Source organism: Lederbergia ruris (genome assembly GCF_018332955.1).
In the GTDB taxonomy this organism is placed as follows: domain Bacteria; phylum Bacillota; class Bacilli; order Bacillales; family Bacillaceae_C; genus Lederbergia; species Lederbergia ruris.
On sequence record NZ_BORB01000015.1, the window covers coordinates 1 to 57,671 of the forward strand.

The window sequence follows — 57,671 nt, forward strand, 5'->3', positions numbered from 1 at the left end:
CGCCATGAACGGCAAAATAGTGCCGGGAGAGGGAGAAACTCTACAAAAAAAGGTTCCAAGCAAATTTTTTATTGCTTGGAACCTTTTTATTTACTATTTTTGGCTAGTTATGTCCCAGCCTCTTTTTGAATGAACAAAATATTTCATTAGCAGCATTTCGAATTATGATCAACCAGTATTGACTAAGCCAGCAGCCACTCCATTTATGGTAAGTAACACTTCAGTCACTAAATCCTCTGATGGTTGATCTGTTTCTCTTAATTTTTGAATTAAATAGACTTGCAAGAAATTTAAAGGATCTACATATGGATTTCTTCTATGCACAGATTCCTTAATATTTGGTACATGGTCCAGAAGCTCTTGGTTTCCAGAAATGAGCAATAAAGCTTTTTTCGTACGCTGATATTCATCATATATATTGCTATAAATTCTTTCGGCGATTTCAGGAGATTGAACTAATGTTAAATATTGTTTCGCTGTCGCCATATCTGCCTTCATAAGCGCCATTTGCAAATTATTAATTGTCGAACGGAAGAATGGCCATTTTTGATACATAGATTGCAATATTTCTAAATGATGAGGCTCTTGGTTAATAAAAGTCTCTAGACCCGTTCCTGCCGCATACCAAGCTGGCAACATGTGGCGAGATTGAGTCCAAGCAAAAACCCAAGGAATCGCGCGGAGATCTTCAAACTGTTGACTATTTTTTCTACTCATTGGACGTGACCCTATATTAAGTGCACCAATTTCCTTAAGTGGTGTCGCTTGATTAAAATAGGTAAGAAAATCTGGATCACCAAACACTAACGACTGATATTTTTTTAATGAATGTTTGGATATTTCTTCCATTGCCAAATCCCATTCTTTTTCACGGAAATACTCGACTTGAGATTCACTGGAAACCCGAACACATCCCTCAAGTAATGCTGATGCAGCTTGTTCTAAATTTCTGAAGGCAATGTCAGTGATTAGATACCTTGAAGAGAGAACTTCCCCTTGCTCTGTGATTTTAACGCCGTCTCCTAGTGTTTCCACTGGTTGTGAAAGAATGCTTGTATTCAATGATCCGCCACCACGTCCTAATGAACCACCGCGCCCATGGAAAAACTTAAGACGGATATCAAATTCTTTTGCCATATCATGGATTTCTTGCTGGGCTTTAAAGAGTTTCCAATTGGCTGTTAAGGTGCCACCATCTTTACTCCCATCTGAGTAACCTAGCATTATTTCCTGGTGATTGTTATGTGCCTTTAATTGATTATAATATACATCCATTTCAAATAAAGACTTCATAATTTTGGGACCAGCAATTAAATCATCAATCGTTTCCAATAATGGAGCAACATTAATGTCAGATTCCACTGTGCCATCGGCATACAGACGATAAACGCCAGCTTCTTTTGCAAGCAATAATACTTCAAGTAAATCACTGGCAGATTGGGTCATAGAGATTAAATATACTTCAATGGAACGTTTTCCAAACTCTTTATGAGCTTTTCTAATTAAATGGAAAACTTTCAGGATGTTCCGTGTTTGCTGCGAATAATCTTCCTCAAATAATAGTAGTGGACGTGGATCACCTAATGCCTCCGCTAAGATCTCTACTTTTTCGTCTTCACTTAGTTCCGAATAATTCTTTGTAATATTAACGGCTTTAAGAATTTCGTTAACAGCAAATTCATGTTCTCCGCTATGGTTACGAATATCTAATGTGACTAAGTGAAATCCAAATAACTTCACTTGTCTAATTAGTGTACGGACTGATTTAAGGGTTTTATTTTGAAGTTGGTGACTTTCCGCACTTTCCAAAATTAAACGCAAATCAGCTATTAGTTCCTCTGAATTTTTATAACCTAGGTCAGATTTTCCAACCTCATGAAGTCTTTTTAAAATGATAGCAAATTTTCGACGATAAACTTCCGATGTAACCGGCCATTTTTCTTCTTCAGTTAAATAGGTATGCTCTTCTTCATCGATAGATTTTAATAGACTCTCGCTTACTTTAATTCGAGTTGTGGACTGACTAAATCTCTTCATAAGATCATTGATAGCTTCATTGTATTTTTTAATCACTAAATCTCTTTGCATTTGTAATGTTTGCCAAGTGATCTCAGGTGTGACGTTGGGGTTTCCATCCCTGTCTCCACCGATCCAAGATCCAAAATGAAGAAAGTTAGGAACTTTCCAATCAAAATCATTGATTTGATTCTTTAATTGTAATTCTAGTTCTTCATGTACAGCTGGAATGACATCGAATAAGGTTTGGTCAAAATAATAAAGTCCGTTGCGAACTTCATCTAAAACCCTAGGCTTTCTATGACGTAATTCATCCGTTTGCCATAGAGTCGTCACTTCATTATAAAGATTTTCAATTAGGTTTTCATGCTCTAATTCTGTAATAGCTGGACTATTTAATTTTTGCAAAATAGTAGAGATTCTTTTTTGGATCTCAAGGACTGTACGTTTTGTTGCCTCAGTTGGATGAGCAGTAATGATCAGTTCAATGGACAGATCATTAATGACATCTTGCAAAGCGGCATTGGGCATCTTATAGTCTTTTACTTTCGCTACAGCATTTTCAATTGAAAAAGGTTGCGCTTTCTGTTCTTCTAATTTATACTGCTTTCTTCTCCGTATTCGGTGGTTTTGTTCAGCTATATTAATTAAATGAAAATAAATTGAAAAGGCTCTTATCACATTTTGACGCATTGGCGGTTCAAGTTGCTGAATTTTCTCTTTTAGTTGTTGATAAATATTGGCATCAAATTCTTGTCTTAGCTTTTTTGCCATTTCCCTGATTGCTTCCACTTCATTAAATAATTCGATGCCCCCATGGTGCACAAGAATTTCACCTAAAATATTACCTAGTTTTTTCACATCGCTACGCAATAAAGCATTTCGATCAATTGTCTCGTTCATAAAATCCTCCTTCTTTTAGCTATATACATAATCACCTAAATAATGAAAATTTTCCTTTTAAACTAAACATTGCGTGATAATGATCAAGCTAAATATATTATTCTGTTTAACTTAATTTGAAAGATTAAATGTTAAAGAAGTAATGCGAGATAAACAAAGACAGTTTACCTCCCAACGGGTATAAACTGTCCTTTGATGATAGAATATGTACCATCTGAAAGTACGTATAATTTTATCATAGTTGAAATTAACTGGCAAATTTTTTAGAATAATGACGAATAAAGATAATGGTCATGGTAAAACTATATAAATTTGTAAGAATATACACATGATAAATACTTTTAGAGTATTAATCCAAGAAAGAAAACCGCTAAAGCCAATGGCCTCAGGCGGTTTAATCTCATTATTACTGTTTCAAATACTGCTCCCGCTCCCACGGATGGACTTGCGTTCTAAACATGCACTGTGAAGAAAAACGGGATCGTTGGCAACTTCAACCGAAGAACCCTTGGATTTTGTCCACCAAAACTAAAATGATTCAAAGGGTCTTTTTTTATACTTTTAATAGTAGTTGACGATTAACCATTCGTCTTTTAATTCTATATGGTAGCCTATAAATGTTTGTTCCCACTCTACCTGCACAGTGGCGCCTGTTTTTATTACTAAGTCAATATTTTCCTTAATACCCTCATATCTATCTGTTAACATTTCTTTAACCATATCAGCGTGGCTCGGGGAAACAGATATAACTCCAGTGCTCATATCTGCAATACGCTGTTTATCCTTTAGTATGATAAATCCATCACTATTAGGAATGCCGTATAGTTTAGCACCATAATTTCGTACTGCAGTTATTATATCTTTTAAATTTGGATATTTGTTCTCATCCATAATAAGAGTGTATTTAATACCGTCTATAATTATCTCATCTTCAATTTGATTATTGTTTTCTCCAATTACTTTTTCTTTATTTGATCCATTCTTTGTCGTATCTGTTTGTTTATTTGTTTTCTTAGTAACCGTTGGTGGCATTTCTTCATCGATTTCTTTTACATCAAGTGTTTTTTCTTTGGGGTCTGTATTCTCAATCAATGGAGCCTTATCCACTTTTTGTTGATCACTATATTGGGTAGCACTTCCAACATTCTTGGTTCCGGAGTATTGAAATGCTCCCGCAGGTATCAAAAATAAAGTCATTAATATAACGATGTAAAACTTTTTCATTACGTGATTCCCCTTTTATATTTTCTACCTTATATCTTATCCTGAATTTTGCATTTGTGTTTCAAATGTTTCGAAACATTTCAACACCCTTCTACATTGGTATAACCCCTACAAAATGAGGGTTGTTTTTTCGTCTTGAAAAGCCCCTCTCGTTTGAAAGGGGCTTGGATTAAGGGGAAGTGCTACTAATCCCAATCTTCTTCATGCCGACGACGACGCTCTTCACGGCAACGGCAAATGAATCTCTCGCGGTCACGATCACGGTCTCTATCATCGTCCCAATCACAATCACGGTCGTGTTCGTGTCTTACTTCACGACATCTGCAAATCAAGCGTACGCGCCGTCTACGTCTTTCTCGTCTTTCTTCTTCTCCACCTACAAAATCATCTTCAAAATACATAACCATCGCACCTTTTCCATTTATATTAAAGCCGGCCGACCTTAATACATATATTATTGGAAAATGCGTGATTTGATTGGTCATACTGTCTGGTGGAAAAGAGGATTTTATGTAAAAAAGCGACCCACCTGCTTAAGGTGAGCCACATTTTAATCACTTAACTCTCAATAATTCCATTTAGATCAGCGAGCTTTTCACTGTGGTCCCGTATTTTTTGAAATAAAAACCGGGAAATTATCGGGCAACCCAAAAAATAACCTACTTATCAATCCGAATTGCCTGATGAACAAAAAGCGCAAGCGCCCGTTTAGCGACGTACAAACTTTTTAGGGGCCTGACGAGATAAAGGAAACACGATGAACCCGAAGGATGAATCGATGTTGACTTATCGTAGGAAGGCACCGAAAGTTTGCTAGTCGCTGGGCGCTGGAGCTGGATGTCAACCGCAACATAAGCAACTTATCCACAAGCTAGGATTTTATAAATGCCTAAGCAGAAAGAAAAACCGCTAAAGCCGATAGCTTCAACGGTTTAACCTTATTAATACTGCTTCAAATACTGCTCCCGCTCCCACGGGTGGACTTGCGTACGGAACATATCCCATTCGATTTCTTTTGCTTCGATGAAATTTTCATAAATATGATTTCCTAATCCTGCTTTTATAATTTCATCTTGTTTTAATTGATCCAAAGCTTCCGATAAATTTGCTGGTAGGTCAATCACACCTTCTTCATTTCTCTCACTTTTATTCATGATATAGATGTTTTTATCTACAGCATGGGGAGGTGTTAATTGATCTTCTATTCCACTTAACCCCGCTTTAAGAAGAACAGCCATGGCCAAATATGGATTGGCACTTGGATCTACACTTCTTACTTCAATCCGTGTACTAAGTCCACGTGAGGAAGGGATACGAACAAGCGGGCTTCTGTTTTGTGCGGACCAAGCAATATAGCAAGGTGCTTCAAACCCGGGAACCAAGCGTTTATAGGAATTGATCGTTGGATTCGTAATTGCCGTAAAGCCTGGTGCATGTTTAATGATCCCTGCCATGAAATGATAGGCCGTTTCACTCATTTGCAGTTCTCCATTTTTATCATAGAAAACATTTTCCCCATCATTAAATAAGGATAAATTAAAATGCATCCCTGATCCTGCAACCCCATAAAGTGGTTTCGGCATGAATGTAGCGTGAAGCCCATGCTTTCGTGCCATTGTTTTGACGACCAGTTTAAATGTCTGGATTTGATCACACGCCGTTACAGCGTCAGCATATTTAAAATCAATTTCATGTTGCCCTGGTGCTTCTTCATGATGAGAGGCTTCAATCTCGAAGCCTAATTCTTCTAGTTCTAACACAATATCTCGGCGGCAATTCTCACCAAGATCAGTAGGAGCTAAATCAAAATAACCACCATGGTCATTTAATTCTAGTGTTGGCTCCCCATTATCATCTAATTTAAATAGGAAAAATTCAGGCTCGGGTCCTAAATTAAAATTAGTAAATCCATACTTTTCCATTTCTTTTAATACCCTTTTTAAATTGCTTCGCGGATCCCCCGCAAAAGGTTCCAAATTTGAATTATATACATCACAAATTAATCGAGCGACTTTTCCCTTACTTGCGGACCATGGGAAAACCACCCATGTATCTAGATCAGGATATAAATACATATCCGATTCTTCTATTCTAACGAAACCTTCGATCGAGGAACCATCGAACATCATTTTATTATCCAACGCCTTCTCTAACTGCGTAATTGGAATTTCAACATTTTTTACCGTGCCGAGAATATCCGTAAATTGCAACCTTACAAATTTAACATTTTGTTCTTTTGCTAATCGCGCAATGTCTTCTTTGGTATATCTACCCATACTAATCTAAAAGTCCTCCCGTAATTTCAAAGTTGCATATTCTATCCTCTTATTTAACATATATGCACTTTAAGATTTTATAAAATTTTTTTCGAAAAATAAAGTATAAATTTCTTCCTTATTCATATTCCTTATTCTACATCGATTAAACCTTTTTCGATTAAACGATTTAATGCGTTCGATACAGCTATTTTCACATGAGCATAGGTCAATCCACCTTGAACGTAGGCTGTATAGGGTGGTCTGATCGGACCGTCAGCAGATAATTCGATACTTGCCCCTTGAATAAATGTTCCGGCAGCCATGATGACCTCATGCTCGTAGCCAGGCATTAAACTTGGATAAGGTTTTACAAAAGAATCTACGGGAGAGGCCGCTTGAATCTCTTGACAAAACTCAATCATCATTTCCTTATGATTAAACTGCACGGATTGGATTAAATCTGTACGCGTGGCATCCCACTTCGGTGAAGTTTGCAGTCCAACTTTTTCTAATAAGGCAGATGTAAAAACGGCTCCCTTTAACGCTTGACCTGTAATATGCGGCGCCAAAAAAAAGCCTTGATACATTTCAAGTAAACTATAGAGTGAGGCTCCCGCTTCGCGTCCAATGCCGGGTGAGGTCATTCGGTAGGCACACATTTCAACAAATTGTGTTTTCCCTACGATATAACCACCTGTTTTTACGATCCCACCACCAGGATTCTTGATTAAGGATCCTGCCATTAAATCTGCCCCAACATGACAAGGTTCTAATTCTTCAACAAATTCACCATAACAATTGTCCACAAACACAATCAAATCTGATTTTATTTCCTTCACAAACTGAATCATCGTCTTGATTTCGGATATAGTGAATGAAGGACGGTCACCATATCCTTTAGAACGCTGGATTCCAATCACCTTTGTGTTTGGTTTAATCGCTTTTTGCACGGCCTCAAAATCAATGGAGCCATCTTCAGCTAAATCTACACAGTTATAGTGAATACCATATTCCTTTAACGAGCCATTGTCCTCTCCCCTTAAACCAACTACTTCTTCCAATGTATCATAAGGTTTTCCGGTAATATACAATAACTCATCACCTGGCCTAAGCACCCCAAATAACGAAATGGAAATAGCATGCGTCCCAGAGATGATCTGGGGACGAACCAAACCCGCTTCCCCTCCAAAAACATCGGCGTACACAGCTTCCAACACTTCTCGGCCCATATCACCGTATCCATACCCTGTGGAAGCCGTAAAATGAATTTCACTGACCCGATGTTTCTGAAAACTTTCTAATACTCGCTGTTGGTTGACTTCGATCACTTGATCGATTTTTCTATGGATTGGTAAGATTTGTTCTTCAATATTGTCAATCATATGCTTTAATACTACATTCATTCTCTCTCTAACTCCTTTAAATCCCTTAAACTCCGTATAATTTCAACGCCGCTTTAACGGGGTGGTCTTTTAACACGTAACCTTTACATTTGTAGGATTGTTCCTCTTCTAAAAACTTAAATTCCCGTAAGATCGTGTCGTTTTTTAAAACGGATAAAAGTCTTCCTTCATCTGATGGAACAATGACTTGGTAATAATCCATATTTTCGGTGGCCATTTTTTCAACGATTTGTTTTAGTTTTTGGCGCTCCGTATCACTAAAGGCACTCATGATAAAATGCTTACCTGTTCGAGGTACAAACTCCCTGGCGATTTGATCAGATTTATTATAAACGGTTAATTGAGGTAAATGATCCATTTCTAACTCTTTTAATAAATGTAGGACCGTCTGCTCATGATTTTCATAATCAGGATTTGAACTGTCCACCACATGAAGTAAAAGATCGGCATCTCGCACTTCCTCTAATGTTGAACGAAACGCAGCAATTAACGTGGTTGGGAGATTCTGAATAAATCCTACTGTGTCCGTGAGGATCGCACTATAGCCACTAGGCAAAACCAATTTTCTCGTTAGGGGATCAAGGGTTGCAAATAATTGGTTTTCTTCAAAAGCCTGTGCAGTGGATAATCGGTTGAATAACGTGGATTTTCCGGCATTTGTATAGCCAACAATGGCAATTTGAAATGCTTTATTGCGTCGTCTTCTCTCACGATATCGCTCACGATGGTGGACGACAACTTGCAATTGCTTTTTAATTTCATCAATTCTACGGCGAATATGCCGTCTGTCAGACTCTAGCTTCGTTTCACCTGGACCCCTCGTTCCAATTCCACCACCTAAGCGCGATAGAAGGATTCCCTGTCCTGCTAATCTTGGTAAAAGATATTCTAGTTGGGCAAGCTCAACTTGTAACTTCCCTTCTTTAGATCGAGCTCGTTGTGCAAAAATATCCAATATTAATTGGGTACGATCGAGCACTTTTGCCGCAAGTTTTTCCTGGAGGTTTCGTTGCTGACTTGGGGACAACTCATCATTAAAAATAATTAAGTCCGGTTCGAGTTCTTCCTCTAAATGTTGCAGTTCTTCCAACTTTCCTTTTCCAATATAAGTAGAAGGATGTAATTTTTCCTGTTTCTGAGTCAACGACGCGATGGTATCTCCTTGAGCGGTAGACACTAATGACTCAAGCTCAGACATGGAATATTGAAAATGTAAGTTTGAATCAACGGTCCGGCTTCCAACAATAATAACCTTCTCTTTTCCGGGTGTCTGCAAATATTTCCCTCTTTTCCTCTTACGCCATATTTTTATCATAACAAAAAGCAATTTTAAAAACGAATTTATCGTTCTTCATAGATATGTAAGCTTGTTATACAGCAAATTGCAAAAAGTGCCTTACAGCCAAATAATGGCCATAAGGACAGTATTTTTCAACTCTACTTAGAGAAATTAAAATCTTCGCTCATTAAGGTTGCGAGAATATTTTTATCTAAATGTGACTCACTTAAGAGACGCATAGCTTGTGAGCGAATAGCCTTTTCGATTAGATTGCGAACGTAACGACCATTCGAGAAATGTTCACCTTTTACACCTTTCACATAAAGCAAGTGGTCCTTCAATTTCGCTTCGGCCTCTTTACTTAGAATATATTCTTTCTCTCCTACCATCCGACGTCCGATCTCCATTAATTCATTTGCGGTATAGTCTGGGAAATGAAAAACGAGTGGAAAACGAGAATGAAGACCGGGATTTAAACTAAGAAAATAATCCATTTCGTGGGAATATCCAGCTAGAATTAGAATAAATTCATTTTGCTTATCCTCCATATGTTTCACTAATGTATCTATGGCCTCTTTCCCAAAATCTTTTTCTCCTCCACGTCCTAATGAGTAAGCTTCATCAATAAATAAAACTCCTCCTGTTGCTTTCTTGATTAAGTCACGTGTTTTTTGAGCTGTATGACCAATATATTCTCCCACTAGATCTGCTCTTTCCGCTTCAATCAGATGGCCCTTCGGTAAAATATCCATTTTTTGAAATAACTTTCCTATTAAACGAGCAACAGTCGTTTTCCCTGTACCCGGATTTCCCTTAAACATCATGTGCAAAACTTGTTGCCCTGATTTTAACCCTGCTTCTTCCCGTCTTTTATTTATATAAATCCAGGCATATACTTCTTTCATCATTTTTTTTATTTGTGTCATTCCAACAAGAGTATTCATTTCTCTTTCAATTTCTTTCAAGATTGCGTGCTCTTGTGATAAAGACTTTGGTGAAATACTTTTTTGCAAATCAGGTATCTTTTCTCTTTTATTCACATTTAGCATAATACTGATCTGTCCATTATTTTTCATTCTAATCGGTTCACTCATCCTCATCACCTCACATTAAAAACAGTATACGCCCAAGGTTTAAAATTGTGCCCAGATCTTTAAAGAATGATATTAATTCAGTATATTCATGAGTAAGTCCTGCAATTACAAGGGAAAAATTATAAAAAGAAAGCCATCCACAACAGGTTCCTAATTGCAGGACTCCTGTTTATGACGGCTTTCTTTTAAGGCTTTTTTATTCTTCGATATTAATTTGAACATTTCGTTGCGGAGAAAATGTTGAGATAGCATGTTTAAATACCAATTGTTGCTTTCCTTCTGATTCAAAAAGAACTGTAAAATTATCAAATCCCTTTACATTTCCACGAAGTTGAAACCCATTCAGTAGAAATAAAGTAACGGGGATTGCTTCCTTTCGAAGTTGATTCAAAAATTGGTCTTGAATATTGACTGATGATTTCATAAAATGGCCTCCTATTTTATCTCTATACTTAATTATTCGATTTTAATTCAAGCTTTCCTGCAATAAAATCGAGAATTTCGGCTATTTTTTTCCAGTGTTCCCTTTCATCGGTTAAATCAAACCATTCAGCATCCATTTTATTTCTAAACCATGTTAATTGGCGCTTGGCGTAATGACGAGAATTCTTTTTAAGTAAAATAAGAGCCTCTTCATAAGGAATTCTTTTTTCAAGATAATCAGCTATTTCTTTATAACCAATTGCCTTCATCGATTGGTGTTCACGGCTAAGTCCCTTTTTCATAAGATCCCTAACTTCTTGAACTAATCCCTCCTCAATCATAAGATCAACCCTATGATCAATTCGTTGATATAATGTTTCTCGATCCATTGTTAATCCAATTAATATATCTTGATATAGGGGAATATTTTGTTGCTTTTTTTGAAATTCTGTCATTGTTTTTCCTGTACAATGAAAGATTTCTAGCGCTCTTATCACTCTACGATGATTATTTGGATGGATTTTGTTTGCGGCATCAGGGTCAATGGTTTTTAACTGATTATATAAATTCATTGCTCCCCCTGACCGAACTTTTTCTTCCATTCTTTCTCTAAAAGAAAAATCAGCAGGTGCATCAGAAAATTGATAATCATATAAAACAGATTGAATATATAGCCCTGTTCCACCAACGAGAATGGGTAGATGACCACGACTATGTACCTCTTTGATTTTTTCTCTGACAATTTTTTGGTACTCTGCCGCTGAAAATGATTCCCATGGATCTTTCAAGTTTAAAAGATGATGAGGCACCCCTTGCATCTCACTCGGTTTAATTTTGGCTGTCCCAATATCCATCCCTTTATAAACTTGCATCGAATCCCCACTAATAATTTCACCGTTAAATCTTTTAGCAATTTGTAGACTCAATTCGGTTTTCCCTACAGCGGTTGGACCAATGACTGAAACAACCTTTTCCTTTTGACTGTTCGGCAATTTGCTTCACTGCTTTCTTAAAACATCTCATCTTTTTAATAATAGTACCATATCTCTTCTATTTGGCCATAATATTAGGGCATTATGTTTATTAGTTTACATAATAAGGTTACTTTCAACTAACAATTAAACCATCTGGAACACATTTCCAGATGGTTTAATTTAAAAGAATATCATAATACCAATCGAAGTTGCTACTACAAGTACTGTTAAGCCAATATAAATCCACGTTAATGACTTTACATTGGTTTTTAAGGATTTCGTTTCATATTCATGAGATCTAGCAATCTCATCTTTTAGTGAATCGCCCTCTACTTCATATTGTTTCTGTTTTGTGCTTACTTCTTTGCCGACCAATAAAGTACCAATTAGGGCAACGACACAAACAAGAATAACAGCAATAATCATGAATACATACACGTTTATCATAACTCCTATCCGTTAGACTGAGCACTGTTTCTATTTTAACTTATTCTATCCCATCATTGAGAGTGATATATGACAATTATTTTACATAATTCTTTTAAACATTTTTTCTATTTCATAAGTTGAAAAGTGAACAATAATCGGTCTCCCATGTGGGCATGTAAACGGATCTTCGGTTTGACGTAATTCTTGAAGCAGAGCTTCAATCTCATCTTGCCTTAAATAACGATTCGCTTTTATGGATCCTTTGCAACTCATCATAATCGCTGCTTCTTCTAAAAGGATTTTGATATTCATTTTTTTCATGGCGAGGAGCTGCTCAATTAAATCTTCAATCGTTTCTTTCTCATAGCCCTTCGGAAACCAGTTTGGGTGCGAGCGAACAATAAAACTATTCGTCCCAAAATCTTCTAAAAAAATACCTACTTTTTCTAATTCATTCTTATGTTCTTCGATTTTAATATATTCATCTGTTGAAAATTCCAATGTTAGTGGAACGAGCATTTCTTGAAGTTCATTGGTAACCTCTCCCACTTTTTCACGGAAATACTCATACTTAATACGTTCCTGGGCCGCGTGTTGATCAATCATATAAAAACCACGATCATTTTGCGCTAAAATATAGGTGCCATGCAATTGTCCAATTGGGTATAAGGGTGGGATTCGATCAGGCTCTCTCTCTCTCTTTTCCTCTATGACCGGATCCATTGTTGCAACAGATTCATTGGCAACAAAACCTGTTGTTGGCTCTTTTTCTTCTGGCATATACACTTCTTTTGTTTCATCTGGCACTAATATATGCTTATTTTGGCCCTGCCAATCGTTTGTTGGCTCTTCCTCCCTTCTTGAAATGAAAGGTTTGGATGGTTTACTTTCTTCAAGCTGTAGAGAGGTTTGCTCAGATTTCTGCTCACTTCTTCTCGTTACTACATTTCCCTCCGGAATTAATTCTTGTTGTTGAAATGCTTTCTTGATGGTGGTTGAAATTAGCTGTTCAAGCTCCGCTTCTTTGCTAAGGCGAACGGTCATTTTAGCCGGATGAACATTCACATCTACCAATAAAGGATCCATCTTTATAGACAATAAAACAATCGGATGACGATTGATTGGTAATAAAGTATGATATCCATCCATAATCGCATTCACCAACGAGTAATTCTTAATAAAACGACCATTCACCATCGTTGATATATAATTTCGGGAAGCCCGTGTTATTTCAGGTAGTGATATCCATCCGCTCAACGTAAAATCAAGCGATTGTGCTTCAATCGGAATCATTTTCCTAGCGATATTCATTCCATATATAGCGGCTAATACTTGTCTGATGTCGCCATTTCCATTCGTTCTTAATAACTCTCTCTCATTATGGCGAAGACGAAACGAAATGTTCGGATGTGCCAGCGCTAATCGATTGACAATATCGGAAATATGGCCAATTTCAGTATGGATGGTTTTCATATACTTTAATCGCGCAGGAGTATTAAAAAACAAATTAGAAACGGTAAGGTCTGTTCCGGCCCGGGCGGATGATTTTTCTTGTTGAAGTAATTTACCTGCCTCTAAACACACCTTTGTCCCAGGCTTTCCCGCTTTCGCCGATATTAGTTCAATCATTGAAACCGAAGCGATACTAGGAAGAGCCTCGCCCCTAAACCCTAACGTGCGAATACGAAAAAGATCTTTCTCATCTTTAATCTTACTTGTGGCATGTCGCTTAAATGCTCTTTGAATATCTTCCTCATCAATCCCGTCCCCGTTATCTAAAACCCGAATTTTACCTAGACCCGCTTCTTCTACATCAATTTCAATAATCGTGCTATGCGCATCAATGGCATTCTCTACTAATTCCTTTACAACGGAGGCCGGACGTTCTACTACCTCACCAGCAGCAATTTTATTAGAAAGGAAATCATCTAATTCAATGATCTCGGGCATTGCGAATCCCACCCTTCATTTTTGCTATTTAAGTTGCTTCTTTATCTCATAGAGTAAATTCATCGCTTGCATCGGGTTTACTTCTAAAATATCAATACCCCGAATTTTCTCTAAGACTTTCTGATCAGATTTCCGAATATTATTCTTTTCAGGATTGTCAAAAAGGGTAAGCTGCTCTTGAACTTTATCATTTTCTTCATCGATTGTCACGGCTGTTTCAAGTCGCGTATCCCGAGCTGATTTTTCCAATTCAGCTAATACTTCATTCGCTCTTTTAATAAGGCTTGCCGGGAGTTCCGCTAATTCTGCAACATGGATACCATAACTTTTATCCGCTGCCCCTTTCTTCACTTTATGAAGAAAAACAAGCTTTCCTTGTTGCTCGATCGCACTAACATGCACATTGCTTAACTTGGCCAACTTTTCTTCCAAGACCGTTAATTCATGATAATGAGTTGAAAAAAGCGTTTTGGCCCCGATATTCTCATGTATATATTCAATAATAGCCTGAGCTAAAGCCATCCCATCATAGGTAGACGTTCCGCGCCCAATTTCATCGAATAATATTAAACTATCATTTGTTGCATTCATGAGCGCATTTTTTGCTTCAAGCATTTCAACCATAAAGGTACTTTGTCCAGAAATTAAATCATCAGCTGCGCCAATCCGAGTGAATATTTGATCAAAGATTGGTAACTCAACGGATTTGGCAGGAACAAAACAACCCATTTGCGCCATTAGAGCAATCAAGGCAATTTGTCGCATATATGTACTCTTACCTGACATATTCGGACCTGTAATTAAAAGTATCTCATTTTGATCATTCATGTAACAGTCATTTGGTACATAGCTATTAGAATCCATCACTTTCTCAACTACTGGATGCCGTCCCTCTTCTAAAGCAATTCTTCGATTTGTATTGAAAGTAGGGCGTGTATAATGGCGCTTTTCACTAATCGTAGCGAAACATTGAAATACATCTAACATACTAATAATTTTCGCTGTTTGTTGAATTCTTTTTATATAGGATTGCACCGTTTCTCTTATTTTCAGGAATAATTCGTATTCTAGGTCGACACTTTTTTCTTCTGCTTGGAGAATAAGTGCTTCTTTTTCTTTTAATTCAGGCGTAATATATCTTTCTGAATTGGCTAATGTTTGTTTACGTTCATAGCGAGAATCTTGGAGAAGATGAATGTTCGCCCGCGTCACTTCAATATAATAACCGAATACTCGATTAAACCCTACTTTTAATGATTTAATTCCCGTTTTTTCTCTTTCTTCTTTTTCTAACTGGGCAATCCATTGTTTTCCATTTCGACTAGCATCTCGATACTGGTCCAATTCTTGATGAAACCCATCTTTAATCAGCCCCCCCTCTTTAATTGAAAGTGGCGGTTGATCGACAATCGCGTTCTCTAAAAGAGTGACTAGCTCCTCACATGAGTCTAATTGGTTCGCCAATTCGTTGGCCCAATGGTGATTTAATTGTTCCGTTAATTGTTTGATGGCCGGAATTTGTATTAAGGATTTTTTCAACTGGATAAAATCCCGTGCATTTGCATTTCCAAATGCTACCCGACCAGAAAGACGTTCCAAATCATAAACGCCTGTTAATTTATCTCGCAGATCTTCCCTTTCAAAATAATGATCTAGCAGTGTTTCAACCATATCGAGCCGTTGTATAATTTTATTTTCGTTAATGAGTGGTCGATCAATCCATTGGCGTAGTAGACGACCACCCATTGCTGTGACCGTTTCATCTAATAGCCATAATAATGTGCCTTTATTATTTTTTCCTCGGATCGACTCTGAAATCTCGAGATTACGTTTTGAGAAGTAATCAATTTTCATATATTGATTTAATTCAAATTCAGTAAATGGTTGTAAATGATGGAGACTTCTTTTTTGTGATCTTTTTAAATAATGTAATAGTCTGTACGCAACCGTTTTTAATGGCTGATGATGAAGTTGCTTCACTAATTCATAAAAGTCTTCAATCTCTGCTACCTGATCCTCAAAAGAAATCACCACATGACAGCGTGTCTGTATGAAGGTAATCTCATCTTGATCAAAATTCGGATCGACGACGATTTCTTTCGCCCCAATAGAAGCTATTTCATTCGATAATCTTTCCAAGGAATTTTCTAACAATAAAGCTTTGCCCTCTCCCGTTGACAAATCCGTATAGGCAATCGCATATTTTCCAGTCTGATCACGGTGAATCGACGCAATATAGTTATTTTCTTTATCATTTAATCCTTTCTCATCCATAACAGTACCGGGGGTAATTAATTGAATGACTTCACGTCGTACTACCCCTTTAGCCTGTTTGGGATCCTCTGTTTGCTCGCAAATGGCTACCTTATATCCTTTATCAATTAATTGCTCGATATAACCTGTAGCTGCATGATAAGGAACACCACACATTGGGATTTTGTCCTGAGCGCCGCCATCCCTGCTTGTTAATGTTATTTCTAAAACCTGTGATGCCTTTAATGCATCTTCAAAAAACATTTCATAAAAATCCCCTAAACGAAAAAACAAAAAGGCATCCTGGTATTCTGCCTTTATTTTTAAATATTGTTGTATCATCGGAGTATATTGAGCCATATGTACCGATTTCCTTTCTTCTCAAAACTAAGTCCAATCTAGTATAACATATCAAGGATTATTCCATCACACGTAAAAAATGCGTAGAAAAAACCGGGAAATTTTTCCCGGTTTACTCACTTCCTTCATCAGCTGTTAGAAAATCAGGATTGATGTCTTCTAGTTCACTATCTGATAATTCTTCTTCGAAATCGTAATCATCATCATCTGCTTGTTTCTCATGAACCTCTACCCAAATTTTTGTTTCACCAATGACATCAACTTGAAATTCTCTTTCGGTTGTCACGAGAATTTTATTCCCTTTTTTAGAAATAACCGCTTCGACGCAATTAGGCTGTTGTAACACATTTGCTATAACTTGTCGGTCATCCATGCAATCGGGATCTCTGTAATGAAGCTTGAGCGTATCTCTGTAATCTACCCTTTCGGTTGCAACAGATGTTTTCGTGTTATCATGATGGGAATACCAAACATTCATATCAAAAGACCCGCTTACTTCGACTTCTTTTTTGCCGACCTTCCGCGCTTCATATTTATGATTGATAATCCAACAGCCTAAAATGCTCGAAGGATGATGCGGCGGGCTAATCGTATAATTGGCTTTCGTAAATTTACGCCCTTTCGCAACGACTGCTTTTGTTATAATTTCTCTGTAATCTGCCATTCGAGCGAACCTCCTCATTCATTTTCCCTTCATCCTATGCATTTACCTAGATGATTGTGCTCATTTCCCAAAACCACAACTTTTTTAAGCCTGTGATATTGTATGTTGTGAAAGAAGAATGTTGAGGAAAACGCGGAGAAATCTCCAACATAAAAGTCATTACCTTTTTTTGGTAATGACTTTTACGGATTAACAGCTTGATGGGCTATTTTTGATTTTCGATCCTGTTTCCCCTGTTAGTAAATCGCCACCAGTGGAAAGTAAGATTTCATCTGTTACTTTATTCGATATCGCAGATGATACCATCTGCAATAAATCATTTACATCTACCTGTGATTGCTTAAATTCTTGAACAATTGGAATTTCATCTAATTCCGCTTCTAATTTCTCCAGTTTTTCTTCTACTAACTTGAGAGCTTTTTCTTTTCCGTAATGTTGGAAATTAACCGCTTGTTTTTGTAGACTCTTAATACTGGCAATCATCTCGCGAACTTTTTGGTTTTCATTTATTTGTGCTTCGGCTCGCTTAAAGAAATCAACCTCTTCTGTATTGGCAATCATTGTTGCCAGTTCATGAGCCCGAACTAATATATCGTCTTTCGTGTATTTTTCCATATTACATCACCTCAACTGATTCCTTTGCCTCAATCATCTCACCATTTAATGTCCATGTCTTAGCATCCGTAATTTTAACTTGAACAAGACTTCCAATGGCCGATTTTGGACCTTTAAAATTCACCAGCTTATTTTTCCTTGTATAACCAGAAAGGATCTCTGGGTTATTTTTACTTTCCCCTTCAACTAACACTTCAACAATTTGTCCTTTATGAGCTTCCATTGCTTTTCTTGAAAAGTCATTCACTAAAGCATTTAAGCGCTGGAGTCGCTCTTTCTTCACTTCCATGGAAACATTGTCTTTCATTTTCGCTGCAGGTGTACCTTCTCTTGCTGAATAAATAAACGTATAGGCCGTTTCAAAGCCAACTTCACGATACAGCGACAATGTTTCTTCAAATTGCTCATCTGTTTCGTTTGGAAATCCAACAATAATATCGGTTGAAAGTGAAACATCAGGTATAGCTTGTTTGATCTTTCTAACAAGTTCTAAAAATTGCTCTCTTGTGTATTTACGTCCCATAATTTTTAGCATTGCACTAGATCCTGATTGTACAGGCAGATGAATATGTTCAACAAGATTCCCCTTATTGGCTAATACTTCAATTAAATGATCATCAAAATCACGAGGATGACTTGTCGTAAAACGAACACGTGGGATATCTACTTTTCTCAGATCATCCATTAAATCACCAAAACGATAATCGATATCTTCAAAATCCTTCCCATAGGCATTTACGTTCTGACCAAGTAAAGTAATTTCCTTATAACCATGAGCGGCAAGTTGACGTACTTCTTGGATAATATCTTCTGGTCTTCTACTTCTTTCTTTTCCTCTTGTATAAGGAACAATACAGTAGGTACAGAATTTATCACAGCCATACATAATATTGACCCATGCTTTTATTTTACCTGCCCTTACTTTAGGGAGATTTTCAATGACATCTCCTTCTTTAGACCAAACCTCAACGACCATTTCTTTCGACATATACGCTTCATTTAAAATCTCAGGCAGACGGTGGATGTTATGGGTCCCAAAAATCATATCCACGAAGGGGTGCTTTTCTAATATTCGATTGACGACAGACTCCTGTTGCGCCATACAACCACATACACCCAATAGAAGATCGGGCTTTTCCATTTTTAAATGTTTTAAATGGCCTAATTCACCAAATACTTTATTTTCAGCATTTTCCCTGATTGCACAAGTATTCATTAGAATAACGTCAGCATCTTCTACTGTTTCAGTAGCTTGATACCCAAGATTCATAAAGATTCCTGCCATAACCTCTGTATCATGCTCATTCATTTGACAACCGTAAGTTCGGATATAGAATTTACGACCATTTCCCATTCCTTTAAAGCGTTCGTCTATGTCAAAATCATCATGATATTTAATTTCTTCTTTTCCTCTTCTCCGAGCATCCTTTAAAGAGGGTGGCCTATAGACCGTTTGAAAATACTTGCTATAATCTTTTTCTTCACTATCTTTTGGACTCTGAACTTGTTGACTTTCTAAACGTTGTTTCTCGTTCATGAAAATCCCCTTCCTAACTTTATGTAAAAAATACTCATAAAACTTTACATTCATTCTACTAGTATATAGTCTTTTATTTTCGAATACAACATTAGCCTATTTCAAATGAAAATGAAAATAAAAAAGATCCGTAGGCTAGATCGCAAACGAATCTTTTTATCTGTAAAAATGAATGTTGGATTATCTCGGTTCTACTATTAACTTAATGGCCGTTCTTTCTTCTCCATCAATCAGTATATCCGTAAACGCAGGGATACAAATTAAATCGACACCTCCCGGGGCGACAAAACCTCTTGCAATTGCAACTGCCTTCACTGCCTGATTTAGTGCCCCGGCTCCAATCGCTTGGATTTCCGCGCCTCCTCTTTCCCTAAGAACGCCAGCTAGCGCACCCGCTACGGAATTAGGATTGGATTTAGCTGAAACTTTTAATATTTCCATTTCTTGTTCCTCCTTGTCATTTCCCCATACAATTGTACAAAACCTAAGGTCGCAGTAACCCTTTCCACTGTTACTATATTCAGGAAATTTATGAACTATTCCAGATTGTCCAAAAGAGAGAAGAAGAGAATTTTGAAATGGGCAAGTGTCCATTAAACTACGTATGACTTTTTTTAATCATTTAAAAATGGATGATCATCATTAATAAGAATAGGGCGTATGTTTAATGCTTTTCCAGTTTCATGATCTACACTGATCAAGCAAGCACTTAGTTGAGTTCGTCCATTCTTAGGCACTTCAAATCTTACTGGTAAAGCCGTACGAAATTTTTGTAAAACTGCCTCTTTTTCCATGCCAAGAATAGCATCGTAAGGCCCTGTCATGCCTACATCTGTTAAATAAGCTGTCCCATTAGGTAAAATACGATGATCAGCGGTTTGCACATGGGTGTGTGTTCCGACGACAGCCGTAACCTTTCCATCGAGAAACCAGCCCATTGCTTGTTTCTCGCTAGTTGTTTCGGCATGAAAATCAATAAAGATAATATTTGTGCGTTTTTTAGCCAATTCAATTAATTCTTCGGCCTTGTTAAATGGGCAATCGAGCGGTGACATAAACGTTCTTCCCTGAAGATTGATGATGGCTACTTCAATTGAATTAATTTTAACAAACACCAGGCCTTTTCCAGGTGTCTTTTCCGGGAAATTTGCTGGTCTTACTAAATATTTCGCTTCGTCGATAAACTCAAATATATTCTTATTATCCCATGCATGGTTTCCTAGAGTAACAGCATTCGCTCCCGCTTCAAGAAACTGTTTATATATTTGTTCTGTAATGCCTCGTCCTCCTGCAGCATTTTCGCCATTAATAATGGTAAGATGAGGACGGTATTTTCTTTTTAACTTTGATAAATATTCTTGAATCATTGTTCTTCCGGGTGAGCCAACTACATCACCGATAAATAAAATTTCCATAAAAATCCCTTTCTTTTTAAAACGCATAATATGTTACAGAGTATTACATTATAAATCATACACACAAAAAAGCGGAGTGATCACACCCCGCTTCGTTTTACTTCGCATACTCGACCGCTCTTGTTTCTCGAATAACAGTTACTTTAATATGCCCCGGATAGTCGAGATCATGTTCAATTTTCTTCCGGATATCACGTGCTAGTTTATGCGCCTCTAGGTCATTGATTTGTTCGGGTTTTACAATGATCCGAACTTCTCTTCCCGCTTGTATGGCATATGACTTTTCAACACCGTCATAAGACTCGGAAATTTCTTCTAGTTTCTCCAAACGGCGAATATAATTTTCAAGTGTCTCACTTCTAGCACCAGGCCTTGCTGCTGACAGAGCATCTGCTGCTGCGACTAATACTGAAATCGTTGAAGTAGGTTCTGTATCCCCGTGATGGGATGCGATACTATTGATCACAACTGGGTGTTCTTTATACTTTGTAGCCAATTCAATCCCAATTTCTACATGGCTACCCTCTACCTCGTGATCAATTGCTTTTCCAATGTCATGCAGTAAACCTGCACGACGAGCAAGTGTTACGTCCTCTCCTAATTCCGCCGCAAGCAGTCCTGATAGAAAAGCAACTTCTATTGAATGCTTAAGAACATTTTGCCCATAGCTTGTTCGATATTTCAATCGTCCCAGTATTTTAATTAGATCAGGATGCAATCCATGGACACTGACCTCAAATGTCGTCTGTTCACCAATTTCACGAATATGCTCGTCTACTTCACGTCTAGCCTTATCCACCATTTCTTCAATTCGTGCGGGATGGATTCGCCCATCCTGAACAAGTTTTTCAAGCGCTATTCGTGCAATCTCACGCCTTATCGGGTCAAATCCTGATAAAATTACGGCTTCAGGTGTATCATCGATAATTAAATCAATACCGGTCAATGTTTCAAGAGTCCTGATATTTCGGCCTTCTCTACCAATGATTCGACCTTTCATTTCGTCATTTGGTAGATTGACAACGGAAACGGTTGTTTCAGCCACATGCTCAGCTGAACAACGTTGAATGGCAAGAGAAAGAATATTTTTAGCTTTTTTATCAGCTTCTTCTTTTGCTTGCATTTCGCTTTCCTTAATCATAACAGCCGTCTCATGAGCCAATTCTTTTTCTACATCTGACAGAATAATGGTTTTGGCTTCCTCACGAGTCAGGCCTGAAATCCGTTCTATCTCAGCCTCTTGTTTATGGACCAACTCATCCACTTTGCTTTCCATCTCTTCAATATGTTGTTGTCTTTCATTAAGAGATTCCTCTTTCCTTTCAAGCGTGTTTTCTCGCTTATCAAGAGTTTCGTCTTTTCGGTCGAGGTTCTCCTCCTTTTGCAATAATCGCTTTTCTTGTTTTTGCAATTCGGTCCTTCTATCTCGAAGTTCAAGTTCCGTCTCGGTACGGAGACGGTGATTTTCATCTTTCGCTTCTAACAAGGCTTCCTTCTTTAATGCTTCCGCATCTCGCTTAGCATCCACTAAAATCTGCTCAGCAGAACTTTTAGCACCTGTTATTTTAGCCTCTGTAATCAATTTAAAAATGAAATAGCCAACAACTAAACCGACGATAAGGGCAAGCAAAATGGAGATGATGATAATGGGTGTTTCCATACTTTCACCTCCCCTTGCTATGAAATTAGAATAATTTTTTTCAATGTCGGCTGGTACATTGCTACATAGGTTTCAATATACTGAGCCAAGCTCAAATTCATGCATGCGAAAAAAATGTAAAATATACATATTAATTTTATAGTTGTGACGTTTTAATGTCAAGTGATGTTCGATTCTATATAGAATAAAAAAACAAAGTCACTAATAAGTGTAGACTTTGTTTTTTCAATTTAAACCTTATTCATCTAATAAACTGAACTCATTTTGTTCCTCTTCTTCCGCTTCTGGTGGAATCGTCTTTTCCTCATCCAACTGATAGTGATCACGAATTTTATGCATGATTTCACTTCTAAGTTCCGGATTTTCTTTTAAGAATTGTTTTGCATTCTCCCGGCCTTGTCCAAGACGTTCCTCATTATAAGAATACCAAGAGCCACTTTTTTGCACGATATCCAGTTCCGACCCCATGTCAATAATTTCACCTTCACGGGAGATCCCTTCACCATACATGATATCCACTTCAGCAGTTCGGAATGGAGGAGCGACTTTATTTTTGACGACTTTTACTTTTGTTCTATTTCCGACAATATCTTGTCCTTGCTTAAGTTGCTCTGCACGTCGAACTTCAAGACGAACAGATGAGTAAAATTTAAGTGCTCTACCCCCTGGAGTTGTTTCAGGATTTCCGAACATAACTCCTACTTTTTCACGGATTTGGTTAATAAAAATCGCAATGGTATTTGACTTATTAATTGCACCTGATAGTTTCCTAAGTGCTTGTGACATCAAGCGAGCTTGAAGACCTACGTGAGCATCTCCCATTTCACCTTCAATCTCGGCCTTTGGAACTAATGCAGCTACTGAGTCAATGACAATGATTTCAATGGCTCCACTTCTTACAAGAGCTTCCGCAATTTCTAAACCTTGCTCACCAGTATCAGGCTGTGAAAGAAGTAATTCATCAATATTCACACCCAATTTTTCGGCATAAACCGGGTCAAGAGCATGTTCAGCATCAATAAAGGCCGCTTGACCACCGTTTGCTTGCACTTCAGCAATCGCATGAAGAGCAACGGTCGTTTTACCGGAACTTTCTGGGCCATAAATTTCTATTACTCGTCCTCGCGGATAGCCCCCAACTCCTAGTGCAATATCAAGAGCAAGAGAGCCACTTGATACAGTAGAAATTTTTCGGTTTGTTTGTTCTCCTAGTTTCATAACCGAACCTTTTCCAAATTGTTTCTCGATCTGCTTTAATGCCAAGTCTAATGCTTTTTGGCGATCACTCATGAAATATCCTCCCTATGTGTATATTCTATTAAATTCATTTACTATATCACTTCAAGCTAATTCTAGTATAAAGCTTTTCATCTTATTTGCCAAGTAAAAATCGAACATTTATTCGTCGGCTTTTGTCAATAAAATGGCTGCAAATTAGCTTTTTGATTTAGAGAAAAACCTTTTTTTCCAGATTTTTTAATCCGAAAACGCCATTTTAATAAATTTCAGAAGCAAGCCAACAGGAAAATGGCAATCAAGCAGAGAGAATTTGCTAGTCGTTGAGTGAAAATAGCGAATTTTATATTTCCCAAAGCTTTCCAGGACCTGCTTTACGCTAGAAAGAAAAGAACAAAAGCGCAAGCGCCCGTTTAGCGACGTACAAACTTGGATAATAAGGTTGAACGGCTAAAATCGCGCCGTCCTGGCGCAACGCCGTTCTGACCAACATCCTGTTGGCCTGAGATAAAGGAAACACGATGAACCACGAAATGCGGAAGGCGGTTGCTTAGGGGCGACAAGCAAATGTTCCTGAACCTAGGAAGGGCGGTTTTTCCCTTCCTAGGTTCAGGGTTATTTGACCTCGAGCCCCTACCGCCTGTAGCTAGACACCGATCAATACCCACTTTTAGAACTTATCCACAAGCTAGAATTTTATAGTTTACTAAGCAACAAAAAAGCGCCATTATGCGCTTTTTGTTTTTATGAAATCATGACTGTAAGGTAAATGAATATGTATGCAATTTTCTTCCAAGACCTATATATGTCAATAGATTAAGTTGGACTATTTTCCAATTCTTTTAACAAATAATAACAGCCATACTTTACTGTCCTTTTTTGGTTTCCAATTCTCGAACCAGAAAGATTCAATTGATAGGTTTTCGTGGGACGATCATCAAAAGAAATACCAATCCATACCGTTCCCGCTGGATGTCCTTCTAGGGAATCTGGTCCAGCTACTCCCGTAAAACTTATTCCAATATTTGTACCTAAAATGGTACGAATATTTTCTGCTAATTCAATCGCACATTGTTCACTTACGACGCCATACTTATCAATCGTTTCGGCTTTTACCTGACATAGTTTTATTTTTGACTGATTAGAATAACAAACAATTCCTCCGATCAACATCGTGCTTACACCCGTTATACCTGTCATTTCAGATTGAAACATGCCACCTGTTAAGCTTTCCGCTGCTGCAATCGTTAATTCATTTTTATCCAGAACGGTCAGTAATTCCTTCATAATCGTGGTCTGGTCATACCCGTAAAAGAATTCTCCCACCCGCGCATTAATTTGCTTTTCCATTTTCTCAATCATTTGAATCGCTTTTTCCTCAGACTGATCACGGGCGGTGATACGGATTGTGACTTCATTATCGCCTGCAAGCGGAGCAATGGTTGGATTTGTCTGTGCATCGATAAGATCTTCAATTTCCGTCTCTAATTGTGATTCGCCAATTCCAAAGTACCGCAACACTCTTGATTCAATTCTTTCCCGTGATTCTAATTGATCTAAAATAGCGGGTGCACCATATTTTCGTAACATTGGTTGCATTTCATGTGGCGGTCCAGGTAACAACATATAAAAATGCTGCGCTTTTTTTACAAACATTCCTGGAGCCATTCCATGTTCGTTAGGCAGTACAGCAGCTCCCTCTAGGACAAGTGCTTGCTTTTTATTATTCTCAGACATTTTTCTACCTGTTCTTTTAAAATAAGAGACGATATTTTCCATCGCCATGGGATCAGCTACAAGTTGCTTTCCAGTATGGTTGGCAATTACTTCTTTCGTTAAATCGTCTTTCGTTGGTCCTAATCCACCTGTAAAGATAATAAGATTTGCCCTTTCTTCAGCAATCGAAATCGCTTTTTCTAATCTTTTCGGATTATCGCCAACAACCGTATGATAATAAACATGAACTCCTAATTCTGCTAGCTCACGTGATATAAACTGTGCATTCGAATTGACAATTTGCCCCAATAACAGTTCTGTTCCTACTGCAATAATTTCAGCATTCATTCCAGCAATTCCTTCCCTATATTATAATCATTATTTTGAATTTAATAGAGCTTTTCTATTTTTGTAAAAGTATTCATATCCAGACCAGATTGTAAAAATCATCGCCACCCATAAAGCGATTAAAGCAAAAGGGAACCCGATTGCTTCAAAAAAGATATTATTAAGAAGCAAGGCCGAAATAGCAATAATTTGCGTCCATGTTTTTATTTTTCCCAACATATTCGCTGCAACTACCTCACCTGAGCCAGCCAATACAAGGCGTAGTCCTGTAACGGCGAATTCCCGACTAATGATAATGATGACGATCCATGAAGGGGCGAGTTGCATTTCAACCAAAACAATAAGGGCCGCAGAAACAAGTAGTTTATCGGCAAGCGGATCCAAAAACTTACCTAAAGTTGTCACCAATTCGTATTTTCGCGCAAAATAACCATCTACCCAATCTGTCACTGCTGCAATAATAAAAATCAAGGCACCGATCAGATGGGCCAGTTTAATTTCTGTTCCGGGAAGATGTACAATGCCCCAACGAAAGGGGACAAGCATAAATATTAAAAAAATCGGAATTAGTAAGATTCTAGATACAGTAATTTTATTCGGCAAATTCATGAACACAGTTCCTCCCAATCAAATGCTTAAAACTCTCTCAATTTAAACTTAGTAAAAATAACCGCCGGCAAGCGGCGGGAAAATTATTGTTGTTGCTTATTAAACTTTATAATAATATTTTGTACGGTCGCATCGCTTTCCAATTCTAGTTTCTCGTCATTTACATAGATTTCCGTATCCATTGCTCTCCCCGTCCGAATGTACGCTTCTGAGTCTTCGGAGAAATCATACGTTTCACTTTCCCCGTTAGCTATTTTCTTAGACGCGTATTGTTTATCGCTATTATTGGTCACTTGAATCCATGCTTCTCCAGAATCCGTCGCTTTTACCGTCACTTCATACTTATCGGCAGCATTGGTAACCTCATAAGTTGTTGTATTTCCTGAAACTCCTTCCATCGTGATTTTCTGCTCTTCCTCTTCTTCACTTTCTTCTGATTGATCATTCGTATTCTCTGATTCATCTTGCTCGGTTGAATCCGTCTGATCCTCCTCATCACCTTCACTGGTATCAGGCGGAGATACATCATTTGATTCGGTAATATTAATCCCTTCATTTTGCTTATCTACTGGATTTTTATCATTTGAAGTTAGAAAATTGGTTACTAAATACCATATCAAAACCACAATCGCTATAAAGAAAATAGCCATTAAAATTTTAGGAAAAAACTCGATAATTTTCGACGTTTTACGTGACACTGAATTTCGCGATTGTACACGTGTTAATTTCTCAGGCAAATCATCTTCATAAGCTACAGGGATCTCATTTTTATATTCCTCAAACAGAACTTCAGGCTCAAGATCAACAGCCTCAGCGTATTGCTTAATAAATGCCCGGGTATAAAACTTCCCTGGCATCACTTCAAAATTTCCTTCTTCAATCGCAGACAGATACCGTTTCTGTATTCTTGTAATAGCTTGAAGTTCGTCCAATGTAAGACTTTTTTCCTCTCGCGCCATCCGCAGTCTGCTACCTAAATCTGACAATGCCAACACCTGCCTATCCTAAAAATCAAACCCAAAATTAGGTTCACTAAAAAGGTTGTTTTGCGAAACCGCTTCGTATGTAATTTTTTCCTCATGTGTATTTCTTAGTTCGATAATATAATCGAAATCTTCAATCGAATACTCAGAATGCTGAACAAAAATATCGGGATGTTCGATTACTTTCACAGCGGGGAGCCGCATAATTTCTCGGACAAGCTGCAAATGCCTTTCATCTGCACGCTTTCTAGATACAATCCCATCAATAATAAAGATATTGTCGGCATCGTATTCATCCTTAATTAATTCCTTACGTATCGTTTGTTTTAATAAAGTGGAAGAAACAAACAGCCATTTTTTATTTGCACAAACACTCGAGGCCACCACTGATTCAGTTTTCCCCACTCGTGGCATTCCCCTAATCCCAATTAGTTTATGCCCTTCTTGTTTAAATAATTCAGCCATAAAGTCTACAAGAAGTCCTAGTTCGTCCCGAACAAATCGAAATGTCTTTTTGTCATCCATATCCCGTTGAATATAGCGACCATGTCTAACTGCTAAACGATCACGAAGCTTTGGTTCCCTCATCTTTGTCACTTTAATTGTATCAACTGTATCTAAAATCGATTCTAATCGTTTTATTTGCATTTCATTACTAGCACGTATCAAAAGACCACGTCTTCCACTATCTACCCCATTAATGCTAACGATATTAATCGATAGCATCCCTAATAACGAAGAGATATCTCCTAAAAGACCGGGTCGATCAATTGTAATCTCATATTCAAAATACCATTCTTTCCGATCCACTGCGACCCACTCCTCGGTCAAACTAAAGTTTACGTAAAGATGTCTAGTATATATAATAACGGATAATCATTTAATTTGAAAGAAAAACATATTGTGAATGAGACGAAAAAAAGACTGGTTCTAGAGCGTTTTCTTTTCGAAAAAGGGAAAAGAAATTACTTTAGAACCAGTCAATTTGTCCTTCGATATTATTTAGTACTGTTATTTTCTACAAGCTTTACCATCACACTAGCAATGGCTTCTTGTTCTTCCTCCGAAGCAACAGACCAAAGGTCAGATAAAACTCTTTGTTGCTCATTTTTCGGGTCTACATGATTGGCTAAATAATCGCCTACATGATGGGCCATTTTATTAATAACTTTTCCGGACATTCCTTGATCCTGTGCATCATCAAGTTGGTCACCTAAAAAGTTTTTCCATTGATCCCAATTATTAAGAATTGACATGTCATATCCTCCTTTAATTGAACAACTTCACAGTTATTATGTACAAGTCAAAATTACATTATTCTTTGGAAATCATGTATACCAGCCACCATTTACTGCTAAAACTTGTCCAGTTATATAGGAAGACTTTTCAGATAATAAGAAAGAAACAGCGCCAGAAATATCTTGTGGTTCAGCTATGTATCCGAGGGGAATAGCGGATTCAAGATCTTGTAATTCTTGTGAATTAAACTGGGCTAACATATTCGTTTTGACTGCCCCAGGAGCAACACAATTAATTCGTAGGCTTGAACTCGCTGTTTCTTTACTTAATGATTTAACGAACGCTATTTGCGCCCCCTTAACGGTCGAGTATATCACTTCACAAGCCGCTCCTGTTTGTCCCCATATTGAGCTAATAAGCACAATACGAGAAGATGGACGTTGCATTAAACGGGGTAATAATGCTTGGACCAATACCATCGGACTTTTTATATGAAGTTGCCACATTTTGTCCATTTCCATTTCATCCAAGTCAGAAAAAAGACCATATGGTGCCGAACCAGAACAATAAACAATTGCATCAATTTGGAAGATGTTCTCAAGAAGCTGGTTAGTCCCCTCTCTCGTTGATAAATCGGTACAAATTGGAATACATTCTATATTATATTGGTTTAATTGATTCATTAAATGAAATACATTTTGCTTATTTTTATGATAATGTAAATAGAGATTCCATCCTTGACTAGCTAGTTCTTCAGCTATCGCTGAACCAATCCCTCCGCTAGCCCCAGTGATTAAAGCAAATTTCCGCATCTTATTCCCCTCGCTCCTTCAATTAAAAATGCCCGGCACGCACAATTCGGGACCGGGCAAAACACTTTTAGAAATCCGTTGCCAATTTACTGTTTTGGAACAACTTGACAAACCGTCATCCGGCTTTCTTCAATCAAATCATTAGCCGCTGATAAAACATCTTGAATGGTCAATTTCTCTAATACGGGAACAACATCGAATAAATTCATTTCATTAAAAATAAATCTTGTGAATTGATTCGCAATGTACTCCTGGGAATTTAGTGAGCGTAGAAATCGACCAATTCGTTTTTTCTTAGCTCTTTCTAGTGTTTCTTCTGTAATATATTTCCCAGTCTTTGCCTCTAACAAAATGCTATTCACCTTATTCGCAAGCTCTTCAGGTTTTTTCGTGTTTCCGCCAATAATGGCAAAACCATAGCTTTGTTCTTGTGAATATTCATATTGAAAGGTATCATCAATTAATTCACTTGTATATAACTCTTCATACAAATCAGAGCTTTTGCCAAACAATATGTCCATAAAAAGAGATGTAGATAATTCATTTTTTAACATTTCTTTACCTGTTTGGTCAATCTTTGTAGATTTCACTCCTACAAAACATTTAGGTGTCTGTACATTCATTTCTAGCACCTGCATTTTTTGAGCGACTGTTTCTGGCTCGTTCTCAAACATGCGCTCAATTTCTGGTGCTGCTTGATACTGCTTTGCCGCCTGATCATCCCGAATGAACGTCATGATTTCCGTAGGATCGAGTGGTCCTGTGACGAATAACATCATATTACTCGGGTGGTAAAAGGTCTCATAACATTCATAGAGCAATTCAGCCGTAATATGTGATATGGATTCTACCGTACCAGCAATATCTATTTTCACTGGATGATGATGATACATATTTTCGATTGTCCCGAAATAAGCCCTCCAATCAGGGTTATCGTCATACATCATAATTTCCTGGCCAATGATCCCTTTTTCCTTTTCTACCGTCTTTTCAGTAAAATAAGGTTTTTGAACCATATCCAACAAAGTTTTTAAATTAAGTTTTACATGATCTGTACTGGAAAATAAATAAGCGGTCCGATCAAAAGATGTAAAGGCATTGGCCGATGCCCCTTGTTTACTAAATGTTTGAAAAGTATCCCCATCCTCTTTTTCAAACATCTTATGTTCTAGAAAATGGGCGATGCCATCAGGGACACGTTTAAATTCAGCTTGATTAAGTGGTTTGAAATGATGATCAATGGAACCATATTTTGTTGTAAACGTCACATAGGTTTTATTAAATCCAGGTTTAGGTAAAATATAAACATCTAAGCCATTATCCAATTTTTCATGATACAATGTTTCGTTTATTTGAGTAAATTCTACTTTATTCATTTTTTACTCACCTTCCGTTCCAGCCAAAAAGTAAATCGTATCCATTTCGATCTTCTTGGCTACTTCAATAATTTCTTCTTTTGAAACTGCTTGAATCCGTTCAAGCCAATTCGCTAACGTGATATTTTTATCTCCTATATAATTATTATAGAGAACCTCTATAAAACCTTTAGGAGAATCAAGAGTTTCCAAAAGCTCATTTTTAATGACTGCCTTTGTTTGCTCGATTTCTTTATCCGTAAATTCGCCTAACCTCATCATTTCCAATTGTTCCTTAATGATGGAAACGGCTTTATCATAATTTTGATTTTCGATCCCTGACATGATCATCAGTAAACCTTTATGACTTTCAATTCGACTTGCAGCGTAATAAGCTAGACTTTCTTTTTCCCGTACATTAATAAACAGTTTTGAGTGAGCAAATCCACCAAAAATACCATTAAACATCTGTAAAGCGTAGTATTCTTGATCTCCAAGAAGAATATTTGTGCGGCAGCCAATATTTAATTTACCTTGATTTAAGTCCTGATGTTCTTTTACTACATTAATTTCCTCAATATCCTTTTTTGCTGGTCTATTTTTTTGCTTCATGACCCGATCGGAAAGAGACAAAACTGAAAATAAATTTTGGACTTCCGATAACTGAATGTCTCCGATGATATACAAATCAATTTGATCCTCGTTAAGAGCTTGTTGGTAATATTCGTAAAGCTGTTCACCTGTAATCCCATCAATTTCATTGAGTTCTCCAGTTGGCTGAATCGAATAGGGCTCATTTTTACACATTTCCTCTACCAAGCGGACGGTCGCATAGCGCATTTTATCATCATAAAGAGAATGAATTCTTTCTTTTAATCCTCTTTTTTCCTTTTTCATTGTTTTATCATCGAATTGGTCATTCGTGACATTGGGATGAAGTAACACTTCAGTTAAAAATTCAACCCCCTTATGTAAAAGAGGAGTTTTGTCTTGCAAATATTTCTCATTTGCTATTTCTAATGTAAAACTAATGATGTTTTCTTCTCCCTTTTTACTCGTATCCGCGTAAAAAGATGCACCATAAAATTCATCCAAATAGGATCGTAACGCACCAGTAGTAGAATATTTCTTTGTGCTACTTTGCATAACTAATGGCAATAACGCTCTTAATGTAGCCGTTTCTTTTTGCAGGGGAGCTTTCATTTTCCAGACAATCGTATTGGTTTTATATTTCTCAGTCTGCAGCATATGTAGAGTAAAACCGTTCATTTTTACAATATGTTCTTTTTCAAATTCCATTGGTTAAACCTCCATTAATGATAGTTAAAAGGGATGCGCGCGTTACTTTACATAATATTTTTATAATAAAGTGCATCAAAGAAATATAAGTGATGCACTTTATTTTATGTTATTAAATATGAAATATGCGAACAGGTAGCTAATCGATCAGACAATCTTTTTGTCTAGCTCAGGCGGTAGGGGATTGAGGTCAAATAACCGCCTTCCGCTTTTCTAGGAGCTATGCTCTTCTATACTACTTTTAGGGATTAATACAGTCCTTGGTTTACTTCCTTCGTATGGTCCGACAATTCCGCGCATTTCCATTTCGTCTATTAATCTTGCCGCCCTCGTATAACCAATTCTAAATCGTCGTTGAAGCATGGAGACCGAGGCGGTTTGCATTTCGGCTATTAATTGTACAGCTTCCTCATAGAGCTCATCCGTTACTTCTTCTACGACCTCTGGGACATCATCCGGGATCATTTCTTCTTGATACTGAGCTTTTTGTTGACCGATCACATATTCAACTACTTCCTCTACTTCTTGATCTGATAGAAAGGCTCCTTGAATTCTAATGGGTTTTGAAGCTCCTACCGGTAAGAACAGCATATCCCCTCGTCCTAACAATTTTTCTGCTCCTCCTGAATCTAAAATCGTACGCGAGTCTGTTGCCGATGATACAGCAAACGCAATTCTAGAAGGAATATTAGCTTTTATAACACCTGTAATCACATCGACTGATGGCCTTTGAGTAGCAATGATGAGATGGATTCCAGCGGCCCGAGCCATTTGTGCCAGCCTAGTGATGGCATCTTCCACATCATTTGATGCCACCATCATTAAATCTGCTAATTCATCGACAATGACAACAATGTATGGTAACAGCGGTTGCTTTTCATCGTTTTCCGCATTCATTCTTACTATAAATTCATTATAGCCACTAATATTTCTCGTACCTGTGTGTGAAAATAACTCATACCGTCTTTCCATCTCATTCACTACTTTCATAAGAGCTTGAGATGCCTTTTTAGGGTCTGTCACAACAGGGGCGAGTAAATGGGGGACACCATTATAAACATTTAACTCCACCATTTTCGGATCAATCATCATCATTTTCACTTCATGAGGTTTCGCCCTCATTAAAATACTTGTAATAATTCCATTAATACAAACACTCTTCCCGCTTCCAGTAGCACCGGCAACAAGCATGTGAGGCATTTTATTTAATTCCGCTACTACTGCTTGCCCGGTAATATCTCGTCCCAAACCAATTTGCAGTTTCGCTTCCGGCTTATCATTTTCTTTCGATTCCAATACTTCACGCAGTGATACCATCGCAACCTCCGAGTTAGGGACTTCAATTCCAATAGCTGATTTTCCAGGGATAGGGGCCTCCATACGAATATCCTTAGCGGCTAGGGCAAGAGCAATATCGTCACTAAGACTCACAATTCGGCTCACTTTCACACCGGCTTCAGGATGAACTTCATATTTCGTTACAGCTGGACCAAGATGAACCTGTGTTACTTTTGCCTTTACCCCGAAACTTTGAAACGTTTTTTCAAGCTTTGATGCATTTGCCTGGATTAATTGATATTCATTGGTTTGATCAGTCGCTTTTGGTCTTTTTAAAAGTTGTATAGAAGGAAGTTGATAATCTACATTTTCATGCTCAGTAAAAGCCATTGGCGGTACTGATTCATCTATTGTCTTTTCTATTTCTTCTTTATTCTGCTCCTCCTCTAACTCGTCCATTTCTTGGTATGCCCGTTCCGTAAAACTTGAGATAATGGGTTCAGGGATACTGTCAAATTCATCCTCTGCAGCATCCATTTCTTTTTGGTGTGCATCTGTCACATTTTCTTTGTTCCCATCCTGATGTTCCTTTTGTTTTTGTTCTTCTTTCTTCTTTTTTTGATCTTCACGCCATTCTTTTACATCTAATTTTAATTGTTCCCACTGCTTTTTTATAAAAACAGCTAACGAATTCCCAATCTTTGCAAACAGTTCTCCGATTGATTTTCCTGTAATCAACATAAGACCAATAATCATAAGAAAGAAGCTTAAAATTTTTGTTCCTAAAGATCCAAAAATAAAGTAGGTAACAGAAGTTAAAATAGCTCCAACCATTCCACCGCCAAATTCCTTAGTCGAGGTATTTCCCTTTACAATCTGAAAAAAATCATGAAAGGTATTGGCAATAATACTGACACCCTGAATTTTTCCGCTCTCAATTTTCAAATCGAAGAATTTAATATGCGATAAAAGTAACAAGCAGGCAATGATAATATAAATTCCAAAAAGCCGATAACTAATAAAGGTAGGTCTTTCCCTCTTAATGATCATATATCCCGCAATTCCAATAAGTCCTAATGGACCAACAATATGCCATTCACCAAATAGAAAATAAAAAGGATAATTCATCGGAAAAAGCTTGTCACCCGTTACAATAATAATCAAACATAATGCGAGTAATATAATCCCTGTTATTTCAAACTTTAAAATTTCTTGCATCTTTTTTTTCGAGCGTTTTCGGCTTTTACGTTTATTTTTTGCCATACTATCACCTTGCCCAATTCATAATATTACACGAAGGATAAAAAAGCAGTCCGTTCACCATTTAGGATTCCCAATTTTTTAATGTGTATATTATACCATATTTGGATAATCCCCCCTATTTTTAAAAGGCTATAAAAATAGGAGCTGTCCAGAAAGTCAATGAACGGACTTTTTGGACAGCTCCTATTGACGATGATCAGTTGTCATACAGAGAAATGAGGGCGCCAGGGTACAAATCATTTCTCAAATAATCATCGGGATTACTACTCATTATTCGCACGACTTTATACATATTGTCATCTTGTTCCACTATTAACGGAATGCCATTTCTTGTAATCATTTGTTGACTCGCGAACTCTTGCTCTAATCCTTGAAAAATAAGTTCTGGTGGGACAATCGTATGGATAATCATTGGATCAAATCTCCACCTGGTGAGTTATTTTGTTTAGCTGTAATTAGCTCTCGAAGCTTTTGGATAGCATTCCCTATACCTCCAACCTCATCAATTAAACCTATTTTCGCTGCGTCTTCCCCTACTACATTCGTTCCAATATCTCTTGTAAGATTCCCTTTGGCAAACATTAAATCCTTGAACACTTCTTCTGAAATATTGGAATGCTTTGTGACGAATTTTACAACGCGTTCTTGCATTTTATCCATATATTCAAATGATTGGGGAACACCGATAACAAGTCCGGTTAACCGTATTGGGTGAATCGTCATCGTGGCGCTTTCTGCAATATATGAGTAATCGCACGATACAGCAATTGGAACTCCAATCGAATGACCTCCACCTAATACAATGGAGACAGTCGGTTTCGAGATCGTCGCTATCATTTCTGAGATGGCAAGTCCAGCCTCTACATCCCCACCTACTGTATTTAAAACGACTAGTAACCCTTCTATTTTAGGATTCTGTTCAATTGCGACTAATTGAGGAATGATGTGTTCATATTTTGTCGTTTTGTTTTGGGGTGGCAATTGCATATGCCCTTCGATTTGGCCAATGATCGTTAAACAGTGAATATTGCTGTCTTGTGATAGTTCAGGAACTTTCGTTTGGCCGAGTTGCTGAATTTTTTCAACAACCTCTTCTCCCTTTTCCTCATTTTGACGATTTGGTTCTTGTTCAGATTCTGCATTAGCTCTATAGGACTGGCTCATAATATCCTCCCTCGCTTGAACAAATAATATCTATAGTATGAACGGAGGAGATTTTTTCATGCAGATAGAAAAGAAAAATGAAAGCCATTAAAAAAGCCACCCCCATTTTTAGTTTTAGGGAGCAGCTTTTATATTATACCTCCATAATAATCGGAAGGATCATTGGTCTGCGTTTCGTTTGCTCATAGAGAAAATGGTTTAGGCGGTCTCTAATATCTTGCTTGAAACTTGCCCAGTCGAATGTATTTTCTGCAATGGCTTCTTCCGCAATTCCCCGGACGATTTCGGAAGCTTCATCAAGCAATTTTTCAGATTCGCGTACATATACGAAGCCTCTTGAAATAATTTCAGGACCTGAAGCAATTCTTTTATTTTTCTTATTAATCGTGACAACGACGATAAAAATGCCGTCCTGGGATAATAGTTTTCGATCTCGTAAAACGATATTCCCGACGTCACCAACACCACTTCCATCAATTAAAACATTTCCGGATTGAACTCGTTTTCCAGCGGACATTTTCCCGTTTTTATATTCGATCACATCCCCTTTTCCCGGGATGAAAATGTGATCTTTCGGTACACCGACTTCTTCGGCCAATTTAGCATGGGAGTATAGCATTCGATATTCTCCCTGAATCGGGATAAAATATTTGGGTTTCATTAGATTTAACATCAACTTTAAGTCTTCTTGACTTCCATGCCCAGAAACATAACCCTTCCGATTGGATGATCCTACTGTTGCTCCTGCTCGACTTAGCATATCAATTGTTTTAAACAAGCTAGTCTCAAGCGCTGGAGACGGGGTAGCTGTAATAAGTACGGTATCTCCCTTTTTCACATTAATTTTCTTATGATTTTGCCGCGCCATTTTTTGCAGGGCTTCAATAGGTTCCCCCATGACACCAGTAAAAATAATCGCCACTTCATGATCTTTAAATTTCTCAATGTCATGAATAGGGATAATATTCTCAGGATTTTTTACCGTAATATAACCTAATTTTAATGCGATTTCAAAGCTTTTTTCAATACTTTTACCAACCACCGCTACTTTACGATTGTTTTCAAATGCTGCGTCAAGGGCTTGTTGAATTCTAATAAAATTGGAAGCAAAACAAGCTACAATGATTCTTCCTTTGGCAGCATGGAATGCATCAGAAATTTCTCTTCCTGTAACAGATTCCGAAATCGCAAAACCTGGTCGCTCCGCTTCTGTACTGTCCGATAATAGACATAAGACTCCTGACTCTCCAATATTTGCCATTTTTCCCATTTCCGAACGATATAATTCAGTAGCAGCTTGGTCAAATTTAAAATCTCCTGTATGGACGATTTTCCCTTCAGAGGTATGGATGCAAACTCCAAGGGAATCGGGGATACTGTGGGTTGTATGAAAGAAAGTAACGTTCACACCATCAAATCTTAAGCGAGAACTTGATTTGATCGTATGAAAATAACCTTCTGTTTTCACATTTTGCTCTTTCATTTTTTCTTTAGCTAATGCAATTGTTAATTTTGATCCGTAAACAGGTACTTTTAATTTTCGAAAAATATATGGCAATGCTCCGATCGCATCTTCATGTCCATGTGTTAGGAATATCGCTTTAATTCGATCTTTCTGTTCAACAAGCCATGTAATATCAGGTATGACAATATCGATACCTAACATTTCATTTTCAGGGAACATAAGACCGGCATCGATAATAAAGATTTCCGAATCGATTTCGATGACATACATATTTTTGCCGATCTCTCCTACTCCCCCCAATGGTATGACTTTGATGACTTCGTTTTTTGTTTTTGCCAAAATCTTTTCCTCCTACCAATTATTTCCGATCTTCATCAGTAGTTTCATTATACTTGAATGTACATAACCTGTACAAGCTTATTTACTTCACAATAAGAATACCGCAAACATTTGGGTATCTATCTGAAGTCTCCCTGCACCATAGAAAAAGAACTGTCCCGGAGAGTTTAGCCTTTAAACGCATTTCTCTATCCTATATAGAGGAAAGGCTAAATCCCATTATTGAGACAGTTCTTTAGGTTTACTTTCAAAAAGTCCGGGTTTTGAACACGTACTTTAATTATCTAATTGTTGATAACAAATCATTTAATTTAACACGCTCATCACTTGTTAAGGGAACGAGTGGGAGGCGAACCGAACCTACATCAAATCCAAGTAATTGTAATGCGGTTTTAACCGGAACAGGACTTGGAGCTGCAAACAATCCCCGCATGATCGGTAAAAGGTCTCTATGGAGTTGACCTGCCTGGGCAGTTTCTCCTCGTTCATACAATTGAATCATCTGTTGCATTTCTGGACCAATTACATGACTAGCAACCGAGACAACGCCACAACCTCCAATAGACATGACTGGTAAAGTTAAACCATCATCCCCACTATATAAAAGAAAATCTTCTTTAGTTTCGGCGATAATCTGAGCCATCGCATCAAGATTACCACTCGCTTCTTTGGCTGCAATAATATTATCGATTTTGGCTAATTCAATGATCGTTTCAGGCTCAATATTAATAACAGATCTTCCTGGAATATTATAAATCATAACAGGTAGATTGGTTGACCGGGCAATTGTTGAAAAATGCTCATATAGTCCCTTTTGATTGGTCTTATTATAATAAGGAGCGACTAGCATAATAGCATCAACGCCAATTTCCTCGGCTTTCTTTGTTAACTCTACAGAAGCATACGTATTATTACTGCCTGTTCCAGCAATAACAGGGACTCTCCCACCCACTGTTTTTACTACATGTTCGAATAAGGCTAACTTTTCCTCAGTCGTTAATGTTGGCGACTCGCCTGTTGTGCCAGCAACTAAAAGAGAATCACTACCTTGGTTAATCAAATGATCAATTAACATTGTGGTTTTTGAGAAATCGATGTTCCCTTTGCGATCAAAGGGAGTGACCATCGCTGTTGACACTCGGCCGAAATGAACCATAAAAACACCTCCATCCTTATCGTTCGTACTGAACTTCTTCATTTTGTAGTTCAAATACATCGTGCAAAGCATTCACTGCATTGACTAAATCATCCCCATTTACGAGCACCCAAATTGTGGTATGACTATCAGCTGATTGAAGTATCCTAATTTCCTTATCAGATAAGGCTGCGACGATCTTAGCTGTTACTCCAGGAACACCTGTAATCCCTGCCCCAACAACAGAAACCTTTGCACAATTACTTTCCACACTAGGGGTATATCCGATTTTCTCTAAAGCAGATACAGCTTTTCCCAATACAGTAGAAGGAACAGTATAGATCACATTATTAGGAGAAATATTAATAAAGTCGATACTAATGCCTTCATTTGCCATTGCTTTAAACACATCGGCTTGAAGGTTATATTCCCCTTTATTCGCATTCACCTTTATCTGAGAAACATTGGGAACATAAGCAATTCCGGTTACAAGTCGCTCTTTTACAGCAAATTTTTCGGTTTGAGCATCTAAGGAAGTTACGAGCGTTCCTGGAGAATCAGTGTAAGTTGATTTGATTCTAATCGGTATTTTAGCATGCATCGCAATTTCTACAGCCCTTGGGTGGATCACTTTTGCCCCCTCATAGGCCATATTCGATACTTCATTATAAGTCACAGATGAAAGGGAACGTGCTTTTTTAACTAATCTTGGGTCAGCTGTCATCATGCCGTCGACATCGGTATAAATGTCAATCCATTCGGCGTTTAAGGCTGCACCTAAAGCTGCAGCAGAAGTATCACTGCCTCCCCTTCCAATCGTGGTCACGTCTCCTTCTTTTGTTGCTCCTTGAAAACCGGCAACAACCACTACATCCATTGACTCTAATTGCTTTAAAAGCCTTTTACAATTCATTTCATTAATTTTTGCGTTCGTATGATCATTTGTTGTGATGAAGCCTGCTTGAGCCCCAGTTAAAGCCGTAGCTTTCAATCCCTTTTCTAATAATTCATTCGTAAAAACAACACTTGAGATCGTTTCACCACATGAAAGCAATAGATCTTGTTCCCTTTTATTCAAAAAGGTGTTAGAGCCGCCTACAAGTGATAATAATGTATCGGTCGCATATGGAGCTCCGCTTCTTCCCATGGCGGAAACCACTACGACCACCTTATACCCTTGTTTAATGGCATTCTGAATGTGCTTATGAGCATATTGTCTCGTTTCATGATTTTGAACCGATGTTCCGCCAAATTTTTGGATGATTATTTTCATGATGACACCCCTATAATGAACAATTCCTACTTCGTTACTAACCCTAACTTAATTAGACTTTCTGCAATTTGTATTGTATTCAATGCTGCACCCTTTAACAAGTTATCTGCAACGATCCACATGTGGAAACCAGACTTTTCGTCAAGGTCTTGTCTGATTCTTCCCACAAAGACATCATCTTTCCCAACAGCTGTTGCAGGCATTGGGTAAATTTGCTCTTCAGGTTGGTCTTGAAGTGTAATACCAGGTGCTTCTGAAAGAACCTCCCATAAATCTTGCACCTTAAGATCTTCTCTATCTAATTCAACATAGACAGATTCAGAGTGACCTGTTTCAACTGGTAGACGTACACAAGTTGCGGCTACTTTCAGTTCTGGCATTTCCATAATTTTCTTTGTTTCATTGATCATTTTCATTTCTTCAAATGTGAATCCATTATCTGTAAATACATCGATTTGCGGAATGGCGTTAAAAGCGATTTGGTAATGCTTATCTCCACTTGCAACAGGCAAAACGGAAGGCTTATATTCTTGATTATTTAGAATCGCATTCGCTTCGTCATTTAACTCTTGAATAGCTTCAGCTCCTGCACCTGAAACAGCTTGATAAGTAGAAACAATCACTTTTTTAAGTCCAAAAGCTTTGTGAATGGGTTCTAACGCTGCAACCATCTGAATCGTAGAACAATTGGGATTAGCAATAATACCCTTATGATCTCGAAGTTTATGTGCATTCACCTCTGGAACCACAAGCGGAACTTCAGGATCCATACGAAAAGCGCTCGTATTATCCACTACAATTGCACCACGTTGGACAGCCTCTGAAGCAAATTTTTGCGATATACTCCCACCCGCACTAAATAAAGCAATATCAACATCTTCAAAAGACTCTGGAACGGCCTCTTGAACAGTAATCGTTTCTTCTTTAAATTTCAGTTTTGTACCAGCTGAACGAGCTGAAGACAGCAAAGTTAATTGAGATATAGGAAAATTTCTCTTTTCTAATGTTTGAATGATCTGCCTGCCTACCGCCCCGGTTGCCCCCATTACAGCAACATGAAAGCCTTGTTTCTTTAACATCTAAATTCCCCTTCCACTCCAACAAACTATAAGAGGTTGTTCAAAAAGTCCGGTAAAAATGACACTGCGAATTTCTTCGTTGGCTTGTTTCTGCGCTGCTCATGTATTTAAAAGCATACATTCTGCTGCTCGAAACTGCGCCGGCTCGAACTTCTTGGTCCTTTTTATCCTCCTTTTTGAACACGCACTATAAATATCGTTGTTTTTATTCATTAATATTAATATATTATCATATTTAAAGCAGCTAACGATAATTTTTTGATAAAAACCTGTCGAATACAGTGTTAACCCCCAATCAATGGGGGTTGCATTGAATTCTATTTTTGTTACCGATACTCTTGAACTACTGGTTGTAGTTGTTTCCCTTCAAGTGCAGCCATAACAGTTTCAGGAAGCAACTCCATTTTTGAAACCATGGAAGTCGGTTTATTGATGGGGTCATCTTGACCGAAAGGGATAAAATAGATATTTTTGGCTGATATTAAGCGCATTAAGTTGACACCGTTTAGTCCTAAAGCATCATTGGTCGATATCCCTAATACAACAGGACGGCGATTTCTTAATGTTGCTTTTGCTGCCATTAAAACAGGAGAATCGGTCAAGGCGTTCGCAAATTTACTCATTGAATTTCCTGTCAATGGGGAAATAACCATGCAATCCAACGGTTCTTTTGGCCCTAAAGGTTCTGCTGCAACCATCGAATCAATGACTTTCCTTCCTGTAATTTCTTCTACCTTTTCTACCCAATCGGCTCCATTCCCGAATTTTGTATTTGTGTTCTGAACGGTAAAGGTGACAACTGGAACAACTTCAGCACCCAAACCCACCAATTTGTCTATCTGTGGAACAACTTGATCATAAGTACAATGAGATCCTGTGATCCCGAACCCAATTCGTTTATTTTGCAAATTCATTATACATTCTCCTCTCTAATCTCAAGATCCTCTAATAGTAATTGTGAAAGGATATTGGCTAAAATTTGCCCCGCTGTTTTAGGGGCGACGATCCCAGGCAAACTTGGAGCAAGTAGAGCCTTCACTCCACGTTTCTCTGCATAACGAAAATCCGTTCCACCAGGTTTAGAAGCTAAATCAATAATTAATGTGTTTGTCGGCATTCCCGCAATGATCCCAGCTGTTAGAACTGGATGGGGAATGGTATTAATGCAAATATCTAAATCCTTTACCTCATCTTTCAATGCATCTAAATGAAAGGGTTCTAGCCCCATTTCTGTAATCCTCGCTAGATGAGCAAGATCTCTTGCCCCAACTTTTACTTTTGCTCCCAGTAAAGAAAACGTTCTAGCTACACTCATTCCAACCCTTCCAAATCCTAAAACGGCAACAGAAGATTGATGTATTGTTATATCAGTATTTTGAATCGCCATCATAATGGTTCCTTCGACCGTCGGAATCGAATTATAAATGGCAACATCATCGCGTTTGAATAATTGAACAAGTTCTCGATTCGCTTTTTTAGATATTTTATCGAGATAGGCATTGCTAATACCGGAATAAATTTTACAATGGGATGGCGTTTCACGAAGTGTTTTTTCTGTTACAATGATTTTTTCATTGGAGAATATTGTATCTACTTCACCTGCTAAGTTGGTACCTGGCACTGGCAGAATCAGGGCGTCTATTTTTGAAAAATCAACATCATTGATTTTTTCTTTAACGGCTCCAGAAAAAGTCTGCGCTAATTGTTCAAATCCGATTAAATATAATTTAGCATCTAGTTCTGTTAATTTTTTAACAATTTCTAGCTGCCTAGCATCACCACCCAATACAGCGATTTGCATTTCTGTCAACATCAATGGTGTTCACCTTCTTTACGATAAATATCACTGGAAGTTCGTGTTCAAAAAGGAGGATAAACATCCTCTGCAAGATTATTGTATGTATGCGCCCTTTTGCTGTGCTTAATTATCAACAAATAAAAAAAGAAGAGGAGGATCCCCTTCTTCAGATAATGTATGCCATTTTCCATCATAGCTCTAATCGTAGATTATTTATTTTCTGGCACTTCCAAAATGACCATGTCTGTACCGATTGTTCGAATATAATGCCAAGGCACTTTTATTTCATTTCCCGTTTTTTTTCCTATCCATTTGCCTGTCGGAATGATTAAACAATTAATTTCTCCTGTCTTTGCATTAATTTCTAGGTCTGTTTGTCCGAGAACTCCTAATCTTTTCGCTTTCCGATAATCAACAATTTCTTTCCCGCCAAGTTCACTAAGTCGCATCCTCTTCTCCCCTTTTATACATTCCTACTATCATATATAGTGGGCATGCATTCATTTTAGAAGCAAAATTCCCTTATCAAGTGATAAGGGGATTAAGGATCAAAGGCTAAGATCGCAACATCCTGTTGGAAGGCTTAGGCTACGACGTCCTGTCGTTTCGCCTGCACTAAAACGTCCTGTTTGTCGCAACGCCTTTGTGACCTACTTCCTGTAGGCCTAAATAACTTTTGAACTTGGATGTGAATGAGGACTGATTAGAGCGGAGGTGAATTGAGTCGTAAAGATTTCACTTGTTAACTGGTAAACAGAATCTACTGTCACACGATCTATATCACTGATAATATCATCCAGCGAACGATGTTTCTTTAATAACAACTCATTTTTACCAATTCTGCCCATTCGACTATTTGTGCTCTCTAAACTAAGCATTAAGTTTCCTTTCAACTGTTCTTTACTATTTTGTAATTCTTTTTGTGAAATGCCATCATTTTTAAACTGGGCTAAAGTAGAAAATATTGTATCTTGGAGTTCATCTAACTGGTTAGCAGCTGTTCCCCCATATATGACCAATGTCCCTGTATCTTTATAAGAAGAGTGATAGGAGAAGACTGAATAGGCTAATCCTCTTTCTTCTCGAACTTCTTGAAACAGACGTGAGGACATTCCACCACCAAAAATAATGTTCATCACAATCAGATCATAAATTTTCTCTGAACCAATCGGTAATCCTTCAAAACCTAGGCAAAGGTGGGCTTGTTCAGTCTTTTTCTGTTTCGCCACCTGTTCTGAATAAAACATTGGTTTTTCATTCGAAAATTTATTTTTCCCTCTTTCAAACGAGCCGAACAGTTTATCAATCTGAACAATAAAATTCTCATCAATATTACCTGCGACCGAAATAACAATGTTGTCCGGTGTATACATATCATAGATATATTGATGTAACATATCACTTGTAAATGTATTTAATGTTTCCTCCGTTCCCAAAATCGGAAATCCTAGTGGATGGTTATGATAAGCAGCTTTACTCAACATATCATGGACGATATCATCCGGAGTATCTTCATACATTTTAATCTCTTCTAAAACAACATTCTTTTCTTTTTTTAATTCCCGTTCATCAAAGGTAGATTGAAAAAACATATCTGCTAATACATCCAACGCGTATGTTGCGTGGTTGTCTAATACCTTTGCGTAAATACAAGTATATTCTTTTGAAGTAAAGGCATTTACCTGACCTCCAATTGAGTCAAAGGCCTCCGCAATTTCTTTGGCGGTTCTAGTTTTTGTCCCTTTAAAAAACATATGTTCTAAAAAGTGCGAGATCCCATTGTTTTTTTCATTTTCATCCCGGGACCCTACACCAATCCAAATACCAATTGTGACAGATCGCACTGTAGGAATTGATTCAAGTACAACTCTTACTCCATTTTGGCATGTATGTTTTTTCATCATTTACAATTCCTCCTATTCTAGGTGCAAAAAACGTGGCAAGTTAAATAGAATGACTGGACCCTAAGTTTCTTCCTATTTTAAATCTTGCTTTCCATCCAGTCTAATGATTCTTTCTTCATCCATCAGTTTCGTTACGGTGCCAATTTTTAAATTCTGAGCATGTATTTCTGTAATTAATGTGTCCAATGATTTGGCAGTAGGTTCTGTTGGATGCATAAGAATCATGGCACCAGGATGAACGTTTGACATTACTCTTTGAATTAAGGCTTGAGGTGAAGGTTTTCTCCAATCGATCGTGTCTACAGTCCACATAACTGTTTTTAATCCTTGTCGATGCGCAATTTCCACCGTTTCATCCCGGTAGGCTCCACTTGGTGGTCCAAACCATGTTGGGGTAATATTAGTCGTTGCTTCGATAATATCATTTGTCTTTGATAGTTCTTCTTTCATTTGTTCCGTACTAATATTCGCCATGTTGGGATGGCTATAAGAATGATTCCCTATTTCATGACCACTGTCAACAATCATTTTCGCTAATTCGGGATTTTCTTTTACCCAGCGCCCCTCTAAAAAAAATGTAGCATTGATTTTATGCTCTTTTAAGGTTGCAAGCATGGGAGGAATATATTCATTTCCCCAGGCAACATTGATCAGAAAACTAACCATGGGTTTATCAGGGTGGCCGCGATAAATTGGCGCAGGCGGTAAATCTGTTAAATGAACTTTTGGTTTAACCTGAGTAAAGACTAACTTCCGCTCATCAAATACTTTTTTCTTTTTCATTTTTTGATAAGAAGCCTTTTCGTCGACACGAATGCCATTATATCCAGGCATAGCTTTCCATACTCGGTCGATTTTCGCATCTTGGGAATCCACCCGGTAATATTCCGCTGCTTCTATAATTTGGTTATATAAATCATCTTGCCCTTTGCTTGTAGGTACATACCCATTTTTCAATTGTCCTAAATACTGATTTGTATATGGATTAAAAATGGCAGATATTGATAGAATAGCAATCAGTGTAAAGGCTATCAAGTTTTTTGCACTCAATCAGCTCTACCTCCTTCATCATAAAATATGAAAAAGGCGGACAGGTTAGAACTAAATAAGAAAAGCGGAAGGCGATTGCCCAGGGGCGACATAAGATAGTACACTCACTGTTGCAAAAACATGAGAAAAAACGGGGAATCTCCCCGTTTTTTATTCATCCGTTTTCTGATTTTCTTTTTGGTCTTTTAAAACCACTTTTCTAGAGGCATTTACACGTCCATGGTTATCAATTTCAATTACTTTTACAAGGATTTCATCTCCAAGAGAAACAACATCTTCCACTTTATTAACTCTTTGCTCATCCAATTGAGAAATATGAATAAGTGCATCTTTCCCAGGGAACAGTTCAACAAACGCACCAAATTTTTCAATTCGCTTTATTTTTCCTAAATACATTTGTCCTACTTCTACTTCTCGGACTAGGTCCTCGATGATTTTCTTTGCTTTTGCATTCATTGCTTGATCAGCAGAAGAGATAAACACTTTACCATCTTGCTCGATGTCAATTTTCACACCAGTTTCTTCAATAATCTTATTAATTTGTTTACCGCTTGGCCCAATGACATCTCTAATTTTGTCAGGATTAATATGCATCGTTAAAATTTTAGGCGCATATTTTGATAATTGTTCTTTTGGTGTTGAAATGGTAGATAACATTGAATTAAGAATATGCATACGGCCTTCTTTTGCCTGTTGTAACGCTTCTTCAAGGATTTCACGAGAAAGTCCCGCTATTTTTATATCCATTTGGAGAGCTGTAACACCCTTCTCTGTCCCAGCTACTTTAAAATCCATATCTCCAAGATGGTCTTCCATTCCCTGAATATCTGTTAAGATCGTGTAATGCTCCCCAGACTTCACAAGTCCCATAGCAATACCTGCAACTGGCGCTTTAATTGGAACACCAGCATCCATCATCGCTAATGTGCTTGCACAAATACTAGCCTGCGAAGTGGAACCATTTGATTCGAGCACTTCTGAAACAAGTCGAATGGTGTATGGAAAATCTGCTTCATTTGGAATAACAGGTTCTAAAGCTCGTTCACCTAATGCACCATGACCAATTTCTCGTCGGCCAGGACCACGGACAGGACCTGTTTCCCCTACACTGAAATGCGGGAAATTATAATGGTGCATGAAGCGTTTCGATTCTTCGATACCTAATCCATCTAAAATTTGCACATCACCTAAAGCTCCTAGTGTACATATGCTCAAAGCTTGAGTTTGTCCACGAGTGAATAGGCCTGAACCATGTGTTCTAGGTAACAGATTGACCTCTGAGGATAACGGGCGGATTTCATGAGGTTTTCTACCATCCGGGCGAATTTTCTCCACTGTAATCAATCTGCGAACTTCTTCTTTCACAAGGTCATCTAAAACTCGCTTCACCTGTTTAATGGTCTCTTCTTCTACGTCCTCTTTTGCTTCGTACATAGAAATAACATGATCTTTCACGTTTTGAATCGCTTCTTCACGTGCATGTTTTTCTTCCACTTGAATCGCTTCGACAAGAGCTTGTTCACACATTTCACGAACTTCTGCATCCAAGTCAGAATTTACCTCATATAATGAAACTTCTCTTTTGGCTTTTCCTACTTTGCTCACAATTTCTTCTTGAAATTGAATTAATTTCTTAATTTCTTCATGGCCAAACATAATCGCCTCAAGCATTGTTTCTTCAGGTACTTCTAGGGCCCCTGCTTCCACCATGTTTATGGCATCCTTCGTACCAGCTACACTTAAATTGATATCACTTTTTTCCATTTGTTCCACGGTTGGGTTCACAATAAACTGACCATCAATTCTGCCAACTACTACACCAGCTATCGGCCCTTCGAATGGAACATCGGAAATACAAAGTGCAAGAGATGATCCGAACATAGCGGCCATTTCTGAAGAACAGTCTTGATCCACACTCATCACAATATTCACTATTTGCACTTCATTACGGAATCCATCTGCAAACAGAGGACGAATTGGTCGATCGATCAGTCTACTTGCAAGGATTGCTTTTTCACTTGGTCTTCCTTCTCGCTTTATAAATCCTCCGGGAATTTTCCCTACTGCATATAATCTTTCTTCATAATTAACCGTTAACGGAAAGAAATCAACTGCTTTTGCTTCCTTTGAAGCAGTTGCAGTACTTAAAACAGCTGTATCACCGTAACGAATTAAAGCGGCACCACTAGCCTGCTTAGCTAATTGCCCGATTTCGACAGTTAAAGTTCGGCCTGCCCAGTCCATACTAAAAACTTCTTTCTTCTGTTCCATGCAATAATTTCCTCTCTTTCAAATTGCGATTAAGTCGCTTGTTATTATTTTGAACAACTATAGAAAATAAGTGAATGTAATTTGTTGGAACCTGGACCGCTAGCTGAACCACTGAACATTAGACATAAATATGAAAAATTAAGAACCATCATTGATCTAGACTTTATGAACATCCTTTTTATGTATAAATGTCTACCAAACCATCACTCATGGACCTTAGCTTCATATTCATGTCCAATGTTCAGTTCTGCCATGCTCTGCATGACAGTCCTTCTATAATTGCCCCAGTCAGCGTATCACAGGATTCCCGATAAACTACCTAACAAAAAAGCGGGAAATCTCCCGCTTTTTTGTCTCTTTATTATCTACGCAATCCAAGTCTGTTAATTAGTTCACGATAGCGCTGCACATCTTTATTACGAAGATAAGTTAAAAGATTGCGGCGTCGGCCCACCATTTTCATCAATCCGCGTCTTGAATGATGATCCTTCTTATGCACGCGAAGATGATCGTTCAATCTGTTAATTTCATCTGTCAAAACAGCAATTTGAACTTCTGGAGAACCAGTATCAGTATCATGAATTTTAAATTCATTAATGATTTCGTTTTTACGTTCTTGAGAAATCGCCATCGTTTTCACCTCCTAATTTTTGCAAATCGCCTATTACCGAGCAATCGTTGGTGAGTCGAATTGCCAAGCAAAGGTTCTTGATACTGTACTAGAATACAACTTTATAGTCAAAAAATCAAGTTTCTTCGTTTAAAGAAGAAAAATATTCTTTTGTTTTTTCAACATCATTTTGAATTTCTGCTTTTAGCTGCTCAATCCCATTGAATTTTTTTTCATCTCTAATTCTCTTATGCCATTCTATTGTGACAAGCTCACCATAAATTTCCTGCTCGAAATCGAGCAAATAAACTTCTAGTGATAATTGTTTTCCTTCTGGATTATGAAATGTAGGATTATATCCAACACTACACACTCCCTGCTTCCAGATGTTATTCACGAATACTTTTACAATATATATGCCTATTTGCGGTAGAAAGTAGTCGCGATCAGTACTTATATTTGCAGTCGGATAGCCAATTGTCCTCCCACGTTTTTTCCCATGAATAACAGTACCTTTTGTCGTAAAATAACGGCCAAGTAATTGATTAGCTTTGACTATTTCTCCAGTTTGGATCGACTGGCGAATAGAGGTAGAACTAATTTTTTGATTATTTTTTTCTAATTTAGGGACAACGGTAACATCAAAAAAGCCTTCTGAGTGAATAGGTAATGTTGTCATATTCCCTTTTCCAAATTTTCCATATGTAAAATCAAAACCAGCAACAGCATGTTTTACATGTAAATGGACCAAATAATTTTTAACAAATTCCTCGGGTAATAATTGAGAAAATTCTTTTGTAAAATGGACGATAAATAAATATTCCACATTTAAATCTTCTATTAGTTTAATCTTATCTTCCACTGGTGTGATATATTGGACCCTTTCTTGGCTTTTTCCAAGTACAACAGATGGGTGCGGATCAAATGTCATGACTGCTGATTTTTGATTATGAAGTGAAGCCATCTCTTTTGCTTGGTTGATTACTTTTTGATGGCCTAAATGGACACCATCAAAAAAACCTAAGGCCATAACCAATGGTGGAAAGTCGCTACTAGTATAAGAATGTGGATAATCAAGTCGTATTACCTTCAAGATTTTTCCTTCTTTCTGTTTTTAATGCGTGTTCAAAAAGGACCCGTCGGCTAAAGGCGCTGACGTCAATCGCTAACGCCGACACTAGCACATCCTGTGCGTCGGAAGTTCAAGGCGACGCAGCTTTTGAGCAGCGGAGAAGCAAGCCAACGAGCTACCACAGGATGTGGTGATTTCGACGTTCGACACAGGACGTGTCGGTACTTAGTCGAAGATCATTGTATCGCAGTGTCATTTTTACCGGACTTTTTGAACAACTTCTTTCAAAGTTTTACATTACGAATGACTTTAACAGGTTTAATAAGATCAGGTTTATTAGAATGTATATCATAAATAGCATAAGCCATATTGTGATAGCTCATTACTACTGGACCTTGAGACCAATTTTCTGGAATAGGAAGCACAGCACCATTCATCACTCGCTCCAACAATAATTCATCCATCTCAAACATCGGTAAATGAAATAAGCCTTTTTCTAAAGGGAATAGAAAATCAGCAATAGAACGATTCTCCTTGACTGATTGTTCAAGTTCTTCTAGGGTCACACATTCATTACGTGTAAAAGATCCTGAAGCAGTTCTTGTTAAAGAAGACATATATGAAGGATATCCTAACTTCTCCCCTATCATCACCGCAAGCGTGCGAATATACGTCCCTTTACTACAGTGAACTCGAAAAGAAAAGCGTGCTTCACCCTCTTTCCATTCTATTTCATCATCCAACAAACATAAATCGTATATATGTACCTTCCTTTTTGGCCTTTCAACGGGAATACCAGCCCTAGCATATTCATATAATTTTTTACCATTTACTTTAACTGCAGAATACATCGGGGGCGTTTGTTCGATCACACCTGTCAAATCCTGCATAACATGTTTTATTTGCGCGATTGAAATAGGGATTTCTACCTTTTTCACCTCTACAGTTTCTCCCTCAGCGTCTTCCGTTGTGGTCGACCTTCCAATCGTGACTTGCCCTTCATACACTTTACCAGCATTTGTTATGTATTCAGCAATTTTAGTTCCTTTCCCTAAACAAATAGGCAGGACACCATCTACTTCAGGGTCTAATGTTCCTGTGTGACCAACTTTCTTCATTTTTAATAATTTCCTTATTTTAAAAACACAATCATGAGATGTCAACCCTTTTGGCTTCCATAACGGGAGAATTCCATCCAATTTATTCACTTCCCTCTTCCACACAAAAATAGACTGCCTCAAAAATGAATTTAGACTGTTCTATTGCCATTCGCAATTTCTAGAAGAGCCCTACATTTCGTGAGACAGCCATTAGCAAAAAGCTGCTATTCATCTTTCAATTCTTTCAGAATAGATTCAATTTTGTTTCCATAGCTAATAGATTCATCAAATTCAAATATGATTTCTGGTGTTTTACGCAAGCGGATTCTCTTTCCTATTTCCGATCTTATAAAACCTTTTGCTTTTGAGAGGCCTTTAAGAGTATCTTCCATTTGATCTTCATTTCCTAAAACGGAGATAAAAATTGTCGCTTGCTGTAAATCACCTGTTACTTGTACATCTGTAACAGTAACAAATCCCACTCGAGGGTCTTTAAGTTTTCTACCAATGATATCGCCGAGTTCTTTTTTCATTTGTTCCCCAACTCGATTGGCACGAACATTCATTTTTAACACCTCGCCTTTTCACTAGCATGTTCAAAGAAGATAAAAACAACTGTATCGGCTGCCCTTTTCTAAGAAGGGGAAAGCGAGCCATTCGTTGTTTGTTCACTTTTACTGGATTTTTAGCCAGTTAGAACCACTCATATTTTGTATCAATTCTTTCCCACTCGGGAAAAGAGTCTAGAAATTTTATTGCACGTTCTAACTCACGTTCAGCAACTTGGCGTGATGAAGAGACAGTAACTAGGGAGATGCCTGACAACTGCCAAACATCTTGTTGCCCCGTTTCTGCTACAGATATATTGAATTTTTGCCGTAACCTCGTTAAAATTCGTTGCAAAACAGCTCTCTTTTCTTTTAGGGAGTGTGCATCATAAATTCTAAATTCCAGTTCGACAAAACCAATCAAGCTCGTTCGATTTCCTTCATGACAAATGCCTCAATGACATCCTCTTCTTTAAGATCGTTGAAATTTTTAATTGTAATTCCACATTCATAACCTTGGCTAACTTCCTTCACATCGTCCTTGAAGCGTTTCAAATCATCGATTTCTCCTTCATAGATGACGATGCCGTTTCTTATGATGCGTACACCACTATCACGCGTAATTTTTCCATCTGTCACATATGAACCAGCAATTGTACCAATTTTTGATACTTTGAAAGTTTGTCGAACTTCCGCTTGACCGATGACTTTTTCTTCAAATTCTGGGTCCAACATTCCTTTCATCGCTGCTTCAATTTCTTCAATTGCTTTATAAATCACTCTGTGCAAACGTACATCTACTTTCTCGGAATCTGCAGCACGCTTAGCATTCACATCAGGTCGTACATTAAAGCCTATTACTATGGCATTAGAGGCCGCAGCCAAGGTAATGTCTGACTCGTTAATCGCACCAACTGCCGTATGAATAATTTTAACATTAACGCCTTCCACATCTATTTGTCTAAGGGCAGCAGCAAGAGCTTCAGCAGAACCTTGAACATCAGCTTTCACAATGACATTCAAATCCTTCATTTCTCCTTGCTTCATTTGATCAAATAATGTATCGAGGCTTACCCGCGAACTTTCACCCCTAGAAGCCAGTAGAGCTTGCTGAGCCCGAGTTTCTCCAATTTGACGCGCAGTCTTTTCATCTCCAAATACAACAAAGCGGTCGCCGGCTTGTGGAACATCGTTTAAGCCTGTGATTTCAACTGGTGTTGAAGGAGAAGCTTTTTTCACTCTTCTTCCTATGTCGTTCACCATAGCACGAACACGGCCAAATGTATTCCCCGCCACAATAGGATCCCCAACATTTAATGTTCCATTCTGTACTAGAAGTGTCGCCACAGACCCTCTACCTTTATCAAGTTGAGCTTCAATCACCGTACCGATTGCTTTACGGTTTGGGTTAGCTTTTAATTCCTCTACTTCACTAACTAACAGAATCATTTCTAGTAGATTGTCTATTCCTTCTCCCTTTAAAGCAGAAATGGGGACAAAAATTGTATCTCCACCCCAGTCTTCTGGAATAAGGCCATGTTCTGTTAATTCTTGCATAACCCGATCTGGATTTGCTGTTGGCTTATCCATTTTGTTCACTGCAACAATGATTGGCACTTCCGCAGCTTTTGCATGGTTAATCGCTTCGATTGTTTGTGGCATAACTCCATCATCTGCTGCAACAACAAGAATTGTAATATCGGTAATCTTGGCTCCTCTTGCTCTCATTGTCGTGAAAGCAGCATGCCCAGGTGTATCAAGGAATGTAATCTTTTTGCCATTTTCCTCAATTTGATAGGCACCAATATGCTGAGTAATTCCCCCAGCTTCCCCTGCCGTAACCTTTGTATGACGCAAAGAGTCTAAAAGAGTTGTTTTCCCGTGGTCAACATGTCCCATGATGGTGACAACAGCAGGACGTTCCTGTAACTCAGCATCTTCGTCTTCTGTAAAGTAAACTTCAAGGTCTGTTGTATCTACAAGGATTTCCTCTTCCACTTCTACCCCATATTCACTACAAATTAATTCAATCGCATCCCGATCTAATTCTTGATTAATCGTAGCCATAACACCGAGTAAGAAAAGTTTCTTGATAATTTCGGATGGCTCTCTATGCAACTTTTTCGCCAATTCCCCAACAGATAAAGACTCCGTAAAAACAATTTTCTCAGGTAACTCTTTTTGTTTCTTTGGGGCTGGTTGTGTTTGTGGTGTATTAGCTTTATTTCTGTGGTTATTTCTATTTTGATTACCTTTTCTATTCTTGTTAAATGGTTTATTTCCACTTTTTGAAGCTGTTTGGGTTCCTTTATTATTCATATGTTGTTTATTTTGCTCCGTCTTTTGTTTTTTATCTGTCTGTTGTTGACCAGGCGACTGCTTAACAGATTGCTTAGATTTATTTTGTTGGTCATTTCCTTTTGCTTGTGGTTTTTTCCCCTCGCCCTTTTGTGGTGGCTTTTGTTGACCATGATGGCGACTTCTCTGATTCGATTGTGGCGACCTGTTTTGCTCATTCTTTTTTGGAAAGTTCTTTTTTGCATTCGTTTTGTTTGACGTATTTCCATTTTTTTGATAAGCAGCATCGAGTCGAGTGACTGTTTCTGCATCAATCATCGACATATGATTTCCTACATCAATATTCATTTCTTTCAATTTATTAATAATTTCTTTACTTGTCTTGTTTTGCTTTTTTGCATATTCATAAACTCGTACTTTACTCATCGGTTCACCCCCGTTTTATTCATCGAGCATTGAAATAAGTTTCTTTGCGAAACCTTCTTCCAGGACAGCCACAACCACTCTTTCATCCTTTCCTATAGAGCGGCCGAGTTTTTCTCTGGATTCTACAAAGCGGAAAGGAACATGGTAAAAAGTACATTTATCCTGTATTTTTTTAGAAGTATTCATGGAAGCATCTTTCGAAATTAAAATTAATTTTGCCTTTTGTAATTTAATTTCCTTTAATACCAATTCTTCCCCTGAAATTATTTTTCTAGCTCGATTTGCCAAACCAAGCAGGTTCATCCAAGGGTCCTGCTTTCTCATTTTGACTCATCTTTCTGGACTAAAGTGAGTAATTCATCATAAATTGAATCCTCCACTTCAGCATTCAATTGTTTCGCAAACACATTATTCTTTTTCGCGCTTAATATCGCTTCTTGGCTTAAAGAAACATAAGCTCCCCTTCCAGGTTTTTTACCCGTAGGGTCGATCGAAACTTCCCCTTCCTTGGAACGAACGATTCGGATCATTTCTTTCTTAGGCTTCATTTCACCAGTAGCTAGACATTTTCTCAATGGCACTTTTTTCCGAGCCATTTTTTCTCCCCCCTATTCGATTTCATCCTCGGTTAAATCGAATGTTATATCTGAGGTATCCTCTTCTTCAAAAAACAGATCATCATTAAGAGGATATATCCCGGCTTCACGGGCATCTGTTTCACTTTTAATGTCAATTTTCCATCCTGTAAGCTTAGCCGCAAGTCTTGCATTCTGCCCTCTTTTTCCAATCGCAAGAGAAAGTTGATAGTCCGGTACAATCACCGTTGTCGCCTTATCCTCTTCATCTATGATCACTTCTAAAACTTTAGATGGACTTAAGGCATTAGCCACGAAAACTTTTGGATCAGTCGACCATTCTACGATATCTATTTTCTCGCCTTTTAGTTCATCGACAATGGCCTGGACTCTCGTTCCCTTGGGGCCAACACATGAGCCTACAGGGTCTACATCAGGATATTCAGTGCTAACCGAAATTTTCGAGCGGTCACCAGCTTCACGAGCAACAGACCGTAACTCTACCGTTCCATCATAGATTTCCGGAACCTCGATCTCAAAAAGTCTTTTCAAAAGACCAGGATGAGTTCGGGAGACGTAGATTTGTGGACCTTTTGTCGTTTTTTCTACTTTCGTGATATAAACTTTAATTCGATCATGCGGTTTATACACTTCATTCGGCATTTGCTCACTTTGCGGTAAAATCGCCTCTATTTTCCCAAGACTAACATAGATAAATTTGGAATCATAACGTTGAACAATCCCTGTCATAATATCATCTTCACGGTCAATAAATTCAGAATAAATAATACCCCGTTCCGCTTCACGAACCCGTTGAGTGACAACCTGCTTAGCTGTTTGAGCAGCGATGCGTCCAAAATCTTTCGGTGTTACTTCCAACTCAACAACATCTTCAATTTCATAGGCGGGATTTATTTTCTTTGCTTCATCGAGGGAGATTTCCAGCCTTGAATCAAAGACCTCTTCCACTACATCTTTTCTAGCGAAAACCCGCATGGTTCCTGTTTCTAAATTAAGATCAACACGAACATTTTGCGCTTGATTGAAGTTTCTCTTATATGCTGACACGAGTGCAGCTTCAATTGCTTCGATCAAGACTTCTCTGCTGATCCCCTTTTCCTTTTCTAAAATAATGAGAGCATCCAATAATTCCGAACTCATTAAATGTCATCCCCTTTAAAATTCTACGGCTAATCTGGCTTTTGATACTTTATTTAATGGCAGTTCAATTTTTTTGATTCGTGTTTTTTCTTTCATTTCAATTGTAAGGATCTCATTGTCAAGGGCAATTAGACGACCTTCAATGGATTTATTTCCGTCAATCGGTTCATACGTATTGATGTGTATCATTTTACCGATCGCCTTCACAAAATCTTTCTCTTTTTTCAACGGGCGTTCTGCTCCGGGTGAAGATACTTCTAAAAAATAATTATGAGGAATTGGATCCATCTCATCTAGTTGTGCGCTTAATCGCTCACTAACAAGACCGCATTCTTCGATATCAACGCCAGTTTCTTTATCAATAAATAGGCGTAAAAACCAGTTTTTTCCCTCTTTTACATATTCAATATCAACTAATTCTAGTCCCATATCATCAAGAATTGGCTCTGCGAGCTTTTCAACGAGGTCTGTAACTTTGCTCATAATTACCTCCAGAATTTCAAAGTTATAATCAAATTTGTTATGACAATACGAAAGAGTGGGGGGCGCCCACTCTTTTTTAACAGAGAGTTATTCATAGTATATCCATAAAAAATATACCATAATCAAAGCTTAGTTGCAAATAGGAAAGCGTAAACGCCCGTTTTAAGGATGAACGGCTAAAGGCGCGTTGCTCTGACCAACATCTTGTTGGCTAGAATAAGGATAATTGATTCTGATCAGGTAGATCCTGCAAAATACCTTGCTGGTCAAGATACTCGATAATGGTTTTGGATACTTTTCCTCGCTTTTGCAAATCTTCCTTTGAAAGAAATTCTCCTTCCTCGCGAGCCTTAACAATATTTAAAGCCGCATTGGTTCCGAGCCCTGGAATAGCATTAAAAGGAGGAATTAAAGCACCCTCATCAATAATAAAGTCGGTTGCACTTGAACGGTAGAGATCAACTTGCTTAAATTTAAATCCTCTTTCGCACATTTCTAATGCAAGTTCCAATACCGTTAAAACACTTTTTTCCTTTGGAGATGCATCTAACCCTTTAGCATTAATTTCTTGTATTCGTGTACGAATCGCTTGAGAACCACGATTCATTGCAATGAGATCAAAATCTTCCGCCCTCACGGTAAAATAAGCAGCGTAATAATAAAGGGGATGATGAACTTTAAAATAGGCAATTCTAACAGCCATCAATACATACGCAGCTGCGTGAGCCTTCGGGAACATATATTTAATTTTTTTACAAGAATCTATATACCAATCAGGCACATTGTTTTTTCTCATTTCTTCTTCCCATTCTGGAGGTAAACCTTTTCCCTTACGTACAGATTCCATAATTTTAAATGCTAAAGAAGAATCTAGTCCTTGGTATATCAAATAGACCATGATATCATCCCGGCAGCCAATTACTTCTGAAAGAGTACATGTTTTATTATGAATTAATTCTTGGGCGTTCCCTAGCCATACATCTGTTCCATGAGATAAACCTGAAATTTGTACAAGCTCTGAAAAAGTAGTAGGTTTTGTGTCTTCCAACATTTGCCGAACAAAACGGGTTCCGAATTCTGGAATACCTAACGTCCCTGTTTTACACATAATCTGCTCTTCTGTCACACCAAGGGATTCCGTACCGGTAAATAATTTCATCACTTCTGGGTCATCTGTAGGGATTGTTTTAGGATCAATTCCACTCAGATCTTGTAACATCCTGATAACGGTTGGATCATCATGACCAAGTATATCTAATTTTAGCAAATTGCTGTCGATTGAATGGAAGTCATAATGAGTTGTCCGCCATTCAGAGCCGCTATCA

51 protein-coding genes (1 of these 51 running past the window's edge) are annotated in these 57,671 nt (G+C 37.9%); all 51 read right to left on the reverse strand.

Annotation, left to right across the window (positions count from 1 at the left end; all coding sequences use genetic code 11):
- Window positions 1-168 precede the first annotated feature (168 nt).
- Window positions 169-2,919, reverse strand: a complete 2,751-nt coding sequence (gene ppc, locus KI363_RS10170; RefSeq protein ID WP_212966268.1) for a phosphoenolpyruvate carboxylase — start codon at window positions 2,917-2,919, stop codon at window positions 169-171.
- A gap of 561 nt (window positions 2,920-3,480) precedes the next feature.
- The gene (locus KI363_RS10175; protein ID WP_158323661.1) at window positions 3,481-4,143 is read right to left on the reverse strand and encodes a hypothetical protein; all 663 of its coding nucleotides are present in this window, start codon (window positions 4,141-4,143) and stop codon (window positions 3,481-3,483) included.
- 185 nt (window positions 4,144-4,328) lie between these two features.
- A complete protein-coding gene (locus KI363_RS10180; RefSeq protein WP_158323662.1) occupies window positions 4,329-4,544 on the reverse strand; it encodes a hypothetical protein in 216 nt (71 codons plus the stop codon).
- Window positions 4,545-5,084: 540 nt separating this feature from the next.
- The gene (glnA, locus tag KI363_RS10185) at window positions 5,085-6,419 is read right to left on the reverse strand and encodes a type I glutamate--ammonia ligase (protein ID WP_158324345.1); all 1,335 of its coding nucleotides are present in this window, start codon (window positions 6,417-6,419) and stop codon (window positions 5,085-5,087) included.
- Window positions 6,420-6,550: 131 nt separating this feature from the next.
- Window positions 6,551-7,804, reverse strand: a complete 1,254-nt coding sequence (locus tag KI363_RS10190) for a methionine gamma-lyase family protein (RefSeq protein WP_158324346.1) — start codon at window positions 7,802-7,804, stop codon at window positions 6,551-6,553.
- A gap of 25 nt (window positions 7,805-7,829) precedes the next feature.
- Window positions 7,830-9,119 carry a GTPase HflX gene (gene hflX, locus KI363_RS10195; RefSeq protein WP_158324347.1) on the reverse strand — a complete coding sequence of 430 codons (1,290 nt, stop codon included), beginning with the start codon at window positions 9,117-9,119 and terminating at the stop codon, window positions 7,830-7,832.
- Between the two features lie 122 nt (window positions 9,120-9,241).
- Window positions 9,242-10,177 carry a stage V sporulation protein K gene (gene spoVK, locus KI363_RS10200; RefSeq protein ID WP_212966269.1) on the reverse strand — a complete coding sequence of 312 codons (936 nt, stop codon included), beginning with the start codon at window positions 10,175-10,177 and terminating at the stop codon, window positions 9,242-9,244.
- Between the two features lie 196 nt (window positions 10,178-10,373).
- Window positions 10,374-10,601: an RNA chaperone Hfq gene (gene hfq / locus KI363_RS10205; protein ID WP_212966270.1), complete on the reverse strand. Its 228-nt coding sequence runs from the start codon at window positions 10,599-10,601 to the stop codon at window positions 10,374-10,376.
- 28 nt (window positions 10,602-10,629) lie between these two features.
- A complete protein-coding gene (gene miaA, locus KI363_RS10210) occupies window positions 10,630-11,592 on the reverse strand; it encodes a tRNA (adenosine(37)-N6)-dimethylallyltransferase MiaA (RefSeq protein WP_158322140.1) in 963 nt (320 codons plus the stop codon).
- 162 nt (window positions 11,593-11,754) lie between these two features.
- A complete protein-coding gene (locus tag KI363_RS10215; protein ID WP_158322176.1) occupies window positions 11,755-12,012 on the reverse strand; it encodes a hypothetical protein in 258 nt (85 codons plus the stop codon).
- A 90-nt stretch (window positions 12,013-12,102) separates the two neighbouring features.
- The gene (gene mutL, locus KI363_RS10220; RefSeq protein WP_212966271.1) at window positions 12,103-13,953 is read right to left on the reverse strand and encodes a DNA mismatch repair endonuclease MutL; all 1,851 of its coding nucleotides are present in this window, start codon (window positions 13,951-13,953) and stop codon (window positions 12,103-12,105) included.
- Between the two features lie 24 nt (window positions 13,954-13,977).
- The gene (gene mutS / locus KI363_RS10225) at window positions 13,978-16,566 is read right to left on the reverse strand and encodes a DNA mismatch repair protein MutS (RefSeq protein WP_158322142.1); all 2,589 of its coding nucleotides are present in this window, start codon (window positions 16,564-16,566) and stop codon (window positions 13,978-13,980) included.
- Between the two features lie 112 nt (window positions 16,567-16,678).
- A complete protein-coding gene (cotE, locus tag KI363_RS10230; RefSeq protein WP_158322143.1) occupies window positions 16,679-17,230 on the reverse strand; it encodes an outer spore coat protein CotE in 552 nt (183 codons plus the stop codon).
- Between the two features lie 189 nt (window positions 17,231-17,419).
- Window positions 17,420-17,845: a YlbF/YmcA family competence regulator gene (locus KI363_RS10235; RefSeq protein WP_158322144.1), complete on the reverse strand. Its 426-nt coding sequence runs from the start codon at window positions 17,843-17,845 to the stop codon at window positions 17,420-17,422.
- 1 nt (window position 17,846) lies between these two features.
- Complete coding sequence (miaB, locus tag KI363_RS10240; protein ID WP_158322145.1) at window positions 17,847-19,382, reverse strand: tRNA (N6-isopentenyl adenosine(37)-C2)-methylthiotransferase MiaB; 1,536 nt, start codon at window positions 19,380-19,382, stop codon at window positions 17,847-17,849.
- A 180-nt stretch (window positions 19,383-19,562) separates the two neighbouring features.
- Complete coding sequence (gene spoVS / locus KI363_RS10245; RefSeq protein WP_018705045.1) at window positions 19,563-19,823, reverse strand: stage V sporulation protein SpoVS; 261 nt, start codon at window positions 19,821-19,823, stop codon at window positions 19,563-19,565.
- A 173-nt stretch (window positions 19,824-19,996) separates the two neighbouring features.
- The gene (locus tag KI363_RS10250; protein WP_158322146.1) at window positions 19,997-20,797 is read right to left on the reverse strand and encodes a TIGR00282 family metallophosphoesterase; all 801 of its coding nucleotides are present in this window, start codon (window positions 20,795-20,797) and stop codon (window positions 19,997-19,999) included.
- A gap of 97 nt (window positions 20,798-20,894) precedes the next feature.
- The gene (gene rny, locus KI363_RS10255) at window positions 20,895-22,457 is read right to left on the reverse strand and encodes a ribonuclease Y (protein ID WP_158322147.1); all 1,563 of its coding nucleotides are present in this window, start codon (window positions 22,455-22,457) and stop codon (window positions 20,895-20,897) included.
- A gap of 237 nt (window positions 22,458-22,694) precedes the next feature.
- Window positions 22,695-23,747: a recombinase RecA gene (recA, locus tag KI363_RS10260; RefSeq protein ID WP_158322148.1), complete on the reverse strand. Its 1,053-nt coding sequence runs from the start codon at window positions 23,745-23,747 to the stop codon at window positions 22,695-22,697.
- 762 nt (window positions 23,748-24,509) lie between these two features.
- Window positions 24,510-25,757 (reverse strand): competence/damage-inducible protein A, encoded by a 1,248-nt coding sequence (locus KI363_RS10265; protein ID WP_212966272.1) that lies wholly within the window; start codon window positions 25,755-25,757, stop codon window positions 24,510-24,512.
- 30 nt (window positions 25,758-25,787) lie between these two features.
- The gene (pgsA, locus tag KI363_RS10270; protein ID WP_158322150.1) at window positions 25,788-26,366 is read right to left on the reverse strand and encodes a CDP-diacylglycerol--glycerol-3-phosphate 3-phosphatidyltransferase; all 579 of its coding nucleotides are present in this window, start codon (window positions 26,364-26,366) and stop codon (window positions 25,788-25,790) included.
- 83 nt (window positions 26,367-26,449) lie between these two features.
- Window positions 26,450-27,352 carry a helix-turn-helix domain-containing protein gene (locus KI363_RS10275; protein WP_212966273.1) on the reverse strand — a complete coding sequence of 301 codons (903 nt, stop codon included), beginning with the start codon at window positions 27,350-27,352 and terminating at the stop codon, window positions 26,450-26,452.
- 18 nt (window positions 27,353-27,370) lie between these two features.
- Complete coding sequence (locus KI363_RS10280; RefSeq protein WP_158322152.1) at window positions 27,371-28,159, reverse strand: YmfK family protein; 789 nt, start codon at window positions 28,157-28,159, stop codon at window positions 27,371-27,373.
- Between the two features lie 188 nt (window positions 28,160-28,347).
- On the reverse strand, window positions 28,348-28,605 hold the full coding sequence (locus tag KI363_RS10285) for a DUF3243 domain-containing protein (protein ID WP_158322153.1): 258 nt from the start codon (window positions 28,603-28,605) through the stop codon (window positions 28,348-28,350).
- 72 nt (window positions 28,606-28,677) lie between these two features.
- Complete coding sequence (ymfI, locus tag KI363_RS10290) at window positions 28,678-29,400, reverse strand: elongation factor P 5-aminopentanone reductase (RefSeq protein WP_158322154.1); 723 nt, start codon at window positions 29,398-29,400, stop codon at window positions 28,678-28,680.
- Window positions 29,401-29,486: 86 nt separating this feature from the next.
- Window positions 29,487-30,776 (reverse strand): EF-P 5-aminopentanol modification-associated protein YfmH, encoded by a 1,290-nt coding sequence (yfmH, locus tag KI363_RS10295; protein ID WP_158322155.1) that lies wholly within the window; start codon window positions 30,774-30,776, stop codon window positions 29,487-29,489.
- 3 nt (window positions 30,777-30,779) lie between these two features.
- Window positions 30,780-32,054: an EF-P 5-aminopentanol modification-associated protein YfmF gene (gene yfmF / locus KI363_RS10300; RefSeq protein ID WP_158322156.1), complete on the reverse strand. Its 1,275-nt coding sequence runs from the start codon at window positions 32,052-32,054 to the stop codon at window positions 30,780-30,782.
- 213 nt (window positions 32,055-32,267) lie between these two features.
- On the reverse strand, window positions 32,268-34,595 hold the full coding sequence (locus tag KI363_RS10305; RefSeq protein WP_158322157.1) for an FtsK/SpoIIIE family DNA translocase: 2,328 nt from the start codon (window positions 34,593-34,595) through the stop codon (window positions 32,268-32,270).
- Between the two features lie 196 nt (window positions 34,596-34,791).
- On the reverse strand, window positions 34,792-35,007 hold the full coding sequence (locus tag KI363_RS10310) for a YlzJ-like family protein (protein WP_158322158.1): 216 nt from the start codon (window positions 35,005-35,007) through the stop codon (window positions 34,792-34,794).
- The gene (locus KI363_RS10315) at window positions 35,004-35,759 is read right to left on the reverse strand and encodes a ClpP family protease (protein WP_158322159.1); all 756 of its coding nucleotides are present in this window, start codon (window positions 35,757-35,759) and stop codon (window positions 35,004-35,006) included. Before KI363_RS10315 ends, KI363_RS10310 begins: the two co-directional genes overlap by 4 nt.
- Window positions 35,760-35,892: 133 nt before the next feature.
- Window positions 35,893-37,563, reverse strand: coding sequence for a ribonuclease J (locus tag KI363_RS10320; RefSeq protein WP_158322160.1), 1,671 nt, complete (start codon window positions 37,561-37,563; stop codon window positions 35,893-35,895).
- 280 nt (window positions 37,564-37,843) lie between these two features.
- A complete protein-coding gene (gene dapA / locus KI363_RS10325; protein ID WP_212966274.1) occupies window positions 37,844-38,719 on the reverse strand; it encodes a 4-hydroxy-tetrahydrodipicolinate synthase in 876 nt (291 codons plus the stop codon).
- Between the two features lie 16 nt (window positions 38,720-38,735).
- Window positions 38,736-39,971 carry an aspartate kinase gene (dapG, locus tag KI363_RS10330; protein ID WP_212966275.1) on the reverse strand — a complete coding sequence of 412 codons (1,236 nt, stop codon included), beginning with the start codon at window positions 39,969-39,971 and terminating at the stop codon, window positions 38,736-38,738.
- Between the two features lie 26 nt (window positions 39,972-39,997).
- Window positions 39,998-41,050, reverse strand: coding sequence for an aspartate-semialdehyde dehydrogenase (asd, locus tag KI363_RS10335; protein ID WP_212966276.1), 1,053 nt, complete (start codon window positions 41,048-41,050; stop codon window positions 39,998-40,000).
- A 326-nt stretch (window positions 41,051-41,376) separates the two neighbouring features.
- On the reverse strand, window positions 41,377-41,964 hold the full coding sequence (gene dpaB, locus KI363_RS10340; protein ID WP_212966277.1) for a dipicolinate synthase subunit B: 588 nt from the start codon (window positions 41,962-41,964) through the stop codon (window positions 41,377-41,379).
- Window positions 41,964-42,863, reverse strand: coding sequence for a dipicolinic acid synthetase subunit A (dpaA, locus tag KI363_RS10345; protein WP_212966299.1), 900 nt, complete (start codon window positions 42,861-42,863; stop codon window positions 41,964-41,966). The genes dpaB and dpaA overlap by 1 nt, the downstream gene beginning before the upstream one ends.
- Window positions 42,864-43,057: 194 nt before the next feature.
- Complete coding sequence (locus KI363_RS10350) at window positions 43,058-43,297, reverse strand: YlmC/YmxH family sporulation protein (RefSeq protein WP_158322165.1); 240 nt, start codon at window positions 43,295-43,297, stop codon at window positions 43,058-43,060.
- Between the two features lie 216 nt (window positions 43,298-43,513).
- Window positions 43,514-44,752, reverse strand: a complete 1,239-nt coding sequence (locus tag KI363_RS10355; RefSeq protein ID WP_212966278.1) for a M16 family metallopeptidase — start codon at window positions 44,750-44,752, stop codon at window positions 43,514-43,516.
- Window positions 44,753-44,824: 72 nt separating this feature from the next.
- Window positions 44,825-45,802 carry a polysaccharide deacetylase family protein gene (locus KI363_RS10360; RefSeq protein ID WP_191967455.1) on the reverse strand — a complete coding sequence of 326 codons (978 nt, stop codon included), beginning with the start codon at window positions 45,800-45,802 and terminating at the stop codon, window positions 44,825-44,827.
- 150 nt (window positions 45,803-45,952) lie between these two features.
- Window positions 45,953-48,073, reverse strand: coding sequence for a polyribonucleotide nucleotidyltransferase (gene pnp / locus KI363_RS10365; RefSeq protein ID WP_212966279.1), 2,121 nt, complete (start codon window positions 48,071-48,073; stop codon window positions 45,953-45,955).
- 361 nt (window positions 48,074-48,434) lie between these two features.
- Window positions 48,435-48,704, reverse strand: a complete 270-nt coding sequence (gene rpsO, locus KI363_RS10370) for a 30S ribosomal protein S15 (protein ID WP_158322168.1) — start codon at window positions 48,702-48,704, stop codon at window positions 48,435-48,437.
- Window positions 48,705-48,819: 115 nt separating this feature from the next.
- Window positions 48,820-49,776 carry a riboflavin biosynthesis protein RibF gene (gene ribF / locus KI363_RS10375; protein WP_212966280.1) on the reverse strand — a complete coding sequence of 319 codons (957 nt, stop codon included), beginning with the start codon at window positions 49,774-49,776 and terminating at the stop codon, window positions 48,820-48,822.
- Between the two features lie 263 nt (window positions 49,777-50,039).
- Window positions 50,040-50,954 (reverse strand): tRNA pseudouridine(55) synthase TruB, encoded by a 915-nt coding sequence (gene truB / locus KI363_RS10380; RefSeq protein WP_212966300.1) that lies wholly within the window; start codon window positions 50,952-50,954, stop codon window positions 50,040-50,042.
- Window positions 50,955-51,079: 125 nt separating this feature from the next.
- The gene (rbfA, locus tag KI363_RS10385) at window positions 51,080-51,421 is read right to left on the reverse strand and encodes a 30S ribosome-binding factor RbfA (RefSeq protein ID WP_212966281.1); all 342 of its coding nucleotides are present in this window, start codon (window positions 51,419-51,421) and stop codon (window positions 51,080-51,082) included.
- Between the two features lie 127 nt (window positions 51,422-51,548).
- Window positions 51,549-51,827, reverse strand: coding sequence for a DUF503 domain-containing protein (locus tag KI363_RS10390; protein WP_158322171.1), 279 nt, complete (start codon window positions 51,825-51,827; stop codon window positions 51,549-51,551).
- Window positions 51,824-54,127, reverse strand: coding sequence for a translation initiation factor IF-2 (gene infB, locus KI363_RS10395; RefSeq protein ID WP_158322172.1), 2,304 nt, complete (start codon window positions 54,125-54,127; stop codon window positions 51,824-51,826). The genes KI363_RS10390 and infB overlap by 4 nt, the downstream gene beginning before the upstream one ends.
- A gap of 15 nt (window positions 54,128-54,142) precedes the next feature.
- Window positions 54,143-54,451 carry a YlxQ family RNA-binding protein gene (locus KI363_RS10400; RefSeq protein WP_373306771.1) on the reverse strand — a complete coding sequence of 103 codons (309 nt, stop codon included), beginning with the start codon at window positions 54,449-54,451 and terminating at the stop codon, window positions 54,143-54,145.
- On the reverse strand, window positions 54,448-54,723 hold the full coding sequence (gene rnpM, locus KI363_RS10405; protein WP_158322173.1) for an RNase P modulator RnpM: 276 nt from the start codon (window positions 54,721-54,723) through the stop codon (window positions 54,448-54,450). The genes KI363_RS10400 and rnpM overlap by 4 nt, the downstream gene beginning before the upstream one ends.
- A gap of 12 nt (window positions 54,724-54,735) precedes the next feature.
- Window positions 54,736-55,863 carry a transcription termination factor NusA gene (nusA, locus tag KI363_RS10410; RefSeq protein ID WP_158322174.1) on the reverse strand — a complete coding sequence of 376 codons (1,128 nt, stop codon included), beginning with the start codon at window positions 55,861-55,863 and terminating at the stop codon, window positions 54,736-54,738.
- Between the two features lie 15 nt (window positions 55,864-55,878).
- Window positions 55,879-56,346, reverse strand: a complete 468-nt coding sequence (gene rimP, locus KI363_RS10415) for a ribosome maturation factor RimP (protein WP_212966282.1) — start codon at window positions 56,344-56,346, stop codon at window positions 55,879-55,881.
- A 211-nt stretch (window positions 56,347-56,557) separates the two neighbouring features.
- Window positions 56,558-57,671 carry the final stretch of a PolC-type DNA polymerase III gene (locus KI363_RS10420; protein ID WP_158323441.1) on the reverse strand. It continues 3,206 nt past the right edge of the window, so only the last 1,114 of its 4,320 coding nucleotides appear in the window; the start codon falls outside the window, past its right edge; its stop codon occupies window positions 56,558-56,560.

Excerpts from the sequence above, each read along its gene's own strand:
- rpsO (WP_158322168.1), bottom strand. The coding sequence starts at position 48,704 with ATGGCGATTTCTCAAGAACGTAAAAACGAAATCATTAATGAATTTAAA.
- KI363_RS10310 (WP_158322158.1), bottom strand. The coding sequence starts at position 35,007 with ATGATTATCCATACGATTGTCCCACCAGAACTTATTTTTCAAGGATTA.
- KI363_RS10190 (WP_158324346.1), bottom strand. The coding sequence starts at position 7,804 with ATGAATGTAGTATTAAAGCATATGATTGACAATATTGAAGAACAAATC.
- infB (WP_158322172.1), bottom strand. The coding sequence starts at position 54,127 with ATGAGTAAAGTACGAGTTTATGAATATGCAAAAAAGCAAAACAAGACA.
- KI363_RS10355 (WP_212966278.1), bottom strand. The coding sequence starts at position 44,752 with ATGATGAAAAAACATACATGCCAAAATGGAGTAAGAGTTGTACTTGAA.
- nusA (WP_158322174.1), bottom strand. The coding sequence starts at position 55,863 with ATGAGTTCGGAATTATTGGATGCTCTCATTATTTTAGAAAAGGAAAAG.
- ppc (WP_212966268.1), bottom strand. The coding sequence starts at position 2,919 with ATGAACGAGACAATTGATCGAAATGCTTTATTGCGTAGCGATGTGAAA.
- pnp (WP_212966279.1), bottom strand. The coding sequence starts at position 48,073 with ATGGAACAGAAGAAAGAAGTTTTTAGTATGGACTGGGCAGGCCGAACT.
- miaB (WP_158322145.1), bottom strand. The coding sequence starts at position 19,382 with ATGAACGAGAAACAACGTTTAGAAAGTCAACAAGTTCAGAGTCCAAAA.
- rimP (WP_212966282.1), bottom strand. The coding sequence starts at position 56,346 with ATGAGCAAAGTTACAGACCTCGTTGAAAAGCTCGCAGAGCCAATTCTT.
- KI363_RS10400 (WP_373306771.1), bottom strand. The coding sequence starts at position 54,451 with ATGAGAAAGCAGGACCCTTGGATGAACCTGCTTGGTTTGGCAAATCGA.
- rbfA (WP_212966281.1), bottom strand. The coding sequence starts at position 51,421 with ATGAATGTTCGTGCCAATCGAGTTGGGGAACAAATGAAAAAAGAACTC.
- asd (WP_212966276.1), bottom strand. The coding sequence starts at position 41,050 with ATGTTAAAGAAACAAGGCTTTCATGTTGCTGTAATGGGGGCAACCGGG.
- yfmF (WP_158322156.1), bottom strand. The coding sequence starts at position 32,054 with ATGGAATTTGAAAAAGAACATATTGTAAAAATGAACGGTTTTACTCTA.
- dpaB (WP_212966277.1), bottom strand. The coding sequence starts at position 41,964 with ATGAATTTGCAAAATAAACGAATTGGGTTCGGGATCACAGGATCTCAT.
- rny (WP_158322147.1), bottom strand. The coding sequence starts at position 22,457 with ATGGAAACACCCATTATCATCATCTCCATTTTGCTTGCCCTTATCGTC.
- spoVK (WP_212966269.1), bottom strand. The coding sequence starts at position 10,177 with ATGAGTGAACCGATTAGAATGAAAAATAATGGACAGATCAGTATTATG.
- dpaA (WP_212966299.1), bottom strand. The coding sequence starts at position 42,863 with ATGTTGACAGAAATGCAAATCGCTGTATTGGGTGGTGATGCTAGGCAG.
- rnpM (WP_158322173.1), bottom strand. The coding sequence starts at position 54,723 with ATGGCTCGGAAAAAAGTGCCATTGAGAAAATGTCTAGCTACTGGTGAA.
- glnA (WP_158324345.1), bottom strand. The coding sequence starts at position 6,419 with ATGGGTAGATATACCAAAGAAGACATTGCGCGATTAGCAAAAGAACAA.
- cotE (WP_158322143.1), bottom strand. The coding sequence starts at position 17,230 with ATGGCAGATTACAGAGAAATTATAACAAAAGCAGTCGTTGCGAAAGGG.
- KI363_RS10235 (WP_158322144.1), bottom strand. The coding sequence starts at position 17,845 with ATGGAAAAATACACGAAAGACGATATATTAGTTCGGGCTCATGAACTG.
- hflX (WP_158324347.1), bottom strand. The coding sequence starts at position 9,119 with ATGATAAAAATATGGCGTAAGAGGAAAAGAGGGAAATATTTGCAGACA.
- mutL (WP_212966271.1), bottom strand. The coding sequence starts at position 13,953 with ATGCCCGAGATCATTGAATTAGATGATTTCCTTTCTAATAAAATTGCT.
- dapA (WP_212966274.1), bottom strand. The coding sequence starts at position 38,719 with ATGGTTCATTTCGGCCGAGTGTCAACAGCGATGGTCACTCCCTTTGAT.
- recA (WP_158322148.1), bottom strand. The coding sequence starts at position 23,747 with ATGAGTGATCGCCAAAAAGCATTAGACTTGGCATTAAAGCAGATCGAG.
- KI363_RS10265 (WP_212966272.1), bottom strand. The coding sequence starts at position 25,757 with ATGAATGCTGAAATTATTGCAGTAGGAACAGAACTGTTATTGGGGCAA.
- KI363_RS10350 (WP_158322165.1), bottom strand. The coding sequence starts at position 43,297 with ATGCGACTTAGTGAACTTGGCGGGAAAGAAATTGTTGATTATCGGAAA.
- dapG (WP_212966275.1), bottom strand. The coding sequence starts at position 39,971 with ATGAAAATAATCATCCAAAAATTTGGCGGAACATCGGTTCAAAATCAT.
- KI363_RS10175 (WP_158323661.1), bottom strand. The coding sequence starts at position 4,143 with ATGAAAAAGTTTTACATCGTTATATTAATGACTTTATTTTTGATACCT.
- ymfI (WP_158322154.1), bottom strand. The coding sequence starts at position 29,400 with ATGCGGAAATTTGCTTTAATCACTGGGGCTAGCGGAGGGATTGGTTCA.
- KI363_RS10250 (WP_158322146.1), bottom strand. The coding sequence starts at position 20,797 with ATGGAAATTTTATTTATCGGTGATGTAGTTGGCTCACCCGGAAGAACA.
- yfmH (WP_158322155.1), bottom strand. The coding sequence starts at position 30,776 with ATGAATAAAGTAGAATTTACTCAAATAAACGAAACATTGTATCATGAA.
- KI363_RS10315 (WP_158322159.1), bottom strand. The coding sequence starts at position 35,759 with ATGAGCCAGTCCTATAGAGCTAATGCAGAATCTGAACAAGAACCAAAT.
- KI363_RS10285 (WP_158322153.1), bottom strand. The coding sequence starts at position 28,605 with ATGTCAATTCTTAATAATTGGGATCAATGGAAAAACTTTTTAGGTGAC.
- KI363_RS10180 (WP_158323662.1), bottom strand. The coding sequence starts at position 4,544 with ATGTATTTTGAAGATGATTTTGTAGGTGGAGAAGAAGAAAGACGAGAA.
- spoVS (WP_018705045.1), bottom strand. The coding sequence starts at position 19,823 with ATGGAAATATTAAAAGTTTCAGCTAAATCCAATCCTAATTCCGTAGCG.
- hfq (WP_212966270.1), bottom strand. The coding sequence starts at position 10,601 with ATGAAATCATCAGTCAATATTCAAGACCAATTTTTGAATCAACTTCGA.
- KI363_RS10305 (WP_158322157.1), bottom strand. The coding sequence starts at position 34,595 with ATGGCAAAAAATAAACGTAAAAGCCGAAAACGCTCGAAAAAAAAGATG.
- mutS (WP_158322142.1), bottom strand. The coding sequence starts at position 16,566 with ATGGCTCAATATACTCCGATGATACAACAATATTTAAAAATAAAGGCA.
- pgsA (WP_158322150.1), bottom strand. The coding sequence starts at position 26,366 with ATGAATTTGCCGAATAAAATTACTGTATCTAGAATCTTACTAATTCCG.